Here is a 48,895-nt window from a genome sequence, read left to right as displayed (position 1 = left end):
GCGAAAGGGCCGGCACATTCACCCCAAACTGTTCAGACGGCCGCCAGAATCTGCTTCGCACTGACCACCGTCGCATACTCCCCCTGCAAATTCCCCAGCGACATCCCGTGCACCTCTTCGGCTGAGCGCGGTGTGCCGAAGTAATCGGCCTTGTCGAAGGTGAAACACGCATCCTCCGCCACCCACGCCTCAAACCCCAGATTGCCCGCCGTGCGCGCTGTGGATTCCACCGAGTTGTTGGTCGCTACACCAACAATGATCAATTGCCCGATCCCCGCCTCACGCAACTGCGCTTCCAGCCCCGTAGCGCAAAACGCATCCGGCACGCGTTTCTGGATCAGCCACTCGCCTTGCTGCGGCGCAAACCGTGGCTGAAACTCCACCCCCGGTTGTTCGGGCCAGAACACCGAATCCGGCGAATGCGACAGATGCTGCACATGAATCACCGGTCGCCCGCGGCTGCGCCATGCCCCCAGCAAGTCGAGCATGCGTTCTTCGGCCTGCGGATTATTCCGCCGCCCCAGGCGCGGCTCCAGAATGCCTTGTTGCTGGTCGATGATGATCAGTGCCGCGTTGGCCTTCAGCTCCATGGCGATTTTTCTCACGGGGGTCATTGAATTTTCCGCAGTTCAGCATCACCTGCACTTATTAAGCAAGCTATCGAACACACGGGACCACCTGCTGCCGGCGTTTGCTCTACGCAACCAAGCCAATTGTTGATCTGGAGTTTGCAATGATCGATCTGTATTACTGGACCACCCCCAACGGCCACAAAATTTCGCTGTTCCTCGAGGAGGCTGGCCTGCCTTACAAGGTGCATCCGATCAACATCAGCCAGGGCGAGCAGTTTCAGCCACACTTTCTGAAGATCGCGCCGAACAATCGGATTCCGGCGATCGTCGACCACGAACCGGCCGATGGCGGTGAGCCGCTGTCGCTGTTCGAGTCCGGAGCGATCCTGCTGTATCTGGCGGAGAAGACCGGCAAATTCCTGCCCAAAGACCTGCGCGGCCGGCAAACCGCGTTGCAATGGTTGTTCTGGCAGATGGGCGGCCTGGGGCCGATGGCCGGACAGAATCATCACTTCAGCCAGTTCGCCGCGGAAAAAATCCCCTACGCGATCAAACGCTACATCGACGAAACCGCGCGCCTCTACGGTGTGTTGAACAAGCAACTGGCCGATCACGAATTCGTCGCCGGCAGCGAATACAGCATCGCCGACATGGCGATCTACCCGTGGATCGTCTCGCACAAGTGGCAGAGTCAGAACCTTGAAGACTTCCCGCACGTGTTGCGCTGGTTCAACCGGATCAAGGAGCGTCCGGCGACGGTGCAGGCGTATGCCTTGGTGCAGCAGATCAACCCGCCGAAAGCCTGATTGAAGCGCAAAAGATCGCCGCCTTCGGCAGCTCCTGCAGGGTGTACTCAATCCAATGCAGGAGTTGCCGCAGGCTGCGATCTTTTCCATTCGACAGAAATACACAAATAACCCCTGCCCCCGCTTGCGCGGCCACCTCCTGCTCACTAACGTAGCGGCTTTATTGCGCCCCCAGCCTCTACACCCCCGCAGGAGCTTTGCCATGGCCTCGCCAGCCCTTACACATTTTCTTCCCCGGTTCGGCGTTGCCGCAGCAGTGACCGGTGTCTTGAGCCTGTCCGGTTGCCAGACCTGGAACGCTCAGGACACCCTCCCGCCCACCTCCGGCGTGCAACCGCTCAAGGGCCTGGCGCAGAATGTTTCGGTGCGACGCAATGCCCAAGGCATGCCGTTGATCGAGAGCAACAGTTTCCACGACGCACTGTTCAGTCTCGGCTATGTTCATGCCAGCGACCGCATCAACCAGATGGTCACCCTGCGCCTGCTGGCTCAGGGACGTCTGGCGGAAATGTCCGGGCCGTCGATGCTCGATGCCGACCGCTACATGCGTGCGGTCAACCTGAAGAAAAGCGCCGCCGAGCTTTACAAGGCTTCGTCGCCACGGCTCCAGCGCTTCTTTGAAGTCTATGCACGGGGCGTCAACGCCTACCTGTTCCGCTACGCCGACAAGTTGCCGGGCGACCTCGCCTCCAGTGGCTACAAGCCGGAATACTGGAAACCGGAAGATTCGGCGCTGATCTTCGCGCTGCTGAACTTCAGCCAGTCGGCCAACCTGCCGGAAGAGATCTCGTCCCTGGTGCTGGCGCAAACCGTGACCAGCGACAAACTCGCCTGGCTGACCCCGTCCGCACCCGATGAAAATCTGCCACTGGCCGAGGCCGACAAGCTGCAAGGCCTCAAGCTCAACGGGCAGATCCCCGGTCTCACCGAACTGAGCAACGCCAGCCAGCAATTGGCAGCGATGAATCTGCTGGGTGCCAGCACGTCGAACAACTGGGCGATCGCTCCGCAACGCAGCCGCAGCGGCAAGAGCATTCTGGCCAGCGACAGCCATGGCCCGCTGGCGGCACCGTCGCTGTGGAGCTTCTTGCAGATCCGCGCACCGAAATATCAGGCTGCCGGTGTCACCGTCGCCGGTCTGCCGATGATCCTCGGCGGTTTCAACGGCAAAGTCGCGTGGAGCGCCACCAGCGTGCTCGGCGACAACCAGGACCTGTTTCTGGAAAAAATCCGCCGTCAGGGCAACAGCCTGACCTATGAGGTCAACGGCAAGTGGCAACCGCTGGGCGTGCGCAACGAAACCTATTTCGTCAAAGGCCAGCGGCCGATTCGCGAAGCGGTGTACGAAACCCGCCACGGCGCGCTGCTCAACAGTGCCCAGGCAGCACAAGGCAACGGTTTTGGCCTGGCCCTGCAAACACCGAGCTTCACCGACGACAAATCGCTGGACGCGTTTTTTGACCTGACCCGCGCACAGAACGTTGAACGCGCCTCGGACGCCAGTCGCGAGATCCGCGCCATCGCCCTGAACATGGTATTCGCCGACGCCAGCAACATCGGCTGGCAAGTCACCGGGCGTTTCCCCAACCGTCGTGAAGGCGAAGGCCTGCTGCCATCGCCGGGCTGGGAAGGTCGCTACGACTGGGACGGTTACGCCGACCCGATGCTGCACCCGTACGATCAGGACCCGACCCAGGGCTGGCTCGGCACCGCCAACCAGCGCGTCATTCCCCATGGCTACGGCATGCAACTGTCCAACTCCTGGGCGGCGCCGGAGCGCGGCGAACGTCTGGCGGAACTGGCCGGCAGTGGCAAACAGGACGGTCGCAGCGTGATCGCCATGCAGTACGACCAGACCACGACGTTTGCCGCCAAGCTGAAAAAAATGTTCGAAGCGCCGGGCATGAAGCAGCCGCTGAAACAGGCGATTGACGCCCTGCCGGAAGCCGATCGCAGCAAGGCTCGCGAGGCGTTGACCCGATTGATGGCGTTCGACGGCAAGCTCAGCCCGACGTCGGCGGATGCGGCGATCTACGAGTTGTTTCTGCAAGAAAGCATGAAGCAGATCTTCCTCGACGAACTTGGCCCCGAGTCCAGCCCGGCGTGGAAAGCCTTTATCGCCAATGGCGACTTGTCCTATTCGGCGCAGGCCGATCACCTGTTGGGGCGTGAAGACAGCCCGTTCTGGGATGACATCCGCACACCGCAAAAAGAAGACAAGGCACAGATTCTGGCGCGCAGTCTGGCGGCCGCGATCAACGCTGGCGACAGTCAGTTGGGTGGCGATCACAAGGCCTGGCAGTGGGGCAAACTGCATGGCTACACGTGGAAAAACGCCAACGGCCAGACCGTTCGCGGGCCGCTGGCAGCCGGCGGCGATCACACCACGCTCAATACCGCGGCGTTTGCCTGGGGCAAGGACTTCAACACCACGCGGGCGCCGTCGATGCGTTTCATCGTCGACTTCAGCCAGAGCGAGCCGCTGATGGGCCAGAACGGCACCGGCCAGTCCGGCAACCCGGCGAGCCCGAACTACCTCAACGGCATCGATGCGTGGCTCAAGGGCCAGTACATCGGCTTGCCGATGCAGCCGCAGAACTTTGACCGGGTGTATGGCAAGACGCGTTTGACCCTCACCCCGAGCAAATAAACGCAATCCCTCCCTGTGGGAGCGGGCTTGCTCGCGAAGGCGTCGTGTCAGGCGATTTTGTATTGCCTGACACACTGCATTCGCGAGCAAGCCCGCTCCCACATTGGTTTTGCATCGCCTGGGAAATAATCGATAGAACTTCCGGACTCGCGCCAACCTCTTAGCTAACAAGCCCTCCATTCTGGTAACGACATGGACCTTGTTATCGCCCGCCCCGAAGGTTTGTATTGCCCGGCCGGGGACTTCTACATTGACCCGTGGCGCCCGGTCGAGCGCTCGGTGATCACTCATGCCCACGGCGATCACGCCCGTAACGGCAATCAGCACTACCTTGCCAGCAGCGCCAGCGAAGGGATTTTGCGTGCGCGTCTGGGTCAGGACATCAACCTGCAAACCCTCGCCTACGGCCAGCGGCTGACCCACCACGGGGTGACCTTGAGTTTCCATCCTGCCGGGCATGTGCTCGGTTCGGCCCAGGTGCGTCTGGAATACGGCGGTGAAGTCTGGGTCGCGTCGGGGGATTACAAAATCGAACCCGATGGCACCTGCGCGCCGTTCGAACCGGTGCGCTGCCACACCTTCATCACCGAATCGACGTTCGGCCTGCCGATCTACCGCTGGCAGCCGCAGGCGCAGGTGTTCAGCGAGATCAATCAGTGGTGGCAGGCGAACATCGCGGCGGGCAAGGCCAGCGTGCTGCTCTGTTATTCGTTCGGCAAAGCCCAGCGAATTCTGCACGGGATCGACGCCAGCCTCGGCCCGATCCTCAGCCACGGCGCGGTCGAGCCGCTGAACCGGGTCTACCGCGAGGCCGGCGTGTACCTGCCGCCGACGATTTATGCCGGCGACATCAAAAAGTCCGACCCGATCATGCGTCAAGCGCTGGTGATCGCCCCGCCCTCGGCCGGTGGCAGCACCTGGATGCGCCGTTTCGGTGATTTCAGTGATGCCTTCGCCAGCGGCTGGATGCGCCTGCGCGGTACTCGGCGGCGTCGTGGGGTGGATCGCGGCTTTGTGCTGTCGGACCACGCCGACTGGCCGGGCCTGCTCTGGGCCATCGAACAGACCGGCGCCGAGCGCGTGATGGTGACCCACGGTTCAATCGGCGTGCTGGTGCGCCATCTGCGTGAACAAGGCCTGGACGCGCAGGGTTTCAACACCGAGTACGGCGACGACGAAGAGGAAAACATCGACGCCGAACCTGCCATCGCCGAGGTGCAAGCATGAAAGCCTTCGCCGAGTTGTACGCCGAACTCGACGCCACCACGTCCAGCAACGCCAAACTGGCGGCGATGCAAAGTTACTTCGCCCAGGCTGCACCGCAGGATGCGGCGTGGGCGGTGTACTTCCTGTCCGGTGGGCGCCCACGGCAATTGGTGCCGGTGCGCATCCTGCGCGAACTGGCGGTAGAGGTCTCGGGGCTGCAACCATGGCTGTTCGAGGAAAGTTATCAGTCCGTCGGCGATCTGGCGGAAACCATTTCCCTGGTGCTACCGGAGAATTCGCACAGCTCCGCGGCGGGCCTCGCCGAATGGATCGAAGACAAGCTGCTGCCGCTGCGCGGTGAAACCCCGGAATACCTCGCCCGCCAACTGCCCGCGCTGTGGGCGCAACTGGATCGGCCGAGCCTGATGCTGTGCATAAAGTTGATCACCGGCAGCTTCCGCGTCGGCGTGTCGAAATTGCTGGTCACTCGCGCTCTGGCGTCGATGGCAGGGCTCGACAGCAAACGCGTGGCGCAACGACTGGTGGGTTACACCGACCTGTCGAACCGGCCGAACGCGGCCAGCTACCTGAAACTGATCGCGCCGGAGTCCGCCGACGAACACGCCCAGCGCGGCGGCCAGCCCTACCCGTTCTTCCTCGCCCACGCCTTGTCGCAACCGGTCGAGGAATTTGAAGGGCTATTGGGGCCGGCGAGCCACTGGCAGGTGGAATGGAAGTGGGATGGCATCCGCGCGCAGGTGGTCAAGCGCGAGGGTCGGCTGTGGGTCTGGTCGCGGGGTGAAGAACTGGTCACCGAGCGCTTTCCCGAGTTCGACACACTGGTTCACGCGTTACCCGACGGCACGGTGATCGACGGGGAAATCGTGGTCTGGAAAAGCACTCATCCGAGCACCGAAGACGCCTTCGATCCGCAATCGAGCGCACCGCCGGCGGTGCAACCGTTCGCCCTGCTGCAGCAACGCATCGGGCGCAAAACCCTCGACAAGAAAATCCTCGAAGAAGTGCCGGTGGTGGTGCTCGCCTACGACTTGCTGGAGTGGCAGGGCGAAGACTGGCGCAACCGTCCGCAGGCCGAACGGCGGGCGCAACTGGAGCAAGTCATCGCCCACGGTAACAACCCGGTGTTACTGCCCTCGCCGATTCTGACCGGCAGCGACTGGTTCGACCTCGCCCGTCAGCGTGAAGCCTCGCGGCGACTGGGGGTCGAGGGCATGATGCTCAAGGCCCGCGATGCCCTGTATGGCGTGGGCCGGACCAAGGACATGGGCGTGTGGTGGAAGTGGAAAGTTGACCCGTTCAGCGTCGATGCGGTGTTGATCTACGCCCAGCGCGGACATGGCCGGCGCGCCAGTCTGTACAGCGATTACACCTTCGCCGTGTGGGACGGCCCGCCAGAATCCAGCCAACGAGCGCTGGTGCCGTTCGCCAAGGCCTATTCGGGGCTGACCGACGAGGAAATGCGCCAGGTCGACAGCATCGTGCGCAAGACCACCGTGGAAAAATTCGGCCCGGTCAGCAGCGTCAAGCCGAGTCTGGTGTTCGAACTGGGTTTCGAAGGCATCGCCCTGTCGCGACGGCACAAGAGCGGGATCGCCGTGCGCTTTCCGCGAATGCTGCGCTGGCGGCAGGACAAGACGGTGGATGAGGCCGACAGCCTGGCGACGCTGCAGGATTTGCTGGCCTGACCCGGTTTCCGGGGACACCGATCACATTTAACTGGATGAACGCCCTGTGGCGAGGGAGCTTGCTCCCGCTCGGCTGCGCAGCAGTCGCAAAAAACGGTCTGTCTGAAAAATCCAGGGGAGTGCTTCGCCCTCCAGCGGGAGCAAGCTCCCTCGCCACAAGGGCTCATCCCATCCCTTAACGACCCAAGTTGGTGCAGCCTTCAACGGCCGCCCATTCTTGTGCACCAATCCTTCTCCCTCCTCCCTCCCCCAACCTTTTAAAACACTTGTTCGGGACTCTGGTTCGGAAATTGCTACTTTCTATAGGTCGTACGCGTTGCAGTAACAATAATTCTGCGCCACAAGCGCTCATATTGGTTCTTAGGGATTGAATAATGAAAAAAGCATTGCTGACCCTTTCTGCACTGGCGTTGTGCATGGCTGCCGGCTCCGCGCTGGCCAAGGAATACAAAGAGCTGCGTTTTGGCGTTGATCCTTCCTACGCACCGTTCGAGTCGAAAGCGGCCGACGGCAGCCTGGTGGGCTTCGACATCGACCTGGGCAACGCGATCTGCGCCGAGCTGAAGGTCAAGTGCAAATGGGTTGAAAGCGACTTCGACGGCATGATTCCGGGCCTCAACGCCAACAAATTCGACGGTGTGATCTCGTCGATGACCGTGACCCCGGCCCGTGAAAAGGCGATCGATTTCTCCAGCGAGCTGTTCTCCGGCCCGACTTCCTACGTGTTCAAGAAGGGTTCCGGCCTGAGCGATGACGTCGCTTCCCTCAAGGGTAAGTCGGTCGGTTACGAGCAAGGCACCATCCAGGAAGCCTACGCCAAGGCTGTGCTGGAGAAGGCCGGGGTGAAAATCCAGGCTTACGCCAACCAGGATCAGGTCTACGCCGACCTGAAAAACGGCCGTCTCGACGCCTCGATCCAGGACATGCTGCAAGCCGAACTGGGCTTTTTGAAGTCGCCGGATGGCGCCAACTATGAAGTGAGCAAGCCGGTCGACAGCGAATTGCTGCCAGCCAAAACCGCTGTCGGTATTAAGAAAGGTAACAAAGAGCTGAAGGCGCTTTTAGATAAAGGTATCAAAGCGTTACACGATGACGGCAAATACGCCGAGATTCAAAAGAAACACTTTGGCGATCTGAATCTGTACAGCGGTAAATAATGCCCTGGCGCCCATCACTCGATGGGCGCCTTTTCCATCCGCTCAGGTTGCTGATTTATGTTCGAAAACCTCTTACAAAATCTGGGGCTCTCCGCCTTCAGCCTCAAGGGTTTCGGCCCGTTGCTGTTGGAAGGCACCTGGATGACCATCAAATTGTCGGCGTTGTCGCTGCTGGTGGCCGTGTTGCTCGGCCTCCTGGGCGCCAGTGCCAAACTGTCGAAATCGAAACTGCTGCGCCTGCCTGCCCAGCTCTACACCACGCTGATTCGCGGGGTGCCGGATCTGGTGCTGATGCTGTTGATCTTCTACAGCCTGCAAACCTGGCTGACGGCCCTGACCGACGTCATGGAGTGGGACTACATCGAAATCGACTCTTTCACCGCCGGGGTGATCACCCTGGGCTTCATCTATGGCGCGTATTTCACCGAAACCTTCCGTGGGGCGATCCTCGCCGTACCGCGCGGTCAGGTCGAAGCGGCCACCGCCTACGGCCTCAAGCGTGGCCAGCGTTTTCGCTTCGTGGTGTTCCCGCAAATGATGCGCTTCGCCCTGCCGGGCATCGGCAACAACTGGATGGTGATGCTCAAGGCCACCGCGCTGGTGTCGATCATCGGTCTGGCGGATCTGGTCAAAGCCGCGCAGGACGCCGGTAAAAGCACCTATCAACTGTTCTACTTCCTGGTACTCGCCGCCTTGATCTATCTGCTGATCACCAGTGCTTCGAACGTCATCCTGCGCTGGCTCGAGCGTCGCTACGCCGCCGGTGCCCGGGAGGCCGTACGATGATCGAACTCCTGCAGGAATACTGGAAACCCTTCCTTTATACCGACGGCAACAACATCACCGGGCTGGCGATGACGATGTGGCTGCTCAGCGCCTCGATCTTCATTGGCTTTCTGGTGTCGATCCCGTTGTCGATTGCCCGGGTGTCCTCGCACTTCTATGTGCGCTGGCCGGTGCAGTTCTACACCTACCTGTTCCGGGGCACGCCGCTCTACATCCAGTTGCTGATCTGCTACACCGGGATCTACAGCCTGGCCGCCGTGCGCGCGCAGCCGTTGCTCGACAGTTTCTTTCGCGATGCGATGAACTGCACGATCCTCGCGTTCGCCCTGAACACCTGCGCTTACACCACGGAGATTTTCGCCGGGGCGATCCGCAGCATGAACCATGGCGAAGTCGAAGCGGCCAAGGCCTACGGTCTGACCGGCTGGAAGCTGTACGCCTACGTGATCATGCCGTCAGCGCTGCGTCGCTCGTTGCCGTATTACAGCAACGAAGTGATCCTGATGCTGCACTCGACCACCGTGGCCTTCACCGCGACCATCCCCGACATCCTGAAAGTTGCGCGGGACGCCAACTCGGCGACCTACCTGACCTTCCAGTCGTTCGGCATCGCCGCGCTGATCTACCTGACCATTACCTTTGCGCTGGTCGGCCTGTTCCGCCTCGCCGAACGCCGATGGCTGGCGTTCCTCGGGCCGACCCACTAGGAAAACCTGTAATGCGACACCAGATCCATGACCTGTTGGCCCCGGTGCCGGGGACCGCACGACAGATCCACAGCTTCCACTTCGGCCCGGAGCAGGCCCAAGGCAAGATCTACATCCAGTCCTCGCTGCATGCCGATGAAATGCCCGGCATGCTCGTCGCCTGGCATCTCAAGCAGCGCTTGGCGGATCTGGAAGCCGCCGGGCGCCTGCGTAGCCAGATCGTGCTGGTGCCGGTAGCCAATCCGGTCGGCCTTGAACAAGTGCTGATGGACGTGCCGCTGGGCCGTTACGAACTGGAGAGCGGGCAGAATTTCAATCGCTGGTTCGTCGACCTCAGCGAAGAAATCGGCAACGACATCGAGGGCAAGCTGGGCGACGACCCGCAGCGCAACCTTGAGCTGATCCGCACCAGCCTGCGCAACGCCCTCGCCCGCCAGACCGCCGCCACGCAACTGCAGTCCCAGCGCCTGACCCTGCAACGGCTGGCGTGCGATGCCGACATGGTGCTGGACCTGCATTGCGATTTCGAATCGGTGGTTCATCTCTACACCACGCCCGAGGCGTGGCCGCAGGTCGAGCCGCTGGCGCGTTACATCGAAGCCCAGGCCAGTCTGCTGGCCACCGATTCCGGCGGCCAGTCGTTCGACGAATGCTTCACCCTGCTGTGGTGGCAACTGCAGGAACGCTTTGGCGAGCACTTCGCGATTCCGCTGGGCAGCTTTTCGGTGACCGTCGAATTGCGCGGCCAGGGTGACGTCAATCATCCGATGGCCAGCCGTGATTGCCAGGCATTGCTCGACTACCTGGTGCAATTCGGCGCGATTGTCGGCGAACCGGCAGCGTTGCCGTCGCTGCCCTTCGCCGCCACGCCACTGGCGGGTGTCGAACCGGTGGTGACGCCCGTTGGCGGCCTGCTGGTGTACACCGCACAGGCCGGGCAATACCTCGACGCCGGGCAACAGATTGCCGAAATCATCGACCCGATCACTGATCGGGTGACCTCTATTTGCTGTACCGCTGCCGGCGTGATGTACGCCCGCTCGCTGCGGCGCATGGCCACTGCCGGAATGGTCATCGCCCACGTGGCGGGCGCCGAAGCCTATCGCAGCGGCTACCTACTTTCGCCTTGAGGATGTCTGTCCCATGTACAAATTGACTGTTGAAGGTCTGCACAAAAGCTACGGCGACCATCAGGTACTCAAAGGCGTTTCGCTCAAGGCCAAAACCGGCGACGTGATCAGCCTGATCGGCGCCAGCGGCTCGGGCAAAAGCACCTTTTTGCGCTGCATCAACTTCCTCGAACAACCCAACGATGGCGCCATGAGCCTCGATGGCCAGGCGATCCGCATGGTCACCGACCGCCACGGCATGCACGTCGCCGACCCGAACGAGTTGCAACGCCTGCGCACGCGCCTGGCGATGGTGTTCCAGCACTTCAACCTGTGGAGCCACATGACCGTGCTGGAAAACATCACCATGGCCCCGCGCCGGGTGCTGGGTTGCAGCAAGCAGGAAGCCGAAGACCGCGCCCGCCGTTACCTGGACAAGGTCGGCCTGCCCGCACGGGTTGCCGATCAATACCCGGCGTTTCTCTCTGGCGGCCAGCAACAGCGGGTGGCGATTGCCCGGGCGCTGGCGATGGAACCGGAAGTCATGCTATTCGACGAACCGACCTCGGCGCTCGACCCGGAGCTAGTGGGTGAGGTGTTACGGGTGATTCAGGGTCTGGCTGAAGAAGGCCGGACGATGATCATGGTCACCCATGAAATGAGCTTTGCACGCAAGGTATCGAGTCAGGTGCTGTTTCTGCATCAAGGGCTGGTGGAAGAAGAAGGTGCGCCGGAAGATGTGCTGGGCAATCCGAAGAGTGAACGGCTGAAGCAGTTCCTCAGCGGTAACCTCAAGTAACCCCGTACACAGTTCCCCTGTGGGAGCGGGCTTGCTCGCGAAAGCGGTGTGTCAGTCAAAACTGTTCTAACTGGCACACCGCTTTCGCGAGCAAGCCCGCTCCCACAGGGGTATGTGCTCGCACAAAATTAAACTTGTCCCTCAACGGCGCGGTCACTGAAGGAACACCTTCAGAGCGCAAGCCGCCGGTATGTCCACCTCCACCGACTTCGCAAAACTCTGGTTCAGCGCACGCGGCTGGAAGCCGTTCGCCTTTCAGAAAAACGTCTGGGCCGCCGTTAAAAAAGGTCAGTCAGGCCTGCTCCACGCCAGTACCGGCGCCGGTAAAACCTATGCGGTGTGGTTCGCTGCGCTCAACCGCTTCGCCCGTTTGGCCGCGCCCGCAGCCACAACCAGCAAACGCAAACCCCAGAGCGAACCACTGACCGTGCTGTGGATCACGCCGATGCGCGCCCTCGCGGCCGACACTGCTCGCGCCCTGCAAGCGCCGGTCAGCGATTTGCAGATCCCGTGGAGCATCGGCCTGCGCACCGGCGACACCAGCAGCGCCGAACGCGCGCGTCAGGGCCGGCGCCTGCCGACCACGCTGATCACCACCCCGGAAAGCCTGACCCTGCTGCTCGCCCGTGCCGACGCCAAAACTGCCTTGTCGAGCCTGCGGATGATCGTCGTCGATGAATGGCACGAGCTGCTTGGCAACAAACGCGGCGTACAGCTGCAACTGGCCCTCGCCCGCCTGCGCCACTGGCAACCCGAGCTGATCGTCTGGGGCGTGTCCGCTACCCTCGGTAATCAAGCCCACGCCGAACAGGTGCTGATCCCACAGGGCGGTGGCATCAGCGTGCAAGGCCAGAGCGAAAAATCACTCAAGGTCGACACCTTGATCCCACCCGCCATCGAGCGTTTTCCCTGGGCCGGGCACATCGGCCTGAAGATGCTGCCGCAGGTTGTTGCCGAACTCGACGCCTGCGCCAGCAGCCTGGTGTTCACCAACACCCGCGCGCAGTCGGAGATCTGGTATCAGGCGTTGCTCGAAGCGCGGCCGGACTGGGCCGGGTTGATCGCGCTGCACCACAGCTCACTGTCCCGCGAGACCCGCGACTGGGTCGAGCAAGCGTTAAAGGACGGAAAGTTGAAAGCCGTGGTCTGCACCTCGAGCCTGGATCTGGGCGTGGACTTTTTACCGGTGGAACGGGTGCTGCAAATCGGTTCGGCCAAAGGCGTGGCGCGACTGATGCAACGCGCCGGGCGCTCCGGTCACGCGCCGGGGCGCACCTCGCGAGTGACGCTGGTGCCGACCCACAGCCTGGAACTGATCGAAGCCGCTGCCGCAGGCGACGCGGTGGAGCAACGACACATCGAACCGCGTCTGTCGCCGCATAAACCGCTGGATGTGCTGGTGCAGCATTTGGTCAGCATGGCGCTGGGCGGTGGCTTTATTCCCCAAGATTTGTACGAAGAAGTGCGTGGCGCCTGGGCCTATCGTGATCTCACCTTGGCGGATTGGGCCTGGGCGCTGGCGTTCGTACGTCACGGCGGGCTTTCTCTGACAGCCTATCCGGATTACCGCCGGGTCGAACCGGACGAACACGGCGTCTGGCGTGTCCCCGATGCGCGGTTGGCGCGACGTCATCGCATGAGCATCGGCACCATCGTCAGCGACGCGAGCATCCATCTGAAATTCTGGAGCAAGGGCGGTGGCGGCAAGCAGTTGGGCAGTGTCGAGGAAGGCTTTATCGCGCGCCTGAAACCGGGTGACGGTTTTCTGTTCGCCGGGCGTTTGCTGGAATTGGTGCGCGTGGAAAACATGACCGCGTACGTCAAACGCAGCACCGCGAAAAAAGCCGCCGTGCCGCGCTGGAATGGCGGGCGGATGCCGCTTTCCAACGAACTGGCCGCCGCCGTGGTCAGCCGCTTTACGGCGGCAGCACGGGGTGAGTTCGCCGGCCCGGAAATGCAGGCGCTGCAACCATTGCTGCAAACCCAGGCGCGCTGGTCGGGCCTGCCTACCTCCGACAGCCTGTTGGCCGAAGTGCTGAAATCCCGCGAGGGCTGGCACCTTTTCCTCTACCCGTTTGCCGGGCGTCAGGCGCATCTGGGGCTCGCCAGCCTGTTGGCGTGGCGCGTGAGTCAGCGCCAGCCGCTGACGTTTTCGATTGCAGTGAATGATTACGGGCTGGAGTTGCTCAGCGCCACGCCGGTCGATTGGTCCGGGCAACTCGATGTGGCGCTGCTCAGCCCCGATCATCTGTTGCGCGACGTGCTGGCCAGCCTCAATGCCGGGGAGCTGGCGTTGCGGCGCTTCCGTGAAATCGCGCGGATCGCCGGGCTGGTGTTCGCCGGTTATCCCGGCGCGCCGAAAAGCACCCGTCAGGTGCAGGCCTCCAGCGGGTTGTTCTTTGAAGTGTTCAAGCAATACGACACCGACAACCTGCTGCTGGCTCAGGCCGGGGAAGAAGTCCTACGCGAAGAACTGGATATTCGTCGTCTGGAACAGACACTGGAGCGGATCAACCGGATGAAACTGGACATGCACCTGATTAAACGTCCTACACCGCTGGGCTTTCCATTACTGGTCGAGCGCATGCGCGAAAGCATGAGTTCGGAAAAACTCGCCGACCGTATCCGGCGCATGGTCGGCGATCTGGAAAAATCCGCGGACAAGGGTAAAACCTCATGAGCGCAGCTTATCCCGTGCGCCTGGCCGGTGAGGAACTCTGGTTGCTGCCGGAAAAGGCCCTGTACTGGCCGGCGCAGCAAGCGCTGCTGATCGCCGATGTGCATTTCGGCAAGGCTGCGGCCTACCGCAGCCTCGGCCAGCCAGTGCCGCAGGGCACCACGGCGGCCAACATCGAAGTGCTCGACCGCTTGCTGGCGAGACTGCCCTGCCGGCAGCTGATTTTCCTCGGCGACTTTCTGCACGGCCCCGGTTCGCATGCAGCGGGCACCCTGAATGCCTTGGCCGAATGGCGTGCACGTCATGCCGATCTGCCGATGACGCTGATTCGTGGCAATCACGACAAACGCGCCGGCGATCCGCCCCAGTCGTTGAACATCCGGGTAGTGCCGGAGCCGCTGCTGCTCGGGCCGTTTGCCTTGCAGCACGAACCCGACCCGCATCCCGAACGCCATGTGCTGGCCGGGCACGTGCATCCGGTCTATCGGCTCAATGGCAAGGGGCGGCAGCGTTTACGGCTGGCATGTTTCCGCCTGGGCGAACGCTTGAGTCTGCTGCCGGCGTTTGGCGCGTTTACCGGCGGCTTTGCGGTGGAGAAGGATGACGCCTGCAGGATTTTTGTCATCGGTGGTGACGAAATATGGCCAGTCAGCTGAGGTCTTGGGCAAACCTCAGCTGACTGGCCATTCATGGGGCAGTGGCTCAGGCCACTGGCGCGGGTGGCGGCTCGTCCGGCAGCGTTGGCTCGCCCGGTTCGGTCGGTTGTTCGTTGGGGGTGTCGGGATCAGGCTGGCCGGGAATCCCGCCGGCCATGTTCAGCGGGTGTGCCAGCAGAGACCAGGCCAGTACGCCAACCTGATTGGGCTCAAGCCTTGCCAGTTCGGCGGTGATATGCGGATCGATCTTCATGGAACCCTCCTCGGCGAAGGCCCGCTTTGCCAGAAGCAAAAACGGGCAGTACACCCCATAGAGTGTCTGCCCGCCAAAGAATTCCCGCGAACTGCCGGATGGATCAGGTACGCGGCAGAGTCACGCCACGCTGGCCCTGATATTTACCGCCGCGATCCTTGTACGAAACTTCGCACTGCTCGTCGGATTCGAGGAACAGCATCTGCGCCACGCCTTCGTTGGCGTAGATTTTCGCCGGCAGGTTGGTGGTGTTGGAGAATTCCAGCGTCACGTGACCTTCCCACTCAGGCTCGAGCGGAGTGACGTTGACGATGATGCCGCAGCGCGCGTAGGTGCTTTTACCCAGGCAGATGGTCAATACGTTGCGCGGAATGCGGAAGTATTCGACGGTGCTGGCCAGGGCGAAGGAGTTCGGCGGAATGATGCAGACGTCGCTGTGAATGTCGACGAAGCTGCCGGCGTCGAAGTTCTTCGGATCGACGATCGCCGAATTGATGTTGGTGAACACCTTGAAATGGTTGGTGCAGCGCACATCGTAGCCGTAGCTCGACACACCGTAGGAAATCACACGGCTGTCGTCGCTGCCGCGCACCTGGCGCTCGACGAAAGGCTCGATCATGCCGTGTTCCTGCGCCATGCGGCGAATCCACTTGTCCGATTTGATGCTCATGGCGGGTGTCCTGAATAGCGAGGTGGAAAAAATCTGTCCGGCATCTTACCGGGCGCGCCGCCGTGTTCAAAGTCCACACTGAAATTCTCGCCGAACACGCTGGAAATACGGGTTCTGGCGACGAACTGTCACACCGCCGATCCCTAAAACAGAGAAACCTTCGCAAGAAACATTGGCACGTTCCGGAAAAAGGGTTAAGGTGGCGCCACTGTGTTGCTTGTGTCACTGAGAATCTCTACACGATATGTTGAATTTCGATCCAACCATCTACAAGAATTTTTCCTGCTCTTTGCACTCAGTCTCGGCCAGGGTTCTTCCTGAGTCGCAGTTATCTTTGTTCAAGGAGTTACACCATGTCTAATCGCCAAACCGGTACCGTTAAGTGGTTCAACGATGAAAAAGGCTTCGGCTTCATCACTCCACAATCCGGTGACGACCTGTTCGTTCACTTCAAAGCTATCCAATCCGACGGCTTCAAAAGCCTGAAAGAAGGCCAACAGGTTTCTTTCATCGCTACCCGCGGTCAGAAAGGCATGCAAGCTGAAGAAGTACAAGTTATCTAACTTGTAGCTTCTTTAGAAAAGAGCCCCGCCCTCAAAGCGGGGCTTTTTTGTGGGCGTGTGTTTTTCCACGCGCAAAAAAAGATCGCAGCCTGCGGCAGCTTCTACAGGATGAACACCATCCCCTTGTAGGCGCTGCCGCAGGCTGCGATCTTTTGCTTGTGCTTTACCAGGCCACGCCAAACCCTGCGGTGTAGCGGGTCTTGTTCAAATCCGCGTCCTTGGTGCCGCTGATGATGTCGCGTTCAGCCTTGAGGTTGAGCGACGCCCAGTCGGTGACCTTGTAGCGCAGGCCCATCTCGGCATCCAGCGCGTAGTTGGCTACGTCAGAGAGTGGCTTGCCCAGTTCGCCATTGGTGAAGAACTCGACTTTTTTGCCGATCAGGTAGCGGTTGTAATCCCACTTCATGGCGACCGAATAGAAGTTGTCCTTGCCGCCATCGCTGTATTCGTAATCGGTGCGGTTGAGCAACGAACCGAGCGAGAACGCGCCCAGTTCGTCGTCCCAGAACTGGTAGCCCGGACCCGTACCAACGACGCGCTGACGCGACAGTTCCTCAATATAGTCACGCTTGTAGTTCAGGCGACCCTGCCAGAACCACTTGTCGGTGAGGAAGCGGTCAAGTGCGTATTCGGCGCGCCAGTTATTGGTGGTGACCTGCTCGTCCTGCACTTCGCGGTTGTATTCGCCCTCGGCGGTGTGCCGCCAGCGGCCATGACGCGCGGTGGTCTTGAAGTCAATGTCGTAGTCGTCGGTATCCTTTTCCGCACGCTGATAATCCAGGGCCAGACCAACATTACCCTTCCACACCAGATCCTCGACTACCGGTTTCGGTTTGAGAATCTGCTGGATACTCGCCAGCTCCACGGTTTTCGGCGCCTCACCGTTGGCCAAGGTGACCTTGCCGTCATCGGCGGCGGTCAGCGACTTGGCTTTTTCACCGCTGTAGGCGTCCTGCTTGACCAGCAGCTCCTGATCGCTTTGCAGGGTCTTGACCTCTTTCCAGTCGATGCTGACCGCCCCCGCATACTGGGTCTGGATCAGCAATTTGCCGCCGTCGAACAAGGAAATCTTACCGCTCAACTTGTCACCGTTCTTTAACCAGACGGTATCGGCAAGCAGCGGCGTGGAGGCACTGAAGACAGCAAGGCACAGCAAGGTTCTGGACAGCATAAGCGGATCGAGGGCTCAAGTTTGCGAGAAAAGGTCGGCATTATCCGTAGGAATAAGACCCTGACAAGGACTGACCGGGCGATTTCCATTGAGTTCATTTCTCATCTGCGCGCCGACGGATTACCCTTGACCCCATCCACCACCTCTTGTTCAGGAACGGCGCAGGTGAAAGAGCCACCCCATCCCGACGAAAGCCCGGCGCAAATCCGACGCACGGCGCTCTATTCGACACTTGCCCAAGTACCTGAGGGCAAAGTGGTCAGCTATGGTCAGTTGGCTGAACTCGCGGGGTTGGGGCGCGCCGCCCGCTGGGTCGGCCGGACCCTGAGCCAGCTACCCGCCGATACCAGGCTGCCGTGGCACCGGGTACTGGGCGCCGGCGGTCGGATCAGCCTGCCGCCGGGCAGCCCATCGGGGGACGAACAACGGGCACGATTGCGTTCTGAGGGCGTCACCGTCCTGAACAATCGTGTGGATATTCAGCGCCATGGCTGGCGTCCGATAGAGCACAGCGGTTAGAGTGCGCGCTTTGTTTTCGCAATCTTGAGGCAGACTTCAGCCCATGCCCCGTAAAACCTGGCGCGCCGCGCTCGCCGCCTATGCCAGTCCTTCGACGCTCGTGCTGTTGTTGCTCGGTTTTGCTGCCGGCCTGCCGTACATGCTGGTGTTTTCGACGCTTTCCGTCTGGCTGCGTGAAGCCGGTGTTGCCCGTGAAACCATCGGCTACGCCAGCCTGATAGGCCTGGCCTACGCCTTCAAATGGGTGTGGTCACCGCTGCTCGACCAATGGCGCCTGCCTTTATTGGGCAAGCTTGGCCGCCGCCGTTCGTGGCTGGTGCTCTCGCAGACCCTGGTGATTCTGGGCCTGATCGGCATGGGCTTCTGTGATCCGCAGAAACACCTGTCCTGGCTGATCGCCATTGCCGTCATCGTCGCCTTCGCCTCCGCCACCCAAGACATCGCGGTCGACGCCTATCGCCTGGAAATCGCCGACGACAGCCGCCAGGCCGCGCTGGCTGCCAGTTACATGTCCGGCTATCGCGTCGCCGCCCTGCTCGCCACGGCGGGCGCGCTGTTCTTTGCCGAAGGCTTCGGCTCCACCGGTTTCAACTATCAACACTCGGCCTGGACCGGCACCTACGCCCTGTTCGGGGTATTGATGATCCCTGCCCTGCTGACCTCGCTGCTGATGCGCGAACCGCCAGTGCCACTGCGCACGCAGTTGCAGGCCGGCCGCTACAGTTTCGGGCATCAACTGGCCTCGGTATTCGTGCTGATCGTGTTGCTGGTGTCGGTTCCGGCGATGTTCACCCAGCTCTACAACACCGATTTCGCCGGCGTGCTGTTCGGCAATATGAGCCCGCTCGACCTGTTGCTCGAAGACCGCGCCTTTCTGCGCGCCATCCTCTACACCCTGCTCACCGGCCTGTGCCTGTCGACCATGGGCCGTCGCGGCCTGGCGCCGGTGCTGACCCCGGTCAACGACTTCATCCTGCGCTACCGCTGGCAGGCATTGCTGTTGCTCGGGCTGATCGCCACTTACCGGATGTCCGACACGGTGATGGGCGTGATGGCCAACGTGTTCTATATCGACCAGGGCTTCACCAAGGATCAGATCGCCAGCGTCAGCAAGATCTTCGGCCTGATCATGACCCTCCTCGGCGCCGGGATGGGCGGTCTGCTGATCGTGCGCTTCGGCATCCTGCCGATCCTGTTCATTGGCGGCGCAGCTTCGGCGGCAACCAACCTGCTGTTCGTGATGCTGGCTGACATGGGCCCGAACCTGCAGATGCTGGTGGTGACCATCTCCCTCGACAACTTCAGTTCGGGGATGGCGACCTCAGCCTTCGTCGCCTACCTGTCGAGTCTGACCAACCTGAAGTTCTCGGCCACCCAGTACGCCCTCCTCAGCTCGATCATGCTGTTGCTGCCGCGCCTGATCGGCGGTTATTCCGGGGTAATGGTCGAGAAGTTCGGCTACCACAACTTCTTCATGATCACGGCGTTGCTCGGCGTGCCGACCCTGGTGCTGATCGCCCTGCACTGGTTTCAGGAAAACCGCCGCGAAGGCCCGACACCAACGCCCGAGCCTGTGCCGACCAGCGTGGTCGAAGAGTCGTAGGACAATTCAGATACGGCGGGTGGATTCCCGCCGTTGAGCCTCACCGCCGAGCGCAATCCTGTACGTCGGCAAATCTCGCCGGTACACTGCTCCGTCATTTCCAGTCATAGCAACCGACAACGGCCAACCATGCGCACCAGTCAATTTTTGCTCGCCACACAGAAAGAAACGCCTTCCGATGCGGTCGTCGTCAGCCATCAGCTGATGCTGCGCGCCGGCATGATCCGCAAACTCGCTTCGGGCCTGTACACCTGGCTGCCGATGGGCTTGCGGGTAATGCGCAAGGTTGAAGCCATCGTTCGCGAAGAAATGAACGCTGCCGGTTCTCTTGAAGTGTTGATGCCGAGCACCCAACCGGCCGAGTTGTGGCAGGAATCGGGGCGCTGGGAAGAATACGGCCCTGAGCTGCTGCGCATCAAAGACCGCCACGGTCGCGACTTCTGCGCGGGCCCGACCCACGAAGAAGTGATCACCGATCTGATGCGCAACGAGTTGAGCAGCTACAAGCAGCTGCCGATCAACCTGTACCAGATCCAGACCAAATTCCGTGACGAAATCCGCCCACGCTTCGGTTTGATGCGCGGCCGCGAATTCATCATGAAGGACGCCTACTCGTTCCACGCCGATCAGGCTTCGCTGCAGGTCACCTACGACCGCATGCATCAGGCGTACTGCAACGTGTTCACCCGTCTGGGTCTGAAATTCCGTCCGGTTGAAGCCGACAACGGTTCGATCGGTGGCGCTGGCTCCCATGAATTCCACGTACTGGCCGAGTCCGGCGAAGACGATATCGTCTTCAGCAACGGCTCCGACTACGCCGCGAACATCGAGAAAGCCGAGGCTGTGCCACGCGAAACCTCGCGTCCAGCACCGACCGAAGAGCTGCGCCTGGTCGACACCCCAGACACCAAGACCATTGCCGCCCTGGTGGAAAAATTCAATCTGCCGATTGAAAAGACCATCAAGACCCTGATCGTCCACGCCGAAGAGCCAGGCAAGCTGATTGCCCTGGTCATCCGTGGCGACCACGAGCTCAACGAAATCAAGGCCGCCCAGCAGCCGGGCGTTGCCAGCCCGCTGGTCATGGCTTCCGATGCCGAACTGCGTGACGCCATTGGCGCCGGCGCCGGTTCGCTCGGCCCGCTGAACCTGCCACTGCCAATCATCATCGACCGCTCGGTCGAACTGATGAGCGACTTCGGTATCGGCGCGAACATCGACGACAAGCACTACTTCGGCGTGAACTGGGAGCGCGATCTGCCGGTTCCGACCGTCGCCGACCTGCGTAACGTCGTCGCCGGTGACCCAAGCCCGGACGGCAAAGGCACCCTGGAAATCAAGCGCGGCATCGAAGTCGGGCACATCTTCCAGCTGGGCAACAAGTACAGCAAGGCGATGAAGTGCGAAGTGCTGGGCGAGAACGGCAAGCCGGTCACCCTGGAAATGGGTTGCTACGGTATCGGCGTATCCCGCGTGGTGGCTGCTGCCATCGAGCAGAACAACGACGACAAAGGCATCATCTGGAGCGACACCCTGGCGCCGTTCCAGATCGCCCTGGTACCGCTGCGTTATGAAACCGAGCAGGTGCGCGAAGCCACTGACAAGCTGTACGCAGAACTGACTGCGGCCGGTTTCGAAGTGCTGCTGGACGATCGCGACAAGAAAACCAGCCCGGGCATCAAGTTCGCGGACATGGAGCTGATCGGCATTCCACACCGGATCGTGGTCAGCGACCGCGGTCTCGCCGAAGGCAACCTGGAATACAAGAGCCGCACCGAGGCCGAAGCGCAAGCGCTGCCGGTTGCCGATGTGCTGTCCTTCCTTCAGGCCCGTATCCGCCGCTGAATCCAGATAGAGACCTCATGTTCAAGCGAAACACCCTGGGCCTCGGTGGCGCCGCCTTATGCGGCGCCCTGCTGGTCAGCGGCTGCGCCAATCACATGTCACAGCGCAGCGAGCACGAAGAGCGGATCGAGCGTAAATTGCTCGATCACAGCCTGCAGATCGACGTCGGTGAGCCCAAGGTGCTCGAACTGCCGCAACGCCGCGTGAAAATCAGCGAGCAGAAGACCTTCGAGGTCACCGAGTTCGAGGTCACGCGGCATTACGATCGCTATACGCCTTACCAGCCCTGGCGGAAAATCTACGAGATTCCGCTGGGTGCGGTTGCGCTGGTGGGGGGTGTCGGCGCTAACGTGGTCAACGTCTTCGCACTCGGCAACCTGCCGGACAGCATGACCAGGGACTGGTTGAGCTACGGTCTGGACGGGCTCAACCCGGCCATGAACATGCAATCCCATGGTCGCGCGCAACAGAACCTGGCCAGTATCGATGAAGTCCAGCGCGACAAGCGCATGGAGTATTCGAGCCTGCCGTGGAGCGAGCGTCCGGTGCAGGTCAAGGCTGGCAAGCAGACATTCGACATGACCACCGACCGCAACGGTGTGCTGCGCCTGAACCTGCTGGACAGTCCATTCGCCGAAAATGACCTGAATCATATCGGCAAGCTGCAGATCAGCGTTGAAGACGGCAAGGATGACGTGCACAGCGATTCGTCCCTGGCCATCAGCAGCCATTTGCGCAGCAAGTTGCTCGAAGCCCACGGTTTGATTTACGACGATCTGGAAGACGACGAAGTGAGCCAGTGGGTCCACCGGGTCAAGCGTCTGTCGGAGCTGGGTCTGGAAGAGGAAGCCAGCGAGCTGGAGCAAAGCCTGATCGAACTGACGCGCAACGATCCTGAGTTACAGGCCGAGTTTCTCAAATCGCTGACCAAGGATGCCGGGCGTCTGGTGGCGGATCCGGGACCGAATTAAGCCTGAAAAGCTTCGCGAGCAAGCCCGCTCCCACAGTTGATCGAGTTCCTTCAGATGGAATGCAGTCAAATGTGGGAGCGGGCTTGCTCGCGAAAGCGGCATCAGCAACACCGCAGCAATTAGCGCTCAAACAACTCCATCTGCTCAAACCCACCCCGCAAATCCTCCAGCCTGACCCCCACCCCCAACAACCGCACCGGTTTCCCGCCCCGGTTGAACGCCTGCGTCAGCATCAACTGATAACTGCCCAGATCGCGCCCTGCCCCGGCTTGCTCCAGTGTGGTCTGGGTAAAGTCATGAAACTTCACTTTGACGAACGGCTTGCCCGGGCGATAGCTGCTGTCGATCCGCTCCATGCGGGTTTTCAGGGTTTCCAGCAGCTCCGGCAATTTGTCCAGGCAACTGCGCAGATCGGGCAGATCAACGTCGTAGGTGTTTTCCACGCTGATTGACTGACGGCGACTGTCGTTGTGCACCAACCGGTCATCGATCCCACGGGCCAGACTCCACAGTCGCTCACCGAAACTGCCGAATTCGCGCACCAGCGCCAACTTGTCCCACTCACGCAGTTGCAGGCAGTCGACGATGCCGAGCTTGCCCAGCTTGTCGGCGGTAACTTTGCCGACGCCGTGCAACTTGCTCACCGGCAGACCACTGACAAAATCCTCGACCTGATCCGGGGTAATCACGAACAACCCGTTGGGCTTCTTCCAGTCACTGGCGATTTTCGCCAGAAACTTGTTCGGCGCCACGCCCGCAGACACAGTGATGTGCAACTGATTGGAGACCCGGCGACGAATGTCCTGGGCAATTCGCGTGGCGCTGCCGCCAAAATGCGCGCTGTCGGAGACGTCGAGGTAGGCCTCGTCCAGCGACAGCGGTTCGATCAGGTCGGTGTAATCGCGAAAGATCGTATGAATTTCCTTGGAAGCTTCGCGATAGGCGTCCATGCGCGGCTTGACGATGGTCAGGTCGGGGCACAGCTTCAAGGCATGTCCGGATGACATCGCCGAACGCACGCCATACGCCCGTGCTTCATAGTTACAGGTAGCAATCACCCCGCGCCGATCCGCCGACCCGCCCACCGCCAGCGGCTTGCCTGCCAGGTTCGGGTCGTCTCGCATTTCGATGGCGGCGTAGAAACAGTCGCAGTCGACGTGGATGATTTTTCGTTGGGTCATGACAGAAAAGGAAACATGGCGAGCCGGATCCGCAGTATCTCACTGACACCTGTATATAGCACCAGTAGTCTGAATGTTCTTATCAGGCTGTAGGAAAACAACCATGAATTTATTTTCTCAATCGAAAATCTCCCGCCGATAGAGCTGAAAGCCTTGCCCCACCTGCCCTGCGCGCCCTTCGCCTGCCCTGCAAAAAGCGCTAACCGATTGAACAAGAACAGATTTATCTGAACTCAAGGTTGACAGACCGGCGTTCCTCTGTAGAATGCCGACACACAGACGCGGGATGGAGCAGTCTGGTAGCTCGTCGGGCTCATAACCCGAAGGTCGTCGGTTCAAATCCGGCTCCCGCAACCAAACATCAAAAAAGGCTACTCGAAAGAGTGGCCTTTTTTGTGCCTGTCTGTTTTTCAGACCGGCCTCCACATCACGCACATCCGGGCGAACAGGAATTCGTTGCATTTCCGAAACTTACCGCGCCGCTGCGACCGTTTGACGCAAATTCACACTTATTTGACCCTTTACGGGATTAGCGGTTGACACCTCGCCGTTCGCCTGTAGAATGCCGCCACACAGACGCGGGATGGAGCAGTCTGGTAGCTCGTCGGGCTCATAACCCGAAGGTCGTCGGTTCAAATCCGGCTCCCGCAACCAAACATCAAAAAAGGCTGCTCGAAAGAGTGGCCTTTTTTGTATCTGTGGAAAAAGTCCTTTCGCAACAATGATCTGTCACGCTGCAGTGAAACACTCAGGATCGTCAGACCCGCCGAGTTGCGACTATGCTTGAGTCGCAGGCAAGACGTCTGCAATCCATGACCCGCCCTCGCCGATACCCGATGAGAGGCGTAGTATTTTGTGATTATTTTTTTCTACAGGGATTGGTAACTTGGCTGGATACCTCCATCCTGTCGCGCACAATCCAAGAGGTGATTGATGCGCGCCAACTCGTCTGATCCACAAGACACCGTCACAGCAGACCATCCGATCAAGCCCGAGCGCCTGCGCTTGCTGGATCGTTTGAGCAAATACCGCCAGCCTATCGGTCTGGCGGTCACATTGCTGTTGTTTGCCATTGCGCTGATTGCCTGTCGCCATCTGCTGAGCGAACTCGATCTCTACGCGCTGCATGACTCGATCCTGGCCGTGCCGAAACCTGCTCTGCTCGGGGCATTGGGTGCGACGGTGATCGGCTTCATTATATTGCTGGGCTATGAATGGTCAGCGAGCCGCTATGCCGGCGTGACGCTGCCACCGCGCACGCTGGCGCTGGGCGGCTTCACTGCGTTTGCAATTGGCAACGCCATCGGCCTGTCGCTGCTGTCCGGCGGCTCGGTGCGCTACCGTTTATATGCACGCCATGGCTTGGGGGCATCAGAAGTCGCCCACATGACGCTGTTCGCCAGCCTGTCGCTGGGCTGCGCCCTGCCACCGCTGGCGGCTCTCGCAACCCTCAGCGACCTGCCTTCCGCTTCCGCCGCCCTGGGCCTGTCAGAGGGCCTGCTCGGCACGATTGCCATGGTGGTGCTGGGTCTGGGCGCGATTCTGGCGATCGGCATCTACCGCCGGCGCCTGCCGGAGCAACCGTACCGCGATAACCTGCTGGTCAAGGCCGGGCGCCGGACGTTGCGCCTGCCGGGCCGCCGCCTGACCTTCCTGCAACTGATCATCACCGCCCTCGACGTCGCCGCAGCAGCCACCGTGCTTTACCTGCTGCTGCCGGAAGCCCCGCCGTTCGGCGCCTTCCTGCTGGTGTACCTGCTGGCCCTGGCCGCCGGCGTCCTCAGCCATGTGCCCGGGGGTGTCGGAGTCTTCGAGGCGATCCTGCTCGCCGCGTTCGCCGACACACTCGGTGCCGCGCCACTGGCCGCCGCCCTGCTGCTCTACCGCCTGATCTATGTCGTGCTGCCGCTGCTGGTGGCCTGCCTGTTCTTGCTGATCAACGAAGGCCAGCGCCTGTTTCAGACCCAGACCATGCGCGCAGCGTCCGGTCTGGCGGCGCCCATTCTGGCGGTGCTGGTGTTCCTGTCCGGCGTGGTGCTGCTGTTTTCCGGCGCGACCCCGGAGATCGACACCCGTCTCGAACACATCGGCTTTCTGATCCCGCATCGTCTGGTCGACGCCTCGCACTTCGGCGCCAGTCTGATCGGCGTGCTGTGCCTGTTGCTCGCCCAGGGCCTGCGTCGTCGGCTGTCTGCCGCGTGGATGCTGACCACCATTCTGTTGCTGGTCGGCGCCCTGCTCTCGCTGCTCAAAGGCTTCGACTGGGAAGAAGCCACGCTGATGACACTCACCGCTGCGTTGCTGGGGGTGTTCCGCCGTTCGTTCTATCGTCCGAGCCGCCTGACCGAGCTACCGTTCTCGCCGCTGTATCTGGTGGCCAGCCTCTGCGTGCTGGGGGCTTCGACCTGGCTGCTGCTGTTCGCCTATCAGGACGTGCCTTACAGCCATCAACTGTGGTGGCAGTTCACCCTCGACGCTGACGCGCCGCGTGGCCTGCGCTCGCTGCTCGGTGCTGCCGTACTGTTGCTGGTGATCGCCCTGACCTGGCTGCTGCGCACCGCGCGCCCGGTGATTCACCTGCCGACACCGGATGAACTGGAACGCGCCTCGAAGATCCTCATGGCCTCGTCGCAACCCGATGGCGGCCTGGCACTGACCGGTGACAAGGCACTGCTGTTTCACCCCAACGACGAGGCGTTCCTGATGTACGCCCGCCGTGGCCGCAGCCTCGTGGCGCTGTACGACCCGATCGGCCCCGGCCAGCAGCGTGCCGAAATGATCTGGCAGTTCCGCGACCTGTGCGACATCCATCACACCCGTCCGGTGTTCTATCAGGTACGTGCCGAGAACCTGCCGTACTACATGGACATCGGCCTGACCGCGATCAAGCTCGGCGAAGAAGCCCGGGTCGATCTGCATCGCTTTGACCTGGAAGCCAAGGGCAAGGAGATGAAGGACCTGCGCTACACCTGGAACCGTGGGACCCGCGACGGTCTGTCGCTGGAAATCCACGAGCCGGGCCAGGCACCGATGGACGAGTTGAAAGTGATTTCCGATGCGTGGCTGACCGGCAAGAACGTGCGCGAGAAAGGTTTCTCCCTCGGTCGATTCAGCGACGATTACCTGAAGCATTTCCGCATTGCGGTGATTCGCTTCGAAGGCCGCCCGGTGGCGTTCGCCAACCTGCTCGAGACTTACAGCCATGACCTGGCCAGTCTCGATCTGATGCGCTCGCACCCGGACGCCCCCAAGCTGACCATGGAATTCCTGATGGTCGGCCTGATTCAACACTATAAGAGTCACGGATACGCGCGCTTCAGCCTGGGCATGGTGCCGTTGTCGGGGTTGCAACCCCGGCGTGGTGCACCGCTGACCCAGCGTCTGGGCTCGATGGTCTTCCGCCGTGGTGAGCAGTTGTACAACTTCCAAGGCTTGCGCCGCTTCAAAGACAAGTTCCAGCCTGACTGGGAACCCCGTTATATGGCAGTGCCCGCCGGACTCGATCCGCTGGTGGCGCTGGCCGATACTGCTGCCCTGATCGCGGGCGGCTTGACTGGATTGGTGAAACGCTGATGATTCAACGCTCCCTGAAGTACATCCTGGCCGCACTGATCGTGCTGGCCGTGATTGCCGGCGGCGGTTACTGGTACCTCAAACGCCCGGCACCGCAACCGACTCTGCAACCGCTGACTGCCGCCGACGGCACGGTCATGACCCGCGTCGTTCCCGGCACCCAGCCCAAGGCTCAGGTGCTGGTAGCGGTCAATGACGACCAGAAGCTGACCGACAACCAACTGAGCACCCTGAGCCGCAGCGCCTCGGCGCAAATCGTTCAGGTGATTCTGCCCAAGGACTGCCTGCAACAGAGCCGCGCGCTGCAAACCGGCCTGCGCGAACTGAATGGCCCGGCCACGCTGGTCAGCGGTATCGGCCCGGGCGCCGTGCTGGCCTGGCGCTGGCTGTCCGAGCAGAAGGACGACAAGGCCCAGGCCATCTCGGTTGACCTGGCCCTGGAAAAACCCGGCTGCACCCACCTGCTGCCGAAATCTGCGGCCCACGGCCATTGGCTGGTGGCATGGAACGACAACCCGGACGACACCAGCGCCGGTTTCGTGCGCGATCAACCGAACGCCGAAACCAGCATCAGCGACTACGACATCAATCTGCCGCAAGTGCTGAACAACGAGCTGCGCAAGATCCTCGTCGGCGGCGACAAGGCCAACGGCGGTCTGGCGATTCCGGTGGTTGAAGTGCCGGCCGGTCAAGCGAAGGACACCGTGACCCTGTTCCTTTCCGGTGATGGCGGCTGGCGCGACCTCGACCGCGATGTGGCCGGCGAGATGGCCAAGATTGGCTACCCGGTGGTCGGCATCGACACCCTGCGCTACTACTGGCAGCACAAGAGCCCGGAGCAAAGCGCCCTGGACCTGACCGAACTGATGCAGCACTACCGTCAGAAATGGGGCACCAAGCGCTTCATCCTGACCGGTTATTCGTTCGGTGCCGACGTCCTGCCGGCGATCTACAACCGCCTGCCGGACACCGAGCAGCAGCGCGTCGACGCCATCATCCTGCTGGCCTTCGCCCGCACCGGCAGCTTCGAAATCGAAGTCGAAGGCTGGCTCGGCAACGCCGGCAAAGAAGCCGCCACCGGCCCGGAAATGGCCAAGCTGCCAGCGGCCAAAGTAGTGTGCATCTACGGCGCCGAAGAAACCGACGAAAGCGGCTGCACCGACAAGACGGCAGTCGGCGAAGCGGTGAAACTGCCCGGCGGCCACCACTTCGACGAGAACTACCCGGCGCTGGCCAAGCGTCTGGTGGACCTGATCGAGAAGCGTCAGGCCAAGGATCAGCCCGCAGAGTGATCTGAAGCGCACCAACGAAGAGCCCCCGCAACCTCACGGTTGCGGGGGCTTTTTTACGCAAACTTGCAGCACTTCCTGCCAGTCGAAACCTCTATCGATACCGAGACTAAAGCTGAACATCTATCCACGTGATGTCATCTTCTACATCGATACAGCTGCCATCCGGCGCTGCTAGCAAGTAGCTTTGCTGTAACTCGGTTAGCTCCGCCCAAAAGCCATCGGTTGCAAATACCAGTCGTTCTCTTAGGGTCAATGAATGAAACACAAAGTCAGGGTTCGGTGCGCGACTCGCCCTCAAGCATCGAGTCACCCGGTTTCGAGCCGGATCTTGCGCCAGCTCGGAGTGGGAACGGTCGCGCCTCCAGTTAGCCTTACAGTGGGGCGACGTAATCCATTCGATCGCTCCTGCCGGCGTCACAACACCGCACGAACAATCACCCTCATACGCAAGCGTGAGTTTCCCATGAGCAGCGACACCCACCACATAACAAGTGGCGCCTGTGTGACTTGCAAACAAAACGGGGTGGAGGTCGGCCAGTATAGAAAGCAGTACCTGTTCAACAGCTTCGCACTCAGTAATATCGAGGCCGTGATCAAAGTGTTTTGACCAGACCTCTAAAACATCTTTCACAAAGGACTCAGCCAACTGGCCACTGCCAACCCTCGATGTACCGTCCGTGATAACAAATACGCCGTTTTCTCCATCACAGAGCGCTCCAGCAAAGTCATGATTGGTTCTCCTGGCTCGCCCTGCTACCGATCTGACGTGGTATTTCATGCGCTGCCCAGTTCTTTCATGCGCCCATGAATGATTTGCCCTCTTCCCGGATTGGCCTGTACCGAGCCCGAGCTTTCAATCACATAGTCAATGCCACTGAGAACCCTGAGTGCTCGAACTCCATTCGTGATGAATTCTTTGAGCTCGGATTCCGCCTGCCGAACCTCTTCTAAAAGCTCTGGACGTCCATCAATCAAGATAATGATGTCTTCGACGTCTTTATGGTATGGATCGCCACCGCCACGACCACTGAAGGCTTCCAGTTTTGTCGCGAGAAAATAGGTCGGTTTGAATATCTGGATGACGGTACCGCTGGGCAACGTAAATTTATTGGCCCGCGCCAGCCCCTCTACAAACCAGCGGTTGGCATATCCGAGAACCTCGGGATCAGAAGGCATCACGTCAACGACGATGTCGTTGAAGCGGAAACGACAGTTCACTTCATCCTCGCCAGTAATCTTGAAATTCCTGGCCGCCAACCGTTCGGTAAGCTGCTGCCAGGCGCCAATGCCTGCTAGCTCGATCACCAGGTCAACATCATCGGTGAAGCGAATGTCGTCCAGCACAACAGCATCAGTTACCAGCATGGCTGTGGTGCAGCCTCCGACAAAGGCAACCTCCGTGAGAAACGCCTCTCCCAAACCCTCAGCAACAAACTCTATAAGCTCGTAGTTGTGATCAGCGTTGGATGACATGTTATTTCAGTCCCATCCCTGCTTTTAGAATGTCGACCGCAACACCACACTCTCGCGGACCTCCAAGGCGGATTGCATCAGCAAGCGCAAGATAGTGGTAAAGGGTCCTGTCCCGCTTCACCGCTTCCGGCACTGTCTTGTAGAGCGGCTCTATCGCCTGTCCACGCTCCGCTCCAAGTGCATCTGGCCAAACCGGAATCAGTCCGCCAGCACTTTTGATGCTTTTGGACAGTGCCGGTGCTGCAAATCCCGTCGGGATGCCGCGAACCATTGCCCCGGGCTTTACAGGGAAAAAGTATTTCAGAGCGTGCTCGGTGATGTTTAGCAACTGCCGCCGGTTAACTTTTGGAAGTCCGGTGTCATAGTCATTGGTGAGCAGCCCGGACACACGACACCTGGCGATGGAATTTGAAACTTCGCTCTTGCTTAGCCCAAGTGAAGCAGACAACGCACGCAACGAGTAACCTTCACTCCAGCTCGCCAGTGGCGGAACAGCTACCGGCTCCGACCACCCTTCCCACCCCGCCTCATCGTCCAAGGGCGAATCGAAATCCTGTCGGCGGAATACAGTATCTTCACCGTCGGTGGAGTAGGTGACCAATGGTTGCCCCACCCGACCGCCCGCCGTCATTTGACTGACCACGTAGGGCTTCAACAACTCCTCGACTCTGTTCGAATTTGACTCCGACTCCATTACCCCAAGGAGGTTTTCCTCCTGAGCGTGAAGGCTGGTCATCTTGAACAAAAGCAAAATGTCTTGACTCTTCATGAAGCTTAAAACTCCACTCGTCCACATTCCATAAAACGTGGACACTTGTCTCATTCAAAATATCCGATCGTCAAGCCCTTTATACGGCCCCCCTCCTGTGGCGCCAACTCGAGAATCCACCGCCCCCGAGATTGCTCGCCACCTTAATTCCGGTTACCGGTGTCGCAATATCAGATGACGTCCGCATACCTTGTAGGCAAACTCCTAATCTCGTGTTTGGGCACTTTGCCGCTCTGTTGCGCTTTTTTTCGACGGGATACTCTCCAGAGGTCGCTGACCAATTCAGTGATCGGGTGTGGTAACCCGGCTAAGCAAAGTGCAACAACGCTCCCAACACGACTCAGGTGTTTTTACGTCTGCAATTCCGAGTCATGGCGGCTGTGCGTGGGAGACCTTCGGGTCTGCCGGTTTCTTTGCTCTCCCGGTTTACCACCCTGCGTACAGCTGCCACCCATTCGTGTGGTAACGAATGCGGCAGCTCCTCGTTTTATGGAGCGAAACAATGAGCAAACAAAGTCCTTCATCACCTTCGGACCTCACAACCGTCGGCTTTACCTCTTTCCTCTACAACTCGGATCTGGCGCTATTCAACGTCCGCTCCGGTGTCCCCGTCATTGATGCACTGTCGCAAGCTTCCGATCTGCTATTCCTCGCCAAATCCTTCGCTGAGGACGCTGCCTTCATCAAAGACACCGACCGCCATGCCTGGGCTGCGCATTACATGACGGTGATGGGCAAAGCCTTGATTGATGACGTGATCCAAGCGCTGATGCCGCGACCTGCGCGGACGAAGACCGAATCTGAAGAAGAATTGCCTGAAAGCCACTGACACCACAGAATCCTTGTGGGAGCGAGCTTGCTCGCGAATGCGGTGGATCAGCCACCACATGTCTCGACTGACATTCGGCCTTCGCGAGCAAGCTCGCTCCCACAGGGGATTTGCAGTGAGTTAGAGGTTTATGTGAAGCACAGAAAAGCCCCCGCCAGCTACAAGGCTGACGGGGGCTTTTCAGTTGATGCAGGCCTACATTTCCACCTGCGTCCCCAACTCAATCACCCGGTTCAGCGGCAGATTGAAGAAGCGCAAATTGCCGTTGGCATTCTTCAACATGAATGCGAACAGCGCCTCGCGCCAGCGGGCCATGCCTTCGAGTTTCGAGGCGATTACCGTTTCGCGGCTGAGGAAGTAGGTGGTGCGCATCGGGCTGAAGTCCAGATCATCCAGATGGCACAGTTTCAATGCCTGCGGCACGTCCGGCTCGTCGGTGAAGCCGAAGTGCAGGATCACCCGGAAGAAGCCTTCGCCGTAGGAGTCCACCTCAAAACGGCGTGCCGGCGGCACGCGCGGGATGTCTTCGTAGACCACGGTCAGCAGCACCACTTGCTCGTGCAACACCTGGTTGTGCAGCAGGTTGTGCAACAGGGCGTGCGGCACGGCGTCGGAGCGCGCAGTGAGGAACACCGCGGTGCCCTGCACACGGTGCGGTGGTTGCACGCGGATGCTGCTGATGAAGATCGGCAGCGGCAGCGCGCCTTCGTCCAGGCGATCGACCAGCAGCTCCTTGCCGCGTTTCCAGGTGGTCATCAGGATGAACAACACGATCCCCGCCAGCACCGGGAAGGCACCGCCCTGAATGATCTTCGGCACGTTGGCCGCGAAGAACATGCCATCGACCAGCAGGAAACCAAGCAGAATCGGCACGGCCAGCAGCGGTGGCCATTTCCACAGCAGCAGGATCACCGCCGCCACCAGAATACTGGTAATCAGCATGGTGCCCGTCACTGCCACGCCGTAGGCAGACGCCAGTGCGCCGGAGGACTCGAAACCGATCACCAGCAGGATCACGCCGACCATCAGCGCCCAGTTCACCGCACCGATGTAAATCTGCCCCTGTTCAGCACTGGACGTGTGCTGAATGTGCATGCGCGGGATATAACCGAGCTGGATGGCCTGCCGGGTCAACGAGAACGCGCCGGAAATCACCGCTTGCGAAGCAATCACCGTGGCCAGGGTCGCCAGCACCACCAGTGGTACCAGCGCCCAGTTCGGCGCCAGCAGGTAGAACGGGTTACGCGCCGCTTCCGGGTTTTCCAGGAGCAATGCGCCCTGACCGAAGTAGTTCAGCACCAACGCCGGCAGCACCAGTACCAGCCAGGCACGGGCAATCGGCTTGCGCCCGAAGTGGCCCATGTCGGCATACAGAGCTTCAGCACCGGTCAGCGCCAGCACCACCGCACCGAGAATCGCCACACCCATGCCCGGGTGAACCATGAAGAAACGCACGCCCCAGATCGGGTTCAGCGCATTCAAGACTTCAGGGTGCCTGACGATCCCGCTGACACCCAGCCCCCCCAGCACCAGGAACCACACGACCATCACCGGGCCAAACAGCTTGCCGATGCGATCGGTGCCGTGTTTCTGGATCAGGAACAGTGCGACCAGGACCACCAGTGCCATCGGCACCACCCAGCGCTCCAGGCCATCGAACGCCAGCTCCAGACCTTCAACCGCGGACAACACGGAGATGGCCGGGGTGATCATGCTGTCGCCGTAAAACAGCGCGGCGCCGATCAACCCCAGAATCACCAGCACGGCCTGCAACCTGGGATAGCGGCTGGATGCACGTCGCGCCAGGGCGGTCAGCGCCATGATCCCCCCCTCACCCTGGTTGTCGGCCCGCAGGACGAACAACACGTACTTGATCGTCACGACCCAGATCAGCGACCAGAAAATCAACGCCAGAATCCCGAAGACTCCGTCGTGGTTGACCGGCACCCCATAGTGACCGGCAAAAACTTCTTTGAGGGTGTACAACGGGCTCGTGCCGATGTCGCCGTAAACCACCCCGACTGCCGCGACCAGCATGCTCAGCGGTTTTGCAGCCGAATGCTCGGCGCCCGCCGCCTGACTACTTGCCTGACCCATCCAACACTCCTACTTCTCAGAACCGGCTTCTTTGAATGAAGCACTATGCTTTGTGGTGCAGCATGCGCTGTTTTACCTGTTGTTACAGACGTTTTGTTGACTGTAAAAAATTGGTAAAGCTCAACGGCGCGAAGCATAGCGCAGCACTCGTCGTATTTCCCTGCATAAAGCTGGTCAAGTGCGTTGCTCATCGCTAGAATTGCGCACTTTTTGATCAGAGGCGCACTTCAAGCGCCCGTCCGTCAGCTTCCACACCAGGCAAGCGACGTCACAAAACACCGAGGTTAGACATGTCCACCACTCCTGCGCCGGCCAATCCAAAGGTTGGCTTCGTATCTCTGGGTTGCCCGAAAGCACTGGTCGACTCCGAGCGCATCCTGACCCAGCTGCGCATGGAAGGCTATGACGTGGTGTCCACCTATCAGGACGCCGACGTGGTGGTGGTCAACACCTGCGGCTTCATCGACTCGGCCAAGGCTGAGTCGCTGGAAGTGATCGGTGAAGCGATCAAGGAAAACGGCAAGGTGATCGTCACCGGTTGCATGGGCGTGGAAGAAGGCAATATCCGCGACGTACACCCGAGCGTGCTGGCCGTGACCGGTCCGCAGCAATACGAGCAAGTGGTCAACGCCGTGCACGAAGTGGTGCCACCGCGTCAGGATCACAACCCGCTGATCGACCTGGTGCCGCCGCAAGGCATCAAGCTCACTCCGCGTCACTACGCCTACCTGAAGATTTCCGAAGGCTGCAACCACAGCTGCAGCTTCTGCATCATCCCGTCGATGCGCGGCAAACTGGTCAGCCGTCCGGTGGGTGATGTACTCGACGAAGCCCAGCGTCTGGTCAAATCCGGCGTCAAAGAGCTGCTGGTGATCTCGCAAGACACCAGCGCCTACGGCGTCGACGTGAAATACCGCACCGGTTTCTGGAACGGCGCGCCGGTGAAAACCCGCATGACCGAACTCTGCGAAGCGCTGAGTACCTTGGGCGTGTGGGTCCGTCTGCACTACGTTTACCCGTACCCGCACGTCGACGAGTTGATCCCGCTGATGGCCGCCGGCAAGATCCTGCCGTACCTGGACATCCCGTTCCAGCACGCCAGCCCGAAAGTGCTGAAGGCGATGAAACGCCCGGCGTTCGAAGACAAAACCCTGGCGCGGATCAAGAACTGGCGCGAAATCTGCCCGGACCTGATCATCCGTTCGACCTTCATCGTCGGCTTCCCGGGCGAAACCGAAGAAGACTTCCAGTACCTGCTGAACTGGCTGACCGAAGCCCAGCTCGACCGCGTCGGCTGCTTCCAGTACTCGCCGGTCGATGGCGCGCCCGCCAATGACCTGGACCTGGAAGTGGTGCCGGACGACGTCAAACAAGACCGTTGGGAGCGCTTCATGGCGCACCAGCAGGCGATCAGCTCGGCGCGCCTGCAAATGCGCATTGGCCGCGAGATCGAAGTGCTGGTGGACGAAGTCGACGAGCAAGGCGCCGTCGGCCGCTGCTTCTTCGATGCCCCGGAAATCGACGGTAACGTATTCATCGACAACGGCAGCAACCTCAAGCCGGGCGACAAGGTCTGGTGCAAGGTGACTGACGCTGACGAATACGACCTGTGGGCTGAGCAGATCTAAGCACCACAAAATACCTGTGGGAGCGGGCTTGCTCGCGAAGGCGGTTTATCAGGCATTGGATATGTCGACCGATACACTGCTTTCGCGAGCAAGCCCGCTCCCACAGGGGATAGTCGTATCATCAAAAGCCTCGCTCTTTTTTACGAGATGCGGGGCTTTTTTACGGCTATCGTTTACCGGGGGAAGGACTCCCTTGAAACGAACAAGAGGCCATCGGGCATGCGTCAGCATTCGGTCATTCACACGCCGAAACTCAGCGATTATCAGGAACTGACACGGGTCTGGGAGGCCTCGGTTCGCGCGACCCATGATTTTCTGCCGGACAGCTACATCGAGTTGCTGCGCAATCTGGTGCTCACCCGTTATCTGGACGCGGTGATGCTGATCTGCACCAAGGACCATCAGCAGCGCATCACCGGATTCGCCGGGGTGGCGGCGGGCAAGATCGAAATGCTGTTTATCGATCCCGCGCACCGTGGCCAGGGGCTGGGCAAGCAATTGCTGAACTACGCCATGCAGCATCTGAATGCCGATGAACTGGACGTCAACGAACAGAACCCTCAGGCGCTGGGGTTTTACTTCAAGCAGGGCTTTGAAGTGATCGGCCGATCGGAGGTAGATGGCATGGGCCAGCCGTATCCGCTGCTGCATATGCGCTTGCGCCAGAATCAGCAGCGCTCGAAGCATGCCTGACACACCAAAGAACCTTTGTAGGAGTGAGCCTGCTCGCGATAGCGCCGGACCAGCCGACATCAATGCTGAATGTTAGACGGCAATCGCGAGCAGGCTCACTCCTACAAAAAACCACCTACCGAAATGGAACCGGGCTTAACCGGCGCCAGGCAGGTACAATGCTCACCCCTTTTTTGTTACGGCCCTGTCATGACTGACCCGATTCGCCTCTCCAAACGCCTCATCGAACTGGTCGGTTGCTCCCGCCGGGAGGCCGAGCTGTTCATCGAGGGCGGCTGGGTCACCGTGGACGGCGAAGTGATCGACGAACCGCAATTCAAGGTCGGCGACCAGAAGGTCGAACTCGACAAGGACGCCCAGGCCACCGCGCCGGAGCCGGTGACCATCCTGCTCAACGTGCCGGCCGGCATGGACGTCGACACCGCCATGCAATCGCTCAGCGCCGACACCCTCAGCGACGAGCACCGCTACGGCAAACGTCCGCTGCGCGGCCACTTCCTGCGCCTGACCGCCAGCGCCGATCTGCAGCCGAAGGCCAGCGGTCTGCTGGTGTTTACCCAAGACTGGAAAGTACTGCGCAAACTGACTGCCGACGCGGCCAAGATCGAGCAGGAATACGTGGTTGAAGTCGAAGGCGACATGGTTGCCCACGGCCTCAATCGCCTGCAGCACGGTCTCACCCACAAGGGCAAGGAGCTGCCGCCGGTCAAGGCCAGCTGGCAGAACGAAAACCGCCTGCGCTTCGCCATGAAGAACCCGCAGCCGGGGATCATCGCCCAGTTCTGTGAAGCGGTTGGCCTGAAGGTCGTCGGCATTCGTCGCATCCGCATCGGCGGCGTCTCGATCGGCAAGGTTCCGCTCGGCCAATGGCGCTACCTGTCCGGCAAAGAGAAGTTCTAAAGCCTCTGTTGCCGCCACACATTCCGGCAGCGTGCCTGCGCGTTGCCCACAACGATTATCAGGATTACCCACATGATTCATAACGACGTACTGCGCAGCGTGCGCTACATGCTCGACATCAGCGACAAGAAAGTCATCGAGATCATCAAGCTCGGCGGCCTGGACGTGGAGCTGAAAGACGTCGTCGCGTACCTCGACAAGAAAGAAGAAGACGAAGAAGGCTTCGTGCGCTGCCCGGACGAAGTCATGGCGCACTTCCTCGACGGTCTGGTGGTGTTCAAGCGTGGCAAGGACGAAAGCCGTCCGCCGCAGCCGATCGAAGTGCCGGTGACCAACAACATCATCCTGAAGAAGCTGCGCGTGGCCTTCGAACTCAAAGAGGACGACATGCACGCGATCCTCAAGGCTGCCGAGTTTCCGGTGTCCAAGCCTGAGCTGAGCGCACTGTTCCGCAAGGTCGGCCACACCAACTACCGCCCGTGCGGCGACCAGTTGCTGCGCAACTTCCTCAAGGGCCTGACCCTGCGCGTTCGCGGCTGATCTGCGCCACAAGCTCTGAATCGTCGGCGCGACCTTCGCGAGCAAGCCCGCTCCCACAGGTTTTGTGGCTGACACAAAACCGGACTCCACTCGAGATCCCTGTGGGAGCGGGCTTGCTCGCGAAGGCGTCGGCCCGGCCACCTCGGGTTATCATCCCCACCCCGCTCCCACCTCGACTCCAGACCATGACTTACAACGTCTCCCCCATCGGCTTCGTGCGTTCCTGTTTCAAGGAAAAGTTCGCCATCCCGCGCCAGCCGCAATTGGCCCCCGCTGCCCGTGGTGTGCTGGAGCTGGTGGCGCCGTTCGATCAGGGGGACGCCGTGCAAGGTCTGGAGCAGGTCAGCCATGTCTGGCTGTTGTTCCTGTTTCATCAGGCGCTGGAAGAAAAGCCGCGCCTGAAGGTGCGGCCACCGCGTCTGGGCGGTAACAAGTCCATGGGCGTGTTCGCCACCCGTGCGACCCACCGTCCCAATGGCATCGGGCAGTCGGTGGTGAAGCTGGACAAAGTCGAGGCCCATCGGCTGTTCATCTCGGGGATCGATTTGCTCGACGGCACGCCGATTCTCGATATCAAACCCTACGTGCCTTACGCCGATATCATCGCTGACGCCTCCAACAGCATCGCCAGCGCTGCGCCACAGCTGATTGACGTGCAGTGGACGGACGCCGCGCTGCAACAGGCGCACAGCCATGCTCAGCGCCTTGGCGAGCCTCTGGTCGAGTTGATCGAGCAGTGCCTGGCGCAGGATCCGCGTCCGGCGTACCAGACGCCGACACCGGAGCGCGAATACGGTGCGCAGTTCTGGGATCTGGACGTGCGCTGGCATTACCCGACGCCGGAGCAGATTTGCGTGCTGGAAGTCATCCCGGCCTCTGCGTAAACCCCGGAAACGAAAAAGCCCGCGCTGCCTTCTCAGGCAACGCGGGCTTTCGCTTTTCTGTAGGAGTGAGCCTGCTCGCGATTGCGTTGGGTCAGTCAAGATTGATACCGACTGACACGGCCCTATCGCGAGCAGGCTCACTCCTACATTTTGTTTCTTACTTCTCGACGAATGCACGCTCGATCAGGTAGTCACCCGGCTCGCGCATCCGCGCCGAGATCTTCAGGCCGAAGCTGTCGAGCACTTCGCTGGTCTCGTCGAGCATGCTCGGGCTGCCGCAGATCATTGCGCGGTCGTCCTGCGGGTTGATCGGTGGCAGACCGATGTCGCTGAACAGCTTGCCGCTGCGCATCAGGTCGGTCAGACGGCCCTGGTTTTCGAACGGCTCGCGGGTCACGGTCGGGTAGTAGATCAGCTTGTCACGCAGCGCTTCACCGAAGAACTCGTTCTGCGGCAGGTGCTCGGTGATGAATTCGCGGTAGGCGACTTCGTTGACGTAGCGTACGCCGTGCACCAGGATCACTTTTTCAAAGCGCTCGTAGGTTTCCGGGTCCTGGATCACGCTCATGAATGGCGCCAGACCCGTGCCGGTGCTCAGCAGATACAGGTGCTTGCCCGGGTTCAGGTCGTCCAGCACCAGGGTGCCGGTAGGCTTTTTCGAGATGATGATCTCGTCGCCTTCCTTCAGGTGCTGCAGCTGCGAGGTCAGCGGACCATCAGGCACTTTGATGCTGAAGAACTCGAGATGCTCTTCCCAGTTCGGGCTGGCGATCGAGTAAGCGCGCATAAGCGGGCGGCCGTTTGGCTGTTGCAGGCCGATCATCACGAACTGACCGTTCTCGAAGCGCAGGCCCGGATCGCGGGTGCACTTGAAGCTGAACAGAGTGTCGTTCCAGTGATGAACACTGAGGACACGCTCGTGGTTCATGTTGCTCATGTACGTGGGACTCCTGGATATTGGGTCTGCGCTCGCCTTTGCGGCCGACAGTGCGCAATTGCAACGCATTCTAATAGCGACGACAATATCTGTTAACTGGATTATTAAGATAAGGGTTATCGGTTATATCGATATGCGATTTACTCTTCGTCAACTGCAAGTCTTCGTCGCCGTCGCCCAGCAGGAAAGCGTATCCCGTGCTGCGGGTCTGCTCAACCTCTCGCAATCGGCGGCGAGCACCTCGATCACCGAACTGGAGCGCCAGTCCAGCTGCCAGCTGTTCGACCGCGCCGGCAAACGGCTGAGCCTCAACGCCCTCGGCAAACAGTTGCTGCCGCAAGCGGTGGCCCTGCTCGACCAGTCCAAGGAAATCGAAGACCTGCTCAACGGCAAATCCGGTTTCGGCTCACTGTCGGTGGGCGCCACGCTGACCATCGGCAATTATCTGGCGACCCTGTTGATCGGCGGTTTCATGCAGCGCCATCCGGAAAGCCAGGTGAAGCTGCATGTACAGAACACTGCCAATATCGTGCATCAAGTCGCCCACTACGAAATTGATCTGGGTCTAATCGAGGGCGACTGCAGCCATCCGGACATCGAAGTGCAGAGCTGGGTCGAAGATGAACTGGTGGTGTTTTGCGCTCCGCAGCATCCGCTCGCCAAGCGCGGCAGCGCGACCATGGAAGAGTTGACGCACGAGGCGTGGATTCTGCGCGAACAGGGTTCCGGTACGCGCCTGACCTTCGATCAGGCGATGCGTCATCATCGCAGTGCGCTGAATATCCGCCTAGAGCTGGAACACACCGAAGCGATCAAACGCGCGGTGGAATCAGGGCTGGGGATTGGCTGTATTTCGCGACTGGCGCTGCGTGATGCCTTTCGGCGCGGCAGTCTGGTGGCGGTGGAAACGCCGGATCTGGATCTGTCCCGGCAGTTCTACTTCATCTGGCACAAGCAAAAATACCAGACCTCGGCCATGCGCGAGTTTCTCGAGCTGTGCCGCGCCTTCACCGCCGGGGTGCAGCGCAGCGACGAGATCGTCTTGCCGAGTATCGCTTAAAGCAGAATCACCGCCCACACCAGGGCAATCATGCTCAGGGCCACGAATTGCGCGGCGCTGCCCATGTCCTTGGCGTTCTTCGACAGTGGGTGCAGTTCCAGCGAAATGCGGTCAATGGCCGCTTCCACCGCCGAATTCAGCAACTCGACGATCAGCGCCAGCAGGCAAACGGCGATCAGCAGCGCCTGTTCGACGCGACTGACATTCAGGAAGAACGTCAGCGGAATCAGCACCACATTGAGCAGGACCAGTTGGCGAAATGCCGCTTCACCGGTGAAGGCGGCGCGCAGACCGTCCAGCGAGTAGCCGGATGCGTTGAGGATGCGTTTCAGGCCGGTCTGGCCCTTGAAAGGTGACATAAAGTAAAAACCAACCAGAAAGGAGTGGGAAAGCTAGAGCAACAAAAGTCAAAAAAGCGTGAAGACGCCAGCCATTATTGGCTCGGAATTGACTCAAGTTGTTGCAGAAGTAAGGCCGCCTGTGTCCGGGTGCGCACGTTCAACTTGCGAAAGATCGCCGTGACGTGAGCCTTGATGGTCGCTTCGGAGACGTTCAGCTCGTAGGCAATCTGCTTGTTCAGCAGGCCCTCACAGACCATGGTCAATACGCGGAACTGTTGCGGGGTCAGGCTGGCGAGGCCGTCGCTGGCGGCTTTGGCTTCGGCGGAGACGCTGACCGCCTCGAACGCCTGTGGTGGCCAGAACACGTCGCCATCGAGCACTTTGCGCACGGCTTGCTGAATCACGCTCAGGTCGCTGGACTTGGGGATGAAGCCACTGGCGCCGAACTCGCGGGATTTGACCATCACCGAGGCTTCTTCCTGCGCCGAGACCATTACCACCGGGATCTGCGGGTACTGTCCCCGCAGCAGCACCAGTCCGGAAAATCCATAGGCACCGGGCATGTTCAAGTCCAGCAGAACCAGATCCCAGTCGGCCTTTTCGGTCAGGCGGGTTTCCAGTTCGGCGATGCTCGCCACTTCCACCAGCCTTACATCCGGGCCGAGTCCCAGGGTTACTGCTTGATGCAGCGCGCTACGAAACAGCGGGTGATCATCGGCAATCAGGATTTCGTATGTGGCCATTTTTCAAAATGATCCTGTTTTTGATGGCAGGCCCGGTGTATTCGGGCCTGGCCAAAGCAACTCAAGATGCCGCTACCAAAGCGGTATCCACAAGGGCACGTTCAACGCCAATCACAAGCAAACACGGCGTTTCAAACCTTGGCCGCACCCTAATCGGCGCCAAGCATGCCCAGCGCAGCCGGGGTGGTCAAGCAGCACGGCCGGCGCTCTCTGCAGTATGGGCCACTATCGCGCCAACACCGCTTGCGGCTTTCGTATATAAGGCAACAACTCAGCGTGGGCCGGGGTCGCCTCGTTGACGTTCAACTGCTGTTTGGCCCCCAGATAATGTTGGCTGAACACATCGAAATAAGCGTCAAGGGCAGAAGCGGCATCGCTGTCACCTGCCAGCTCAAGGCACAACGCCGCGACCTCGGCGGTGCACAGGTGCTCACTGCGGGTCGAGCGACGCAGGCGATAACGCGAAAGTTTGTCGGGCAGCAGGCTCAGGATCGGCAAGCGGTCGAAATACGGACTCTTGCGAAAGATCTTGCGCGCCTCGGTCCAGGTCGCATCCAGCAGAATGAACAACGGACGCTTGCTGCTATCGGGCGCGACGGTGTTGGTCACCCGTGACGGCTCGACGTATTCGCCGGGAAACACCAGGTACGGCTGCCATTGCGGGTCATCGAGCAGCGCCAGCATCTGCGGGTCAGGTTCGGTGCGCGACCAGATGAATGCATGGTTGTCGCGCACCACATCGGCGATCAGCCAGCCGGTGTTGCTCGGCTTGAACACTTCCTTGCCGGTCATGATCAGGCATACGCCGGATCGAGTTTCCACCGTCGGACGCCAGGCGCACAGGCAGTGGCTGATGATCACACGACAATCGCGGCAACGCTCGGAACGGAAACCACGGGCCTGGATCGGCTTGATACCTTCATCTTCGCGCTGGTCGCGCAGGCGGGCGACGGCGTTAGGGGCGTGATTCATTGCAGGCAGCGCCCGGAGGCAGGAAAACTCGACACGAACAACACTCGGCAAGGCAATAAAGGCTGGCAGTTTATCAGAGCGACGGGGACAAGCCTGTACCGTCCTGACCGGCTCCCCTATAATTCGCCGCCACTGAACGCACAGCCACGGGGCTGGTCGAACCACCAGTCACTGAATCAGGAGAGTTTCATGCTGCGCCTTATCGTTCCTACCGCGGCCATCGCCATGGCGTTGTCCTTCAGCGCACACGCTGCGTCCCTGAGTGAGCAGAATCTGAACCAAGAGCTACGTCGTGTCGCCGAGCAAAGCAGCGTGGGCACCCCACGGGCGATCAACGAAGACATTCTCGATCAAGGCTACACCGTCGAAGGCACTACGCTGATCAACCACCTGAGTGTGCAGGCCAGCCACGCCGAGAAGATGCGCGCTGACCCAAAAGCCGTGTATTTCCAGCTGGGTGCTTCGGTGTGCAATAACCCGTCGTACCGCAAGCTGATGGCCAAGGGCGCCGTGATGCGCTATGACTTCAGCGAAGTGAAGACCAACCGCGCAATCGGTTCGGCCAGCTATCAAGAGTCAGATTGTCCGAAAGCTACACCGGCGAAGAAGAAGTAATCATCGGGAATTGGCGCGCCGTTGTTCATCTTCGGCGCGCAATTCGGCCACCAGAGCCTGTAGATAACGCGAACGGCGTTCCCCGCCTGCCAACCGTCGGCAGCACTCCTCTTCGAGACTCACTTGGTTGGTCTCGGCTGATGCTTTCAACATCCGATACAGCTGCGTATCGATTTCCAGAATCACTCTGGCCATCTATCCCGCCTCCTTGCCACCACGAATCCTTGAAAAGCGCGCACCTTGCATACGCCCGTTGACGCGAAGCTGTCGTGCGGTGCCTGTAGGTTAGTAAATCAGAGCGATTGCTCTACGGTGTACGTTCGGACGAGCGGTGACTGATTACGTGAAGAGGCAATCAGCAGTTGCCAGAAAGGATTCTGCGGGGCAATGATCAAGTCAGCGCAAATCCGTGCAAAGGTCTAGATTCAAAGTGTTCCCGATCACTTGTTCACGGCAGCAAAGGAGCTGCCGATCGTGTGTGTTTTTTGCAGCGCGGCACTGACGCCGCACGTCAGGGCCACCCGCTCTGTGCAGAAGGAGACGTTGAATGCCTTACCAACCGAATGACCTGCTCAGTCGGCATTTTCAGGAACAACTCCCCGACCTCATCAGCAAGGTCGAAGAACAACTCAACCAGATTTCCCCCAACAGTCCGAACCTGCCGATTTACCGCGACATGATCCTGACCGTGCTGCGCATGGCCGAGGAAGATCACAACCGCTGGAACGCCAAGATCACCCTGCAGGCCCTGCGCGAGCTGGAGCAGGCGTTCCGGGTTCTCGAGAAGTTCAAGGGACGACGCAAAGTCACGGTGTTCGGTTCGGCACGCACGCCGGTCGAGCATCCGCTGTATGCCATGGCCCGAGAACTCGGCGCGGCTCTGACACGCTCGGACATGATGGTCATCACCGGTGCCGGTGGCGGGATAATGGCCGCCGCGCACGAAGGTGCCGGGCGCGACCACAGTCTCGGGTTCAACATCACTCTGCCCTTCGAGCAACATGCGAACCCGACAGTGGACGGCACAGGCAACTTGCTGCCGTTCCATTTCTTCTTCACCCGCAAACTGTTCTTCGTCAAGGAAGCCGACGCACTGGTGCTGTGCCCTGGCGGGTTCGGCACACTGGACGAGGCACTGGAAGTACTGACACTGATCCAGACCGGCAAAAGTCCATTGGTGCCCGTGGTGCTGCTCGATGTGCCGGGCGGAACGTTCTGGCAAGGCGCACTGGATTTCATTCGCCAACAGCTCGAAGAGAACCACTACATCCTGCCCACCGACCTGAAACTGATGCGCCTGGTCTACAGCGTCGATGAGGCGGTACAGCAGATCAATCAGTTCTACGGCAACTTCCACTCCAGCCGCTGGCTCAAGCGTCAGTTCGTGATTCGTATGAACCACAAGCTTAGCGATCAGGCCCTGGAACATATGCAAGAAGCTTTCGCTGATCTGTGCCTGAGTGACCAGTTCCATCAACACGCCTACAGCGGCGAGGAACACGACGAAGCGCAGTACAGCCACCTGGTGCGACTGGCCTTCGCGTTCAATGCGCGGAACCATGGCCGACTAAGGGAACTGGTGGACTACATCAACCTCCCGGAAAACTGGGCCCACAGCAAACCGCAGACCACCCAACGTGCACGTGAGCCATCGAAGGTAATCTGAAGGCAAAAAAAAACGGCCCGCTATTTTCATAGCGGGCCGTTTTTGTTCAACCGTTTTAATCGTCCATCCCTCTACCGCTGAACAAGCGGTTGATCATCTCCATCGAGAAGCCCCGATAGGCGAGGAAGCGGCCCTGTTTGGCGCGCTCCTTGGCATCGATCGGTAAGTGTCCGGAAAACTTGCGTTGCCATGTCTCGCGAAGCTGCTCCTGCCAGTCGATACCGCTTTCACGCAGGGCGAGTTCGATATCGGCGCGTTGCAAACCTCGCTGGCCCAGCTCTTCGCGAATGCGCAAAGGGCCGTAGCCGGAACGGGCACGGTAGGAAACAAAGCTTTCAAGGTAACGGGCTTCGGAAAGCAGCCCCTCTTCCGTCAATCGGTCGAGGGCTGTTTCGATCATTTCCGCCTCGGCGCCGCGCTGACGCAGCTTGCGCGTCAGCTCGACTCGACCATGCTCGCGTCGAGCGAGCAGATCCATGGCGGTTCGCCGCACCGCGACGAGGGTATCGAGTACGGCGGTGGTCATCGCTGTTATCAGATATCAGCGTCGGCCAGATCGTCTTCGGTCTCTTTGACCGCAGAGGCCTTGGAGTCCGCAATCACGGCTGGCGACAGCAGTTTGTCACGCAGTTGCTTCTCGAGCTTGGCAGCGACTTCCGGGTTGTCTGCCAGGAACTTGGCCGAGTTGGCCTTGCCCTGACCGATCTTGGTGCCTTCGTAGGCATACCAGGCGCCGGACTTCTCGACGAAACCGTGCAGCACGCCCAGGTCGATCATTTCGCCGTTGAGGTAGATGCCCTTGCCGTAAAGAATCTGGAACTCGGCCTGACGGAACGGCGAAGCCACCTTGTTCTTCACAACCTTGACGCGGGTTTCGCTGCCGACCACTTCGTCGCCTTCCTTCACCGCACCGGTACGGCGGATGTCGAGACGAACCGAGGCGTAGAACTTCAGCGCGTTACCACCGGTGGTGGTTTCCGGGCTGCCGAACATCACACCGATCTTCATGCGGATCTGGTTGATGAAGATCACCAGGCAGTTGGCGTTCTTGATGTTACCGGTGATTTTACGCAGCGCCTGGGACATCAGACGGGCTTGCAGGCCCACGTGCATGTCACCCATTTCGCCTTCGATTTCAGCCTTCGGCACCAGTGCCGCCACGGAGTCGACGATGATCACGTCAACCGCGTTGGAACGCACCAGCATGTCTGTGATTTCCAGGGCCTGTTCACCGGTGTCCGGCTGGGAAACCAGCAGGTCGTCGACGTTAACGCCCAGCTTGCCGGCGTACTCAGGGTCGAGGGCGTGTTCGGCGTCGACGAAGGCGCAGGTCGCGCCGGCTTTTTGAGCCTGGGCGATCACGGACAGCGTCAGTGTGGTTTTACCGGAAGATTCAGGACCGTAGATTTCAACAATACGGCCTTTTGGCAGACCGCCGATGCCGAGTGCGATGTCCAGACCCAGAGAGCCGGTGGAGATAGCCGGGATCGCCTGACGGTCCTGATCGCCCATACGCATCACGGCACCCTTGCCGAATTGACGTTCGATCTGACCCAGGGCCGCAGCCAAGGCTTTCTTCTTGTTGTCGTCCATTAAAGTCCTCACGTAATCAATAAGGCCTGACGGCCAACACCTGTATAAGTAGCCAGTATTATTCCACAGCGTTCGCGGATCGCCTACCCCTGATTTTCGATTTCTCGTGCCGCTAGTCGCAGCAGCCCCTCTAGCGCGGCCTTCACCGTTTGTCGGCGCACCTCGTCGCGGTTGCCCGAGAAGTGCTGAACCTCGCTGGAAACCGCATCGCCCACGCCCCAGGCCAGCCACACCGTGCCCACCGGTTTGTTCGGTGTGCCGCCGTCGGGCCCGGCCACGCCGCTGACCGCCACGGCAAACCGCGCCAGGCTGTGCTTCTGCGCGCCACGCACCATCGATTCGACCACCTCGCGACTGACTGCCCCCACGGTGTCGAACAATTCCGCAGGCACATTCAGTTGTCGGGTTTTCTGCCGGTTGGAGTACGTCACATAACCGGCCTCGAACCATGCCGAGCTGCCGGGAATCCGCGTGATCGCTTCAGCAATCCCGCCACCGGTACACGATTCGGCCGTGGTGACGTGGGCGTTGAGCAACTGCAAACGTCGGCCAAGCTCGGCAGCCAGTTGAGTGATCTCTTTCACGGTGCGCTCCGGATCGGGTGGAATGACTACCACCGTACACGACCCGGTTGCGCTTTCAATACACAGACTCATTCAAAATGTTCAGGCGCCAGCGCTCTGACATAGGCCTGACAGGCTTGCAGAGCAATCAGTCCGCGGTCACCGGTGTCGGTGATGGCGATAATTCGTTGAGCATGCGCCGGGTCAAGTCGGGCGCGTACGGCTGCATGATCCACGCCGCCGGGGCCGGTGGCGGCTGGCACCCCGCAGCCTGGGGCAGCATCGCCGGCGTCGATGAGGACTGACAGGCGCACATCAGCAGTGGCAAGACGATCGCGCAGGCGATCCTGATCACGTTGGGCATCGCTCATGGCTCGGTAGTGGGTTTGTTCACTGGCTGTGAGCCGTTGCTCCAGCGCCAGACGCTTGTCCTGCTCGGCCTGCTGTGCGGTGGCGGCGGCCGAGGTCAGTTGATTGAGGGTGTCGGCGTGCTGCCGCGCCTGCTCGGCCAGTTGTCGCCCGTAGCGCCAGTCCTGAAACTGCCAGGCCAGCGCGGCGGCCAACGCAGCCAGCGACAAAACGCCGATCAGGCGCCAGGAGACGGACATAGCACCGCCCTCGCCCGCGCCCAGATATCGAGGCGATCCTGCAAACCGTTCAACCCGCCGTTGATTCGGCGGGTGATGCTGTTGAACTGGTCGCGATCGGCCAGATCGTTCAAGCCGTTCTGTTCCCAGAACCATGCTGCGGATTCGGCCGCCCATTGCGGTTGCTCCAGCAACTCCGGCAAGGACAGCAGACGTTCATCGCCGAACAGGCCGAGACTGCACTGGCGATAGTTGCTGCGCCCGGTGATCTGGATCAGCCCGCGACCACGGTACTTCTGTCCGTCGCCGTCGGCCTCCGGCGTGTTGCCCAGACGTAACGCCAGCGTGCCGGTGTCGTATTTGCTCAGATACTGGTTGTTGCCCAGTTCGCGCACGTACTGCAACTGCCCCGACTCGTGGCCGATTTGCGCGAGGAACGCAGCGATGCGTTTGGGCGAGTCGATATGGCGCCGAGTCATTGCGTTATTCAGTGCAGAAACAAAAACGCCCGCTTGGCTGCGGGCGTTGGGCATGATGGTTTTAAGGTTGTCTTCAGTTATTTGCATGATGCGTAATCCTCCCTGGATGTTCCCAGTGAACCATGACTGACAGCGAATGCCTGTCAGCCATTTTATTCCGGTTTTTTCAGGGTGCTGTCTGGCAAGGGCTCAATCAGTATTTGATGACATACAACAGAGCAGTGTTCATTGGTCGAGCTTCATTACCACCCGACGCCGCAACCGACATCGTGTGCGTATGTTGCCCTGCCGCGTCCACGCCGACGTTGTGCGCATGGTTGCCATCAGCCACGATACCGTGGGAATGCGCCGGCGCGTTGGTTGTAAAGTTGCGATTGACGGAAGGCGCGGAGCTGGAACCCATGATCGAACCGGCTGTACTACCGCCGTTAATGACGCCCTGCCCGCCCATGACAGTGTCGATGTTGAAGGCGCCGCCGCCGACGACGGCCCCACCGTGGGAGTGCAGCCCGGCAGCATCCGTGCGTGCGGCGTGGGCATGGTTGCCTGCGGCAGCGGCCGATACATCGTGAATGTGCGAAGCGTTCTGCCCTGCCTGCTTGCTGCCCAGCACGCGCCCCGGATCGACACCACGACCATCGTCCAGACCGCGGACAAATTCACCACGCAAGTCTGGAAGGTTGAACGTGTTGGCGCCATCGCCGGCACCAAACCGTGTACCGATGGCGGCAAACAGGTTGGCGTATTGCGTCCTCAACACCGGCTGACCGTTGCACTTGAGCCAGCCGCTCGGCGCATCGACTGTTGCAACGGCTTTCACATCGCCAACATCGGCACCCAATTGCCTCGCCACGCCCGAGCTCGCAATCAGAATCCAGGCGCCACTGCCCAGGGAACTGTTCCATTGCACCCAGACATCCCCGGTCGCGACGATTTCGCCGGAGCGAAGTGGCGTGTGGTCAATGCTGACCAGAGGCTTGGCTACTGAGCCCGCGACAGAGAAAGTACTGGCCCCGGTGTTGGTATTCAGGGCCTTGAAACGCAAGACCATGCC

47 protein-coding genes, 2 tRNA genes and 1 pseudogene (1 of these 50 running past the window's edge) are annotated in these 48,895 nt (G+C 60.3%); 29 read left to right on the top strand and 21 right to left on the bottom strand.

The window, feature by feature from the left end; genetic code table 11:
- Positions 1–32: 32 nt before the first annotated feature.
- A complete protein-coding gene (locus M0814_RS21970) occupies positions 33–590 on the bottom strand; it encodes a cysteine hydrolase family protein (protein ID WP_247868527.1) in 558 nt (185 codons plus the stop codon).
- Between the two features lie 143 nt (positions 591–733).
- On the opposite strand from M0814_RS21970, the gene M0814_RS21965 reads away from it, so the two are divergent.
- From M0814_RS21965 to pdeM, 11 genes are all read left to right on the top strand, one after another.
- Complete coding sequence (locus M0814_RS21965) at positions 734–1,378, top strand: glutathione binding-like protein (protein WP_003222330.1); 645 nt, start codon at positions 734–736, stop codon at positions 1,376–1,378.
- 202 nt (positions 1,379–1,580) lie between these two features.
- On the top strand, positions 1,581–4,028 hold the full coding sequence (locus M0814_RS21960) for a penicillin acylase family protein (RefSeq protein WP_103485615.1): 2,448 nt from the start codon (positions 1,581–1,583) through the stop codon (positions 4,026–4,028).
- Between the two features lie 192 nt (positions 4,029–4,220).
- Entirely contained in the window at positions 4,221–5,255 is a 1,035-nt protein-coding gene (locus M0814_RS21955; RefSeq protein WP_003222325.1) for a ligase-associated DNA damage response exonuclease, read from the top strand.
- Positions 5,252–6,940, top strand: coding sequence for an ATP-dependent DNA ligase (locus M0814_RS21950; protein ID WP_003222323.1), 1,689 nt, complete (start codon positions 5,252–5,254; stop codon positions 6,938–6,940). The genes M0814_RS21955 and M0814_RS21950 overlap by 4 nt, the downstream gene beginning before the upstream one ends.
- A 374-nt stretch (positions 6,941–7,314) precedes the next feature.
- Positions 7,315–8,097, top strand: a complete 783-nt coding sequence (locus M0814_RS21945; protein WP_003222321.1) for a transporter substrate-binding domain-containing protein — start codon at positions 7,315–7,317, stop codon at positions 8,095–8,097.
- Positions 8,098–8,154: 57 nt separating this feature from the next.
- Positions 8,155–8,883, top strand: a complete 729-nt coding sequence (locus M0814_RS21940; RefSeq protein ID WP_003222319.1) for an ABC transporter permease — start codon at positions 8,155–8,157, stop codon at positions 8,881–8,883.
- Positions 8,880–9,590, top strand: a complete 711-nt coding sequence (locus M0814_RS21935) for an ABC transporter permease (protein ID WP_003222318.1) — start codon at positions 8,880–8,882, stop codon at positions 9,588–9,590. The genes M0814_RS21940 and M0814_RS21935 overlap by 4 nt, the downstream gene beginning before the upstream one ends.
- Positions 9,591–9,601: 11 nt before the next feature.
- Complete coding sequence (locus M0814_RS21930; RefSeq protein ID WP_103485616.1) at positions 9,602–10,720, top strand: succinylglutamate desuccinylase/aspartoacylase family protein; 1,119 nt, start codon at positions 9,602–9,604, stop codon at positions 10,718–10,720.
- Positions 10,721–10,733: 13 nt separating this feature from the next.
- Positions 10,734–11,498 (top strand): ATP-binding cassette domain-containing protein, encoded by a 765-nt coding sequence (locus M0814_RS21925; RefSeq protein ID WP_003222314.1) that lies wholly within the window; start codon positions 10,734–10,736, stop codon positions 11,496–11,498.
- A 190-nt stretch (positions 11,499–11,688) separates the two neighbouring features.
- A complete protein-coding gene (locus tag M0814_RS21920; RefSeq protein WP_103485617.1) occupies positions 11,689–14,178 on the top strand; it encodes a ligase-associated DNA damage response DEXH box helicase in 2,490 nt (829 codons plus the stop codon).
- Positions 14,175–14,831 carry a ligase-associated DNA damage response endonuclease PdeM gene (gene pdeM, locus M0814_RS21915; protein WP_103485618.1) on the top strand — a complete coding sequence of 219 codons (657 nt, stop codon included), beginning with the start codon at positions 14,175–14,177 and terminating at the stop codon, positions 14,829–14,831. Before M0814_RS21920 ends, pdeM begins: the two co-directional genes overlap by 4 nt.
- A gap of 46 nt (positions 14,832–14,877) precedes the next feature.
- Here pdeM and M0814_RS21910 read toward each other — a convergent pair whose 3' ends face one another.
- The gene (locus M0814_RS21910; RefSeq protein WP_003222309.1) at positions 14,878–15,084 is read right to left on the bottom strand and encodes a hypothetical protein; all 207 of its coding nucleotides are present in this window, start codon (positions 15,082–15,084) and stop codon (positions 14,878–14,880) included.
- Positions 15,085–15,187: 103 nt separating this feature from the next.
- Positions 15,188–15,754: a dCTP deaminase gene (dcd, locus tag M0814_RS21905; RefSeq protein WP_003222308.1), complete on the bottom strand. Its 567-nt coding sequence runs from the start codon at positions 15,752–15,754 to the stop codon at positions 15,188–15,190.
- Between the two features lie 353 nt (positions 15,755–16,107).
- Here dcd and M0814_RS21900 point away from each other — a divergent pair, with 353 nt between their 5' ends.
- The gene (locus M0814_RS21900; protein ID WP_002554837.1) at positions 16,108–16,317 is read left to right on the top strand and encodes a cold-shock protein; all 210 of its coding nucleotides are present in this window, start codon (positions 16,108–16,110) and stop codon (positions 16,315–16,317) included.
- A 163-nt stretch (positions 16,318–16,480) separates the two neighbouring features.
- On the opposite strand, the gene M0814_RS21895 is transcribed toward M0814_RS21900, so the two are convergent.
- The gene (locus tag M0814_RS21895; protein WP_003222306.1) at positions 16,481–17,488 is read right to left on the bottom strand and encodes a DUF481 domain-containing protein; all 1,008 of its coding nucleotides are present in this window, start codon (positions 17,486–17,488) and stop codon (positions 16,481–16,483) included.
- A gap of 165 nt (positions 17,489–17,653) precedes the next feature.
- Between M0814_RS21895 and M0814_RS21890 the strand changes: the two genes are divergently transcribed.
- From M0814_RS21890 to M0814_RS21875, 4 genes are all read left to right on the top strand, one after another.
- Positions 17,654–18,007: an MGMT family protein gene (locus M0814_RS21890; protein ID WP_003222304.1), complete on the top strand. Its 354-nt coding sequence runs from the start codon at positions 17,654–17,656 to the stop codon at positions 18,005–18,007.
- Between the two features lie 43 nt (positions 18,008–18,050).
- A complete protein-coding gene (locus M0814_RS21885) occupies positions 18,051–19,610 on the top strand; it encodes an AmpG family muropeptide MFS transporter (protein ID WP_003222302.1) in 1,560 nt (519 codons plus the stop codon).
- 129 nt (positions 19,611–19,739) lie between these two features.
- A complete protein-coding gene (locus M0814_RS21880) occupies positions 19,740–21,455 on the top strand; it encodes a proline--tRNA ligase (RefSeq protein WP_003222299.1) in 1,716 nt (571 codons plus the stop codon).
- A 17-nt stretch (positions 21,456–21,472) separates the two neighbouring features.
- Positions 21,473–22,426 (top strand): hypothetical protein, encoded by a 954-nt coding sequence (locus M0814_RS21875; RefSeq protein WP_103485619.1) that lies wholly within the window; start codon positions 21,473–21,475, stop codon positions 22,424–22,426.
- A gap of 119 nt (positions 22,427–22,545) precedes the next feature.
- On the opposite strand, the gene dinB is transcribed toward M0814_RS21875, so the two are convergent.
- Complete coding sequence (gene dinB / locus M0814_RS21870) at positions 22,546–23,607, bottom strand: DNA polymerase IV (RefSeq protein WP_003222295.1); 1,062 nt, start codon at positions 23,605–23,607, stop codon at positions 22,546–22,548.
- A gap of 280 nt (positions 23,608–23,887) precedes the next feature.
- Here dinB and M0814_RS21865 point away from each other — a divergent pair.
- The 4 genes from M0814_RS21865 to M0814_RS21850 all read left to right on the top strand — a co-directional run bounded on the left by M0814_RS21865 (position 23,888) and on the right by M0814_RS21850 (position 28,472).
- A tRNA-Met gene (locus M0814_RS21865) sits at positions 23,888–23,964 on the top strand.
- Positions 23,965–24,184: 220 nt separating this feature from the next.
- Positions 24,185–24,261 (top strand) — tRNA-Met (locus M0814_RS21860).
- A gap of 279 nt (positions 24,262–24,540) precedes the next feature.
- The gene (gene mprF / locus M0814_RS21855) at positions 24,541–27,180 is read left to right on the top strand and encodes a bifunctional lysylphosphatidylglycerol flippase/synthetase MprF (RefSeq protein WP_103484550.1); all 2,640 of its coding nucleotides are present in this window, start codon (positions 24,541–24,543) and stop codon (positions 27,178–27,180) included.
- Entirely contained in the window at positions 27,180–28,472 is a 1,293-nt protein-coding gene (locus M0814_RS21850) for an AcvB/VirJ family lysyl-phosphatidylglycerol hydrolase (protein ID WP_103484549.1), read from the top strand. The genes mprF and M0814_RS21850 overlap by 1 nt, the downstream gene beginning before the upstream one ends.
- A 106-nt stretch (positions 28,473–28,578) precedes the next feature.
- Here M0814_RS21850 and M0814_RS21845 read toward each other — a convergent pair whose 3' ends face one another.
- Genes M0814_RS21845 through M0814_RS21835 form a run of 3 tightly spaced genes read right to left on the bottom strand, consistent with a single transcriptional unit; the run spans position 28,579 to position 30,714 of the window.
- A complete protein-coding gene (locus M0814_RS21845) occupies positions 28,579–29,250 on the bottom strand; it encodes a serine/threonine protein phosphatase (RefSeq protein WP_103484548.1) in 672 nt (223 codons plus the stop codon).
- Complete coding sequence (locus tag M0814_RS21840; RefSeq protein WP_103484547.1) at positions 29,247–29,945, bottom strand: hypothetical protein; 699 nt, start codon at positions 29,943–29,945, stop codon at positions 29,247–29,249. Before M0814_RS21840 ends, M0814_RS21845 begins: the two co-directional genes overlap by 4 nt.
- A gap of 1 nt (position 29,946) precedes the next feature.
- Positions 29,947–30,714 carry a hypothetical protein gene (locus M0814_RS21835; RefSeq protein WP_003222286.1) on the bottom strand — a complete coding sequence of 256 codons (768 nt, stop codon included), beginning with the start codon at positions 30,712–30,714 and terminating at the stop codon, positions 29,947–29,949.
- Between the two features lie 502 nt (positions 30,715–31,216).
- Here M0814_RS21835 and M0814_RS21830 point away from each other — a divergent pair.
- The gene (locus M0814_RS21830) at positions 31,217–31,543 is read left to right on the top strand and encodes a DUF3077 domain-containing protein (RefSeq protein ID WP_003222284.1); all 327 of its coding nucleotides are present in this window, start codon (positions 31,217–31,219) and stop codon (positions 31,541–31,543) included.
- 13 nt (positions 31,544–31,556) lie between these two features.
- Here the strand turns inward: M0814_RS21830 and M0814_RS29200 are convergent.
- Together M0814_RS29200 and M0814_RS21820 are read right to left on the bottom strand one after the other, a co-directional pair.
- Positions 31,557–31,646: pseudogene (locus tag M0814_RS29200) on the bottom strand (metal ABC transporter ATP-binding protein); the annotation flags it as partial.
- A gap of 92 nt (positions 31,647–31,738) precedes the next feature.
- On the bottom strand, positions 31,739–33,640 hold the full coding sequence (locus M0814_RS21820) for a potassium transporter Kup (protein WP_003222283.1): 1,902 nt from the start codon (positions 33,638–33,640) through the stop codon (positions 31,739–31,741).
- Between the two features lie 290 nt (positions 33,641–33,930).
- On the opposite strand from M0814_RS21820, the gene rimO reads away from it, so the two are divergent.
- The 5 genes from rimO (at position 33,931) to tsaA (ending at position 38,285) form a co-directional block, all read left to right on the top strand.
- Positions 33,931–35,268 carry a 30S ribosomal protein S12 methylthiotransferase RimO gene (gene rimO, locus M0814_RS21815; RefSeq protein WP_003222282.1) on the top strand — a complete coding sequence of 446 codons (1,338 nt, stop codon included), beginning with the start codon at positions 33,931–33,933 and terminating at the stop codon, positions 35,266–35,268.
- 219 nt (positions 35,269–35,487) lie between these two features.
- The gene (locus M0814_RS21810) at positions 35,488–35,961 is read left to right on the top strand and encodes a GNAT family N-acetyltransferase (RefSeq protein WP_003222281.1); all 474 of its coding nucleotides are present in this window, start codon (positions 35,488–35,490) and stop codon (positions 35,959–35,961) included.
- Between the two features lie 189 nt (positions 35,962–36,150).
- Positions 36,151–36,861, top strand: a complete 711-nt coding sequence (locus M0814_RS21805; protein WP_003222280.1) for an rRNA pseudouridine synthase — start codon at positions 36,151–36,153, stop codon at positions 36,859–36,861.
- A 72-nt stretch (positions 36,862–36,933) separates the two neighbouring features.
- Positions 36,934–37,401: a DUF1456 family protein gene (locus M0814_RS21800; protein WP_003222279.1), complete on the top strand. Its 468-nt coding sequence runs from the start codon at positions 36,934–36,936 to the stop codon at positions 37,399–37,401.
- Between the two features lie 185 nt (positions 37,402–37,586).
- Positions 37,587–38,285, top strand: coding sequence for a tRNA (N6-threonylcarbamoyladenosine(37)-N6)-methyltransferase TrmO (gene tsaA / locus M0814_RS21795; RefSeq protein WP_103484546.1), 699 nt, complete (start codon positions 37,587–37,589; stop codon positions 38,283–38,285).
- Between the two features lie 157 nt (positions 38,286–38,442).
- Here the strand turns inward: tsaA and fpr are convergent, their stop codons facing one another.
- Complete coding sequence (fpr, locus tag M0814_RS21790) at positions 38,443–39,222, bottom strand: ferredoxin-NADP reductase (protein WP_003222277.1); 780 nt, start codon at positions 39,220–39,222, stop codon at positions 38,443–38,445.
- Positions 39,223–39,355: 133 nt separating this feature from the next.
- On the opposite strand from fpr, the gene M0814_RS21785 reads away from it, so the two are divergent.
- Positions 39,356–40,282, top strand: a complete 927-nt coding sequence (locus tag M0814_RS21785; RefSeq protein WP_045122319.1) for a LysR family transcriptional regulator — start codon at positions 39,356–39,358, stop codon at positions 40,280–40,282.
- Here M0814_RS21785 and M0814_RS21780 read toward each other — a convergent pair.
- The 3 genes from M0814_RS21780 to M0814_RS21770 form a co-directional block, all read right to left on the bottom strand.
- Positions 40,279–40,641: a diacylglycerol kinase gene (locus M0814_RS21780; RefSeq protein WP_003222276.1), complete on the bottom strand. Its 363-nt coding sequence runs from the start codon at positions 40,639–40,641 to the stop codon at positions 40,279–40,281. The two genes, M0814_RS21785 and M0814_RS21780, sit on opposite strands and share 4 nt — an antisense overlap.
- 74 nt (positions 40,642–40,715) lie before the next feature.
- A complete protein-coding gene (erdR, locus tag M0814_RS21775; protein ID WP_003222275.1) occupies positions 40,716–41,366 on the bottom strand; it encodes a response regulator transcription factor ErdR in 651 nt (216 codons plus the stop codon).
- Positions 41,367–41,591: 225 nt separating this feature from the next.
- Positions 41,592–42,338 (bottom strand): tRNA-uridine aminocarboxypropyltransferase, encoded by a 747-nt coding sequence (locus M0814_RS21770; RefSeq protein WP_103484545.1) that lies wholly within the window; start codon positions 42,336–42,338, stop codon positions 41,592–41,594.
- Positions 42,339–42,527: 189 nt separating this feature from the next.
- Between M0814_RS21770 and M0814_RS21765 the strand changes: the two genes are divergently transcribed.
- Positions 42,528–42,953, top strand: a complete 426-nt coding sequence (locus M0814_RS21765) for a PA3611 family quorum-sensing-regulated virulence factor (protein WP_103484544.1) — start codon at positions 42,528–42,530, stop codon at positions 42,951–42,953.
- Here the strand turns inward: M0814_RS21765 and M0814_RS21760 are convergent, their stop codons facing one another.
- Entirely contained in the window at positions 42,954–43,148 is a 195-nt protein-coding gene (locus tag M0814_RS21760; protein ID WP_003222272.1) for a hypothetical protein, read from the bottom strand.
- Positions 43,149–43,500: 352 nt separating this feature from the next.
- Between M0814_RS21760 and M0814_RS21755 the strand changes: the two genes are divergently transcribed.
- The gene (locus tag M0814_RS21755) at positions 43,501–44,619 is read left to right on the top strand and encodes a TIGR00730 family Rossman fold protein (RefSeq protein ID WP_103484543.1); all 1,119 of its coding nucleotides are present in this window, start codon (positions 43,501–43,503) and stop codon (positions 44,617–44,619) included.
- Positions 44,620–44,674: 55 nt separating this feature from the next.
- Here M0814_RS21755 and recX read toward each other — a convergent pair whose 3' ends face one another.
- The 6 genes from recX to M0814_RS21725 form a co-directional block, all read right to left on the bottom strand.
- Positions 44,675–45,145, bottom strand: a complete 471-nt coding sequence (recX, locus tag M0814_RS21750) for a recombination regulator RecX (protein WP_003222270.1) — start codon at positions 45,143–45,145, stop codon at positions 44,675–44,677.
- 8 nt (positions 45,146–45,153) lie between these two features.
- A complete protein-coding gene (recA, locus tag M0814_RS21745; protein ID WP_003222269.1) occupies positions 45,154–46,212 on the bottom strand; it encodes a recombinase RecA in 1,059 nt (352 codons plus the stop codon).
- 83 nt (positions 46,213–46,295) lie between these two features.
- Positions 46,296–46,796 (bottom strand): CinA family protein, encoded by a 501-nt coding sequence (locus M0814_RS21740; RefSeq protein ID WP_103484542.1) that lies wholly within the window; start codon positions 46,794–46,796, stop codon positions 46,296–46,298.
- Between the two features lie 68 nt (positions 46,797–46,864).
- On the bottom strand, positions 46,865–47,383 hold the full coding sequence (locus tag M0814_RS21735; RefSeq protein ID WP_103484541.1) for a lysis system i-spanin subunit Rz: 519 nt from the start codon (positions 47,381–47,383) through the stop codon (positions 46,865–46,867).
- Complete coding sequence (locus M0814_RS21730; protein WP_047291983.1) at positions 47,362–47,928, bottom strand: glycoside hydrolase family 19 protein; 567 nt, start codon at positions 47,926–47,928, stop codon at positions 47,362–47,364. Before M0814_RS21730 ends, M0814_RS21735 begins: the two co-directional genes overlap by 22 nt.
- Before the next feature lie 106 nt (positions 47,929–48,034).
- On the bottom strand, positions 48,035–48,895 hold the 3' portion of the coding sequence (locus M0814_RS21725; protein WP_103484540.1) for a phage tail protein. It continues 300 nt past the right edge of the window; 861 of the gene's 1,161 nt are visible here — the last part of the coding sequence; its start codon lies beyond the right edge, outside the window; it ends in the stop codon at positions 48,035–48,037.

It is taken from the genome of Pseudomonas sp. MWU12-2020 (assembly GCF_023100605.1).
In the GTDB taxonomy this organism is placed as follows: Bacteria; Pseudomonadota; Gammaproteobacteria; order Pseudomonadales; family Pseudomonadaceae; genus Aquipseudomonas; species Aquipseudomonas fluorescens_H.
Note: the sequence above shows the minus strand (reverse complement) of the source record. Positions and strands in the feature narration are given on the sequence as shown.

Bases quoted from the DNA above. Each gene is read 5' to 3' on its own strand.
- M0814_RS21830 (WP_003222284.1), top strand. From the start codon at position 31,217: ATGAGCAAACAAAGTCCTTCATCACCTTCGGACCTCACAACCGTCGGC.
- M0814_RS21820 (WP_003222283.1), bottom strand. From the start codon at position 33,640: ATGGGTCAGGCAAGTAGTCAGGCGGCGGGCGCCGAGCATTCGGCTGCA.
- M0814_RS21800 (WP_003222279.1), top strand. From the start codon at position 36,934: ATGATTCATAACGACGTACTGCGCAGCGTGCGCTACATGCTCGACATC.
- mprF (WP_103484550.1), top strand. From the start codon at position 24,541: ATGCGCGCCAACTCGTCTGATCCACAAGACACCGTCACAGCAGACCAT.
- dcd (WP_003222308.1), bottom strand. From the start codon at position 15,754: ATGAGCATCAAATCGGACAAGTGGATTCGCCGCATGGCGCAGGAACAC.
- fpr (WP_003222277.1), bottom strand. From the start codon at position 39,222: ATGAGCAACATGAACCACGAGCGTGTCCTCAGTGTTCATCACTGGAAC.
- recX (WP_003222270.1), bottom strand. From the start codon at position 45,145: ATGACCACCGCCGTACTCGATACCCTCGTCGCGGTGCGGCGAACCGCC.
- M0814_RS21910 (WP_003222309.1), bottom strand. From the start codon at position 15,084: ATGAAGATCGATCCGCATATCACCGCCGAACTGGCAAGGCTTGAGCCC.
- rimO (WP_003222282.1), top strand. From the start codon at position 33,931: ATGTCCACCACTCCTGCGCCGGCCAATCCAAAGGTTGGCTTCGTATCT.
- M0814_RS21875 (WP_103485619.1), top strand. From the start codon at position 21,473: ATGTTCAAGCGAAACACCCTGGGCCTCGGTGGCGCCGCCTTATGCGGC.
- M0814_RS21785 (WP_045122319.1), top strand. From the start codon at position 39,356: ATGCGATTTACTCTTCGTCAACTGCAAGTCTTCGTCGCCGTCGCCCAG.
- M0814_RS21950 (WP_003222323.1), top strand. From the start codon at position 5,252: ATGAAAGCCTTCGCCGAGTTGTACGCCGAACTCGACGCCACCACGTCC.
- M0814_RS21955 (WP_003222325.1), top strand. From the start codon at position 4,221: ATGGACCTTGTTATCGCCCGCCCCGAAGGTTTGTATTGCCCGGCCGGG.
- M0814_RS21835 (WP_003222286.1), bottom strand. From the start codon at position 30,714: ATGAAGAGTCAAGACATTTTGCTTTTGTTCAAGATGACCAGCCTTCAC.
- M0814_RS21940 (WP_003222319.1), top strand. From the start codon at position 8,155: ATGTTCGAAAACCTCTTACAAAATCTGGGGCTCTCCGCCTTCAGCCTC.
- M0814_RS21925 (WP_003222314.1), top strand. From the start codon at position 10,734: ATGTACAAATTGACTGTTGAAGGTCTGCACAAAAGCTACGGCGACCAT.
- M0814_RS21755 (WP_103484543.1), top strand. From the start codon at position 43,501: ATGCCTTACCAACCGAATGACCTGCTCAGTCGGCATTTTCAGGAACAA.
- M0814_RS21920 (WP_103485617.1), top strand. From the start codon at position 11,689: ATGTCCACCTCCACCGACTTCGCAAAACTCTGGTTCAGCGCACGCGGC.
- M0814_RS21770 (WP_103484545.1), bottom strand. From the start codon at position 42,338: ATGAATCACGCCCCTAACGCCGTCGCCCGCCTGCGCGACCAGCGCGAA.
- tsaA (WP_103484546.1), top strand. From the start codon at position 37,587: ATGACTTACAACGTCTCCCCCATCGGCTTCGTGCGTTCCTGTTTCAAG.
- pdeM (WP_103485618.1), top strand. From the start codon at position 14,175: ATGAGCGCAGCTTATCCCGTGCGCCTGGCCGGTGAGGAACTCTGGTTG.
- erdR (WP_003222275.1), bottom strand. From the start codon at position 41,366: ATGGCCACATACGAAATCCTGATTGCCGATGATCACCCGCTGTTTCGT.
- M0814_RS21930 (WP_103485616.1), top strand. From the start codon at position 9,602: ATGCGACACCAGATCCATGACCTGTTGGCCCCGGTGCCGGGGACCGCA.
- dinB (WP_003222295.1), bottom strand. From the start codon at position 23,607: ATGACCCAACGAAAAATCATCCACGTCGACTGCGACTGTTTCTACGCC.
- recA (WP_003222269.1), bottom strand. From the start codon at position 46,212: ATGGACGACAACAAGAAGAAAGCCTTGGCTGCGGCCCTGGGTCAGATC.
- M0814_RS21780 (WP_003222276.1), bottom strand. From the start codon at position 40,641: ATGTCACCTTTCAAGGGCCAGACCGGCCTGAAACGCATCCTCAACGCA.
- M0814_RS21895 (WP_003222306.1), bottom strand. From the start codon at position 17,488: ATGCTGTCCAGAACCTTGCTGTGCCTTGCTGTCTTCAGTGCCTCCACG.
- M0814_RS21805 (WP_003222280.1), top strand. From the start codon at position 36,151: ATGACTGACCCGATTCGCCTCTCCAAACGCCTCATCGAACTGGTCGGT.
- M0814_RS21840 (WP_103484547.1), bottom strand. From the start codon at position 29,945: ATGTCATCCAACGCTGATCACAACTACGAGCTTATAGAGTTTGTTGCT.
- M0814_RS21935 (WP_003222318.1), top strand. From the start codon at position 8,880: ATGATCGAACTCCTGCAGGAATACTGGAAACCCTTCCTTTATACCGAC.
- M0814_RS21850 (WP_103484549.1), top strand. From the start codon at position 27,180: ATGATTCAACGCTCCCTGAAGTACATCCTGGCCGCACTGATCGTGCTG.
- M0814_RS21960 (WP_103485615.1), top strand. From the start codon at position 1,581: ATGGCCTCGCCAGCCCTTACACATTTTCTTCCCCGGTTCGGCGTTGCC.
- M0814_RS21765 (WP_103484544.1), top strand. From the start codon at position 42,528: ATGCTGCGCCTTATCGTTCCTACCGCGGCCATCGCCATGGCGTTGTCC.
- M0814_RS21965 (WP_003222330.1), top strand. From the start codon at position 734: ATGATCGATCTGTATTACTGGACCACCCCCAACGGCCACAAAATTTCG.
- M0814_RS21810 (WP_003222281.1), top strand. From the start codon at position 35,488: ATGCGTCAGCATTCGGTCATTCACACGCCGAAACTCAGCGATTATCAG.
- M0814_RS21885 (WP_003222302.1), top strand. From the start codon at position 18,051: ATGCCCCGTAAAACCTGGCGCGCCGCGCTCGCCGCCTATGCCAGTCCT.
- M0814_RS21730 (WP_047291983.1), bottom strand. From the start codon at position 47,928: ATGCAAATAACTGAAGACAACCTTAAAACCATCATGCCCAACGCCCGC.
- M0814_RS21760 (WP_003222272.1), bottom strand. From the start codon at position 43,148: ATGGCCAGAGTGATTCTGGAAATCGATACGCAGCTGTATCGGATGTTG.
- M0814_RS21945 (WP_003222321.1), top strand. From the start codon at position 7,315: ATGAAAAAAGCATTGCTGACCCTTTCTGCACTGGCGTTGTGCATGGCT.
- M0814_RS21970 (WP_247868527.1), bottom strand. From the start codon at position 590: ATGGAGCTGAAGGCCAACGCGGCACTGATCATCATCGACCAGCAACAA.
- M0814_RS21735 (WP_103484541.1), bottom strand. From the start codon at position 47,383: ATGTCCGTCTCCTGGCGCCTGATCGGCGTTTTGTCGCTGGCTGCGTTG.
- M0814_RS21880 (WP_003222299.1), top strand. From the start codon at position 19,740: ATGCGCACCAGTCAATTTTTGCTCGCCACACAGAAAGAAACGCCTTCC.
- M0814_RS21845 (WP_103484548.1), bottom strand. From the start codon at position 29,250: ATGAAATACCACGTCAGATCGGTAGCAGGGCGAGCCAGGAGAACCAAT.
- M0814_RS21900 (WP_002554837.1), top strand. From the start codon at position 16,108: ATGTCTAATCGCCAAACCGGTACCGTTAAGTGGTTCAACGATGAAAAA.